Annotated in this window: 50 protein-coding genes, 3 tRNA genes and 1 other RNA gene (2 of these 54 only partly in view); 37 read left to right on the plus strand and 17 right to left on the minus strand. The window is 70.5% G+C overall.

Annotated features, from left to right (window positions below; all coding sequences use genetic code 11):
- Together H286_RS0110790 and H286_RS0110795 are read right to left on the minus strand one after the other, a co-directional pair.
- Nucleotides 1-1331, minus strand: partial view of an extracellular solute-binding protein gene (locus tag H286_RS0110790; protein WP_028497490.1) — the 5' portion only. It extends 31 nt beyond the left edge of the window; the window shows 1331 of its 1362 coding nt (coding positions 1-1331); it begins with the start codon at nt 1329-1331; the stop codon falls past the left edge of the window.
- A gap of 109 nt (nt 1332-1440) precedes the next feature.
- Nucleotides 1441-2619, minus strand: coding sequence for an ROK family transcriptional regulator (locus H286_RS0110795; RefSeq protein ID WP_020098167.1), 1179 nt, complete (start codon nt 2617-2619; stop codon nt 1441-1443).
- 148 nt (nt 2620-2767) lie between these two features.
- On the opposite strand from H286_RS0110795, the gene H286_RS0110800 reads away from it, so the two are divergent.
- Nucleotides 2768-3286 (plus strand): GNAT family N-acetyltransferase, encoded by a 519-nt coding sequence (locus H286_RS0110800; RefSeq protein WP_231370942.1) that lies wholly within the window; start codon nt 2768-2770, stop codon nt 3284-3286.
- Between the two features lie 4 nt (nt 3287-3290).
- Here H286_RS0110800 and H286_RS0110805 read toward each other — a convergent pair whose 3' ends face one another.
- Nucleotides 3291-4088, minus strand: a complete 798-nt coding sequence (locus H286_RS0110805; protein ID WP_020098169.1) for a hypothetical protein — start codon at nt 4086-4088, stop codon at nt 3291-3293.
- Nucleotides 4089-4233: 145 nt separating this feature from the next.
- Here H286_RS0110805 and H286_RS0110810 point away from each other — a divergent pair, with 145 nt between their 5' ends.
- The 3 genes from H286_RS0110810 to H286_RS0110820 all read left to right on the plus strand — a co-directional run bounded on the left by H286_RS0110810 (nt 4234) and on the right by H286_RS0110820 (nt 5691).
- Nucleotides 4234-4680, plus strand: coding sequence for an SRPBCC family protein (locus H286_RS0110810; RefSeq protein WP_020098170.1), 447 nt, complete (start codon nt 4234-4236; stop codon nt 4678-4680).
- Between the two features lie 73 nt (nt 4681-4753).
- Nucleotides 4754-5530, plus strand: a complete 777-nt coding sequence (locus tag H286_RS0110815; RefSeq protein ID WP_020098171.1) for an isocitrate lyase/PEP mutase family protein — start codon at nt 4754-4756, stop codon at nt 5528-5530.
- A 72-nt stretch (nt 5531-5602) separates the two neighbouring features.
- A tRNA-Ser gene (locus H286_RS0110820) sits at nt 5603-5691 on the plus strand.
- 78 nt (nt 5692-5769) lie between these two features.
- On the opposite strand, the gene H286_RS0110825 is transcribed toward H286_RS0110820, so the two are convergent.
- Genes H286_RS0110825 through H286_RS0110835 form a run of 3 tightly spaced genes read right to left on the minus strand, consistent with a single transcriptional unit; the run spans nt 5770 to nt 10295 of the window.
- Nucleotides 5770-8013 (minus strand): transglutaminase family protein, encoded by a 2244-nt coding sequence (locus H286_RS0110825; RefSeq protein WP_018187021.1) that lies wholly within the window; start codon nt 8011-8013, stop codon nt 5770-5772.
- Complete coding sequence (locus H286_RS0110830; protein WP_020098172.1) at nt 8003-9250, minus strand: DUF58 domain-containing protein; 1248 nt, start codon at nt 9248-9250, stop codon at nt 8003-8005. The genes H286_RS0110825 and H286_RS0110830 overlap by 11 nt, the downstream gene beginning before the upstream one ends.
- Before the next feature lie 13 nt (nt 9251-9263).
- Nucleotides 9264-10295 (minus strand): AAA family ATPase, encoded by a 1032-nt coding sequence (locus H286_RS0110835; RefSeq protein ID WP_020098173.1) that lies wholly within the window; start codon nt 10293-10295, stop codon nt 9264-9266.
- A 91-nt stretch (nt 10296-10386) separates the two neighbouring features.
- Between H286_RS0110835 and ffs the strand changes: the two genes are divergently transcribed.
- The 5 genes from ffs to H286_RS0110855 all read left to right on the plus strand — a co-directional run bounded on the left by ffs (nt 10387) and on the right by H286_RS0110855 (nt 17337).
- Nucleotides 10387-10483, plus strand: an RNA gene (gene ffs / locus H286_RS14815) — signal recognition particle sRNA small type.
- Between the two features lie 74 nt (nt 10484-10557).
- Nucleotides 10558-12696 (plus strand): phosphate acetyltransferase, encoded by a 2139-nt coding sequence (gene pta, locus H286_RS0110840; RefSeq protein WP_020098174.1) that lies wholly within the window; start codon nt 10558-10560, stop codon nt 12694-12696.
- Complete coding sequence (locus H286_RS0110845; protein WP_020098175.1) at nt 12693-13916, plus strand: acetate kinase; 1224 nt, start codon at nt 12693-12695, stop codon at nt 13914-13916. Before pta ends, H286_RS0110845 begins: the two co-directional genes overlap by 4 nt.
- A 22-nt stretch (nt 13917-13938) precedes the next feature.
- A complete protein-coding gene (locus H286_RS0110850) occupies nt 13939-14661 on the plus strand; it encodes an HAD family hydrolase (RefSeq protein WP_028497491.1) in 723 nt (240 codons plus the stop codon).
- Nucleotides 14662-14730: 69 nt separating this feature from the next.
- Nucleotides 14731-17337 (plus strand): glycoside hydrolase family 65 protein, encoded by a 2607-nt coding sequence (locus H286_RS0110855; protein WP_018187027.1) that lies wholly within the window; start codon nt 14731-14733, stop codon nt 17335-17337.
- Nucleotides 17338-17339: 2 nt separating this feature from the next.
- Here the strand turns inward: H286_RS0110855 and H286_RS0110860 are convergent, their stop codons facing one another.
- Nucleotides 17340-18449, minus strand: a complete 1110-nt coding sequence (locus tag H286_RS0110860; protein WP_036324400.1) for an NAD(P)-binding domain-containing protein — start codon at nt 18447-18449, stop codon at nt 17340-17342.
- 121 nt (nt 18450-18570) lie between these two features.
- Between H286_RS0110860 and H286_RS0110865 the strand changes: the two genes are divergently transcribed.
- Complete coding sequence (locus tag H286_RS0110865) at nt 18571-19254, plus strand: FadR/GntR family transcriptional regulator (protein WP_020098178.1); 684 nt, start codon at nt 18571-18573, stop codon at nt 19252-19254.
- Here H286_RS0110865 and H286_RS0110870 read toward each other — a convergent pair.
- Nucleotides 19220-20617, minus strand: a complete 1398-nt coding sequence (locus tag H286_RS0110870; protein ID WP_020098179.1) for an aspartate ammonia-lyase — start codon at nt 20615-20617, stop codon at nt 19220-19222. The two genes, H286_RS0110865 and H286_RS0110870, sit on opposite strands and share 35 nt — an antisense overlap.
- 176 nt (nt 20618-20793) lie before the next feature.
- Here H286_RS0110870 and H286_RS0110875 point away from each other — a divergent pair, with 176 nt between their 5' ends.
- The 4 genes from H286_RS0110875 to recR are packed head-to-tail and all read left to right on the plus strand — an operon-like array spanning nt 20794 to nt 25966.
- Nucleotides 20794-22296, plus strand: coding sequence for an amino acid permease (locus H286_RS0110875; RefSeq protein ID WP_020098180.1), 1503 nt, complete (start codon nt 20794-20796; stop codon nt 22294-22296).
- The gene (locus tag H286_RS0110880; RefSeq protein WP_020098181.1) at nt 22293-23255 is read left to right on the plus strand and encodes an asparaginase domain-containing protein; all 963 of its coding nucleotides are present in this window, start codon (nt 22293-22295) and stop codon (nt 23253-23255) included. Before H286_RS0110875 ends, H286_RS0110880 begins: the two co-directional genes overlap by 4 nt.
- On the plus strand, nt 23252-25369 hold the full coding sequence (locus tag H286_RS0110885; RefSeq protein WP_028497492.1) for a DNA polymerase III subunit gamma and tau: 2118 nt from the start codon (nt 23252-23254) through the stop codon (nt 25367-25369). The genes H286_RS0110880 and H286_RS0110885 overlap by 4 nt, the downstream gene beginning before the upstream one ends.
- Before the next feature lie 3 nt (nt 25370-25372).
- Nucleotides 25373-25966: a recombination mediator RecR gene (gene recR / locus H286_RS0110890; protein WP_018187034.1), complete on the plus strand. Its 594-nt coding sequence runs from the start codon at nt 25373-25375 to the stop codon at nt 25964-25966.
- A 2-nt stretch (nt 25967-25968) separates the two neighbouring features.
- On the opposite strand, the gene H286_RS0110895 is transcribed toward recR, so the two are convergent.
- On the minus strand, nt 25969-26367 hold the full coding sequence (locus H286_RS0110895) for a DMP19 family protein (RefSeq protein ID WP_020098183.1): 399 nt from the start codon (nt 26365-26367) through the stop codon (nt 25969-25971).
- Between the two features lie 19 nt (nt 26368-26386).
- The gene (locus H286_RS0110900) at nt 26387-27778 is read right to left on the minus strand and encodes a threonine/serine ThrE exporter family protein (protein WP_020098184.1); all 1392 of its coding nucleotides are present in this window, start codon (nt 27776-27778) and stop codon (nt 26387-26389) included.
- A 132-nt stretch (nt 27779-27910) separates the two neighbouring features.
- Between H286_RS0110900 and H286_RS0110905 the strand changes: the two genes are divergently transcribed.
- Nucleotides 27911-29197 carry an aspartate kinase gene (locus H286_RS0110905; RefSeq protein ID WP_018187037.1) on the plus strand — a complete coding sequence of 429 codons (1287 nt, stop codon included), beginning with the start codon at nt 27911-27913 and terminating at the stop codon, nt 29195-29197.
- Nucleotides 29198-29201: 4 nt separating this feature from the next.
- Here H286_RS0110905 and H286_RS0110910 read toward each other — a convergent pair whose 3' ends face one another.
- Nucleotides 29202-29945 carry an SDR family oxidoreductase gene (locus tag H286_RS0110910; protein WP_020098185.1) on the minus strand — a complete coding sequence of 248 codons (744 nt, stop codon included), beginning with the start codon at nt 29943-29945 and terminating at the stop codon, nt 29202-29204.
- A 52-nt stretch (nt 29946-29997) separates the two neighbouring features.
- Here H286_RS0110910 and sigJ point away from each other — a divergent pair, with 52 nt between their 5' ends.
- From sigJ to H286_RS0110930, 4 genes are all read left to right on the plus strand, one after another.
- The gene (sigJ, locus tag H286_RS0110915) at nt 29998-30903 is read left to right on the plus strand and encodes an RNA polymerase sigma factor SigJ (protein WP_442852495.1); all 906 of its coding nucleotides are present in this window, start codon (nt 29998-30000) and stop codon (nt 30901-30903) included.
- A gap of 123 nt (nt 30904-31026) precedes the next feature.
- Nucleotides 31027-32097 (plus strand): aspartate-semialdehyde dehydrogenase, encoded by a 1071-nt coding sequence (locus H286_RS0110920; RefSeq protein WP_018187040.1) that lies wholly within the window; start codon nt 31027-31029, stop codon nt 32095-32097.
- Between the two features lie 132 nt (nt 32098-32229).
- Nucleotides 32230-33780 (plus strand): malate:quinone oxidoreductase, encoded by a 1551-nt coding sequence (locus tag H286_RS0110925; RefSeq protein WP_020098187.1) that lies wholly within the window; start codon nt 32230-32232, stop codon nt 33778-33780.
- 9 nt (nt 33781-33789) lie between these two features.
- A complete protein-coding gene (locus H286_RS0110930; RefSeq protein ID WP_020098188.1) occupies nt 33790-34428 on the plus strand; it encodes a thymidine kinase in 639 nt (212 codons plus the stop codon).
- A 3-nt stretch (nt 34429-34431) separates the two neighbouring features.
- On the opposite strand, the gene H286_RS0110935 is transcribed toward H286_RS0110930, so the two are convergent.
- The 4 genes from H286_RS0110935 to H286_RS0110950 form a co-directional block, all read right to left on the minus strand.
- Complete coding sequence (locus tag H286_RS0110935) at nt 34432-35187, minus strand: HAD-IIB family hydrolase (RefSeq protein WP_020098189.1); 756 nt, start codon at nt 35185-35187, stop codon at nt 34432-34434.
- Between the two features lie 86 nt (nt 35188-35273).
- A tRNA-Pro gene (locus H286_RS0110940) sits at nt 35274-35347 on the minus strand.
- A gap of 16 nt (nt 35348-35363) precedes the next feature.
- Nucleotides 35364-36323 (minus strand): metallophosphoesterase, encoded by a 960-nt coding sequence (locus H286_RS0110945; RefSeq protein WP_020098190.1) that lies wholly within the window; start codon nt 36321-36323, stop codon nt 35364-35366.
- Nucleotides 36320-38959 carry a transglycosylase domain-containing protein gene (locus H286_RS0110950; protein WP_018187045.1) on the minus strand — a complete coding sequence of 880 codons (2640 nt, stop codon included), beginning with the start codon at nt 38957-38959 and terminating at the stop codon, nt 36320-36322. The genes H286_RS0110945 and H286_RS0110950 overlap by 4 nt, the downstream gene beginning before the upstream one ends.
- A 97-nt stretch (nt 38960-39056) precedes the next feature.
- Between H286_RS0110950 and H286_RS0110955 the strand changes: the two genes are divergently transcribed.
- The 3 genes from H286_RS0110955 to H286_RS0110965 all read left to right on the plus strand — a co-directional run bounded on the left by H286_RS0110955 (nt 39057) and on the right by H286_RS0110965 (nt 40794).
- Nucleotides 39057-39275: a DUF4177 domain-containing protein gene (locus H286_RS0110955; RefSeq protein ID WP_018187046.1), complete on the plus strand. Its 219-nt coding sequence runs from the start codon at nt 39057-39059 to the stop codon at nt 39273-39275.
- A complete protein-coding gene (locus tag H286_RS0110960) occupies nt 39275-39742 on the plus strand; it encodes a RidA family protein (protein WP_020098191.1) in 468 nt (155 codons plus the stop codon). The genes H286_RS0110955 and H286_RS0110960 overlap by 1 nt, the downstream gene beginning before the upstream one ends.
- A 74-nt stretch (nt 39743-39816) precedes the next feature.
- Entirely contained in the window at nt 39817-40794 is a 978-nt protein-coding gene (locus H286_RS0110965) for a nuclear transport factor 2 family protein (protein WP_020098192.1), read from the plus strand.
- Between the two features lie 6 nt (nt 40795-40800).
- Here H286_RS0110965 and acs read toward each other — a convergent pair whose 3' ends face one another.
- Nucleotides 40801-42771, minus strand: coding sequence for an acetate--CoA ligase (gene acs, locus H286_RS0110970; RefSeq protein ID WP_020098193.1), 1971 nt, complete (start codon nt 42769-42771; stop codon nt 40801-40803).
- 367 nt (nt 42772-43138) lie between these two features.
- On the opposite strand from acs, the gene H286_RS0110975 reads away from it, so the two are divergent.
- The 12 genes from H286_RS0110975 (at nt 43139) to H286_RS0111030 (ending at nt 54852) form a co-directional block, all read left to right on the plus strand.
- Nucleotides 43139-44128, plus strand: coding sequence for a TadA family conjugal transfer-associated ATPase (locus H286_RS0110975; RefSeq protein ID WP_020098194.1), 990 nt, complete (start codon nt 43139-43141; stop codon nt 44126-44128).
- A complete protein-coding gene (locus tag H286_RS0110980) occupies nt 44125-45018 on the plus strand; it encodes a type II secretion system F family protein (RefSeq protein WP_020098195.1) in 894 nt (297 codons plus the stop codon). The genes H286_RS0110975 and H286_RS0110980 overlap by 4 nt, the downstream gene beginning before the upstream one ends.
- A gap of 39 nt (nt 45019-45057) precedes the next feature.
- Nucleotides 45058-45261, plus strand: a complete 204-nt coding sequence (locus H286_RS0110985) for a DUF4244 domain-containing protein (RefSeq protein WP_018187053.1) — start codon at nt 45058-45060, stop codon at nt 45259-45261.
- Between the two features lie 38 nt (nt 45262-45299).
- Complete coding sequence (locus tag H286_RS0110990) at nt 45300-45596, plus strand: TadE family type IV pilus minor pilin (RefSeq protein ID WP_018187054.1); 297 nt, start codon at nt 45300-45302, stop codon at nt 45594-45596.
- Nucleotides 45596-45922, plus strand: a complete 327-nt coding sequence (locus tag H286_RS0110995) for an Rv3654c family TadE-like protein (RefSeq protein ID WP_020098196.1) — start codon at nt 45596-45598, stop codon at nt 45920-45922. Before H286_RS0110990 ends, H286_RS0110995 begins: the two co-directional genes overlap by 1 nt.
- 77 nt (nt 45923-45999) lie before the next feature.
- Complete coding sequence (gene topA, locus H286_RS0111000; RefSeq protein WP_020098197.1) at nt 46000-48663, plus strand: type I DNA topoisomerase; 2664 nt, start codon at nt 46000-46002, stop codon at nt 48661-48663.
- Complete coding sequence (gene tmk / locus H286_RS0111005; RefSeq protein ID WP_020098198.1) at nt 48660-49295, plus strand: dTMP kinase; 636 nt, start codon at nt 48660-48662, stop codon at nt 49293-49295. The genes topA and tmk overlap by 4 nt, the downstream gene beginning before the upstream one ends.
- 30 nt (nt 49296-49325) lie before the next feature.
- Nucleotides 49326-50480, plus strand: a complete 1155-nt coding sequence (locus H286_RS0111010) for a DNA polymerase III subunit delta' (protein WP_020098199.1) — start codon at nt 49326-49328, stop codon at nt 50478-50480.
- Nucleotides 50477-52030, plus strand: a complete 1554-nt coding sequence (locus H286_RS0111015) for an alpha/beta hydrolase (RefSeq protein WP_020098200.1) — start codon at nt 50477-50479, stop codon at nt 52028-52030. The genes H286_RS0111010 and H286_RS0111015 overlap by 4 nt, the downstream gene beginning before the upstream one ends.
- A 68-nt stretch (nt 52031-52098) precedes the next feature.
- Nucleotides 52099-52174: transfer RNA gene (locus H286_RS0111020), tRNA-Thr, on the plus strand.
- A gap of 17 nt (nt 52175-52191) precedes the next feature.
- Nucleotides 52192-52581 (plus strand): hypothetical protein, encoded by a 390-nt coding sequence (locus H286_RS0111025; RefSeq protein ID WP_020098201.1) that lies wholly within the window; start codon nt 52192-52194, stop codon nt 52579-52581.
- A 36-nt stretch (nt 52582-52617) separates the two neighbouring features.
- Entirely contained in the window at nt 52618-54852 is a 2235-nt protein-coding gene (locus H286_RS0111030) for an MMPL family transporter (RefSeq protein ID WP_020098202.1), read from the plus strand.
- Between the two features lie 9 nt (nt 54853-54861).
- On the opposite strand, the gene H286_RS0111035 is transcribed toward H286_RS0111030, so the two are convergent.
- Nucleotides 54862-55251 (minus strand): DUF3054 domain-containing protein, encoded by a 390-nt coding sequence (locus H286_RS0111035; RefSeq protein WP_020098203.1) that lies wholly within the window; start codon nt 55249-55251, stop codon nt 54862-54864.
- Between the two features lie 63 nt (nt 55252-55314).
- Between H286_RS0111035 and H286_RS0111040 the strand changes: the two genes are divergently transcribed.
- The 3 genes from H286_RS0111040 to H286_RS0111050 all read left to right on the plus strand — a co-directional run.
- On the plus strand, nt 55315-55932 hold the full coding sequence (locus H286_RS0111040; RefSeq protein ID WP_020098204.1) for an isochorismatase family protein: 618 nt from the start codon (nt 55315-55317) through the stop codon (nt 55930-55932).
- Nucleotides 55929-56624, plus strand: coding sequence for a DUF2510 domain-containing protein (locus H286_RS14590; protein ID WP_051090670.1), 696 nt, complete (start codon nt 55929-55931; stop codon nt 56622-56624). Before H286_RS0111040 ends, H286_RS14590 begins: the two co-directional genes overlap by 4 nt.
- A 62-nt stretch (nt 56625-56686) precedes the next feature.
- Nucleotides 56687-57375, plus strand: the 5' portion of a protein-coding gene (locus H286_RS0111050) for a glycosyltransferase (RefSeq protein ID WP_020098205.1). 499 nt of this gene lie beyond the right edge of the window; 689 of the gene's 1188 nt are visible here — the first part of the coding sequence; it begins with the start codon at nt 56687-56689; its stop codon lies off the right edge, out of view.

A 57375-nucleotide genomic window follows, 5' to 3' on the forward strand; every position in this document is an offset into this window, starting at 1 on the left:
ATCTTGCGGACGGCGTCGTCGTATGCGGCGGCTGCCTCGGCGGGGGACTGCTGTCCGGTGATGACGGCTTCCGTGGCCTCCTGGGCTGCGACGGAGATTTGCGGGTAGTCGCTGTTGGCGGGGCGGAAGTGGGTGACCGAGACGGCATCCGTCACCGCCTTCACGAACGGATTCGCCTCGAGGTACTCCGGGTCCGCGGCCACGTCCTTTCGGACGGCGATCTGGGAGTTGTTGACGGCGTACCAGAGCGCGTTCTTCTTGTTGACGACCGTCGTCATGAACTCGAACGCGAGGTCGGGGACGTCGGTCTGGGCCGAGGCCGCGAGCGTCCACCCGCCCGACATGCTCACGCCTCCCGGCTCCTGACCGTCCTGTGTCGGGAACAGCGCGACGCCCATCTTGTCGGCGTATTCGGGCCACGCGAAGTCGCCGCCCTCCGCCCAGAACGACGGCGTGTACGAGCCTTCGACCGTCGCGCCGAGGGTCGCCTTAGGGAACATGTCTCCGAAGACCGACTGCCACACGTTGGGGTCGAGCGCCTTGTCGGGGCTGACGGCGTAGCCCTCGTCGTAGAGGGTCTGCAGGAAGGTCAGCGAGTCGACGAAGCCCTGCGAGCCGACGACCCACTTGCCGGACTCGTCATCGTAGAGGCCGGTCCCGTCGCCAGTGCCGTAGAGCAGCTCGTAGAAGCTCTGCATGACGGTGCCTTCGCCCGTGCCGGTTCCGGCGTACATGTTGAAGGGCACCGCGTCGGGCTGGCTCTTCTTGATCTGCGCCGCGGCGGCGAGGATGTCGTCCCAGCTCTCGGGCTGCCATGGCAACGCGATGCCGGCCTTCGAGAGGACGTCCTTGTTGTACCAGATCACGCGGGTGTCGGTGCCCAGGGGCAGCGCATAGACCTTGCCGTCGGCGCCCTCGCCGGCAGTGCGGGCGTTCTCGTCGAACTGCTCCCAGTCCTTCCACGCGCCGACCTTGTCGTCGAGGTCCAGCAGGTAGCCCGCTTCGATGTCGCTGCGGACCGAGAAGGAGTCCTCGTAGAACACATCCGGTGCCGTGTTGGGGGAGGCGAGCGAGAGCTGCAGACGTGTCTTGTAGTCGTCGTCGCTCGCGGTGATCGGCTCGAGGTCGACGGTGATCCCGTCGTGGGATGCCTCGAACTCCTTCTTCGCCGTCTTCATGAGGGTGTCCATCGCGGTGAACGCGTTCGTCTTCACGTACACGACCGTCACGGTGTCGCCCTCGGATCCGCCGGGATCCGCGGAACACCCCCCGAGAACGAGGACGGCAGCGGCTGCTGCGGCGATGGACGTGATGGCGGTGCGAATTCTCACGGGGCCCCCTTGCTGACCATGACGCCCGTACCCGATGTCCGGACCCCGTAAGTCAAATGGCTGGAATTACGTGAGTCAAGGCGCACCGGAGACCGTGACGTGATTGGGATCACGCCGACGGAACCAGCAGCGACGTCGTCCGCGGGGTGAGCGCCTCGTCGAGGATCAGGCAGGCCGCTCCGATCGCTCCGACGTCCGATCCCAGGACGGTTCCGGACACCGTCACGGGGTGCACGCCCCGGGCCGCACGCAGCTCGTCGAGCCGGGCCGGGATCGTGTCGGTGAACATCTGGCCGACGCGGTCCCAGAGCGGTCCGCCCATCACGATCCGGTCGACGTCGAGCAGGTTCGACACCACGGCCAATGCCCGCGCCACATGCTCGCTGCACCGGCGCAAGAGCTCGTCGGCACCCTGGTCGCCCGCCTCTGCCAGCGCCACGAGTCGGGTCATCGCGGCGTCCACCCCGGTCGGGTGGTCGTCGGGGCGCTCGGCGGGGATGACTCCGCGTCGCTCGGCCTCTTCGATCAGGGGAAGCGGTGCGCAGCTGACGGCGATGCAGCCGCGCAGTCCGCACGCGCACGGAAGGCCGTCCGGGTCGACGACGATGTGGCCGATCTCGCCCGCGTTGCCCGACCCGCCGCGGACGACCTCGTCGCCGATGACGAGGCCGACGCCGAGACCGGTGCCAAGGTAGAGGAACGCGAAGTTCTGCGCGCCGTCGGCCTCGTCCGTCCACTTCTCGGCCACCGCGGCGGCGGTGACGTCCTTCTCGAGCACGACGGGAAGGCCCGTCGCCTCGGCGATCGCGTCGCGCAGGGGCACGCGGTGCCACCCCGCCAGGTTGGGCGGATCCAGCACGATGCCGCGGTGCACGTCGATGGGACCGGGGGCGGCGATGCCGAGGCCGACGATGCGAGTGCGGTCGATGCCCGATTCGGTGAGGACCATCTCGATGTCCTGGATGAGCACGTCGACGGTGTCGGAGGGGTCCTGCGCCGTCGGGGTCGCTCGCGCGTGGCGGCTGACGACGTCGCCGTCGATCCCGAGGACGACGACGGTGATCAGACCGGGATCGAGGTGCACGCCGATCGCGTAGCGGCTGCTGCCGACCAGGCGCAGGGTCGTGCGCGGCTTGCCCCGGCCGGAGCTGGTGCGCCCCGCCTCTTCCACGATCCCCGCGTCGAGGAGTCGCTGCACGATGTTCGAGACGGTCTGCGCGGACAGGCCGGTGGTGTCGGCCAGCTCGACACGGCTGTGGCCGTGCGAACGACGGATCTGGTCCAGCACGACCGCTTCGTTGTAACCACCGACGCTGGGTTGATTTGCGCCGCGTCTGGCCATGGGTGAACCTGCTTTGCTCCGAGGGGCGGTTGATCGAGCGTAGCGCGCCCCGCGGCGACCGGCGATCCCCTGCCGGGCCCGCTACATTCGTGGCATGTCCTCGCCCTCACCTCTGGCCGCCCGCACCCTCGAAGACGGCGCTGTGCTGCGCGTCGCGCGGCCCGGCGACGAAGCCGGCATCCTGGCCGCGATCCACGCCCTCGCGGCCTATGAGCGGGAGCCGGATGCCGTCCGCACGACGGTCGGCGACCTCACCTCCGCGCTGTTCGGCGACGACCCGAAGGCGTTCGCCCACGTGATCGAGCGGGACGGCGGCATCCGGGCGATCGCGGTGTGGTTCCTCACCTTCTCGACCTGGACGGGACGCCACGGGATCTGGCTCGAGGACCTGTTCGTCGACGAGACCGATCGCGGGCGCGGGTACGGCACGGCGCTCCTGGGTTCGCTGGCGGCCGTCGCCCTCGAGCGCGGCTACCCGCGGCTCGAATGGACGGTGCTCGACTGGAACGCGCCGGCCGTCGGCTTCTATCGCTCGATCGGTGCCGAGGGCATGGAGGAGTGGACGACGCAGCGGATGGCCGGCGACGCGCTCGCCGCGCTCGCGCGGCGCTGACGGGTCAGGACAGCGGCGAGATCGTCACCGGGTCGCCCAGCCCTGACAGCTTCTGCGTGATCGTCGCGGTGCGTCCGAGGAACCCTGTGGTGGATTCGGCGGCCACGGGCAGTCCTTCGGTCGTGATCCAGAGGGTGTAGGACTCGACCGGGATGTCGTACCACGTGTACGGTGCCGCGCTCACGAGCCGGTAGGCCTCGACGGTGCCGTCGGGCGTCTCGACGTCCTCGGGCTCGGGGGAGACCTGCCACGTCTCGCCGGCGCCGATCAGATCGCCCATGAAGCCGGGGTCGGAGAATACGCGGTAGATCTCCGCCGTCGACCCGGCCTCCTGCTGTGACGCATCCGCCGAGTCCACGTCGGCGACGACCGGTCCGTCCCCGTCGTCGAGGAGCATCGCGCCGTCGACGAAGCTGATGGATGCCGGGCCGGCACCGCTCTCCAGCTCGCCCCGGAACTCGAACATCGGGTCGTAGTGGTAGACGATCTTCCCGGCCAGTTCGTCGCCCGAGATCGTCAGCGTGCCGCTGTCGTAGCGGACGAGGACCGCCTGGATGCAGGGGCCGAGGTCTCCGCCGGTGACGGTGGTCGCGGTGAGATCGAGGGTCTCGCATTCGACCGGCTTCTCGACGACCGGCGCAGCCGCTGTGGGGGTCGACGAGGGCGTGCCGGGTTCCGTGGGGGTGGTCGTCGCCGTCGACGGCGGATCGGTGGGGCCCGGTTCGGCGGGCCCGGTACATCCCGTCAGGGCGAGGACCGCCGCCACGGCCGCGATGGACAGGGGCAGGACGGGAGTGCGCACGGGAGCTCCTTGCGTCGACGTGGCGGGAGTCGTCGTCGAGCCTACTCGGGCCGTCTATCGAATCGGACGCCACCGGCGCAAGCCCCTGGGGCGGCATCCGGAACGCCGCCGATCATGGACGGCACATCGCGACGAGAGGAGAATCGTGGCCAGCATCATCGAAACGGTCGATGTCAGTGTGCCGGTGTCGACCGCGTACAACCAGTGGACCCAGTTCGAGTCCTTCCCCCACTTCCTCAGCTACGTCCAGTCGATCACGCAGATCGACGACACGACGAACCGCTGGAATGTGAAGATCGGCGGCGTGGAGCGTGAGTTCACCGCGCACATCACGGAGCAGCATCCGGATGAGCGCGTCGCGTGGAAGAGCGTCGACGAGGATCACGCCGGCGTCGTGACCTTCCACCGCCTGAGCGACACGGAGACGCGCGTCACGGTGCAGCTCGACTGGAAGCCCGAGGGCTTCGTCGAGACCGTCGGCGCCGCCATCGGCGTCGACGACCACGCGGTCAAGAAGGACCTGCAGAAGTTCAAGGAATTCATCGAATCCCGCGGCGCTGAAACCGGTGCCTGGAGAGGCGACGTGGGCTGAGCGGTCGGCGCGTCCGACTGCTCGCGACGGCCCGGTGGTGCATTCCACCGGGCCGTCGTGGCACGGTGGGAACATGACCACTCTCTCCCTCGAAGGCCGCGCTCGCCGCCTTCGCGACCTGCACGCCGCCCCCGAGATCCTCCGCGTCATCAACGTGTGGGACGTCATCTCGGCGAAGGCCGTGCTCGCTCTGCCCGAGACACGAGCGATCGCGACCGCGGGCCACTCGATCGCGGCATCCTTCGGCTACGACGACGGCACGATCCCCCTCGAGACGACGCTCGACATGGTGGGCCGGATCGTCGAGGCCGCCGGCGACGTCCCCGTGTCGGCCGACCTCGACGACGGGTATGAGGACACCGGCGACACGATCCGCCGGGCGATCGGCGTCGGCATCGTCGGCGCCAACATGGAAGACCGTCTCCGGCCCTTCGACGAGGCCGTCGCGCGGGTCGCCGGCGCCGTCGCGGCAGCCGAGTCCGAGGGTGTCCCGTTCGCGCTCAACGCCCGCACCGACGCCATCGCCAGAGCAGGGGACCGCCCGCTCGAGGAGTCGATCGCCGATGCCATCGCGCGCGGTCGCGCGTTCCTCGACGCGGGCGCCGACGTCGTCTTCGTGCCCGGAGCGCTCGACGCCGACACCACGGCCCGCCTGGTCGAGGGCATCGGCCGGGTCAGCGTGATCGGACTGCCCGGCGCCCTCCGCGCGGCCGAATACGAGAAGCTCGGCGTCGCCCGCATCTCCTATGGCCCGCTCACCCAGCGCGTCGCGTTGACGGCGTACCAGGATCTCGCCGCCGATCTGTACCGGGACGGCGTGATCCCGGACAGCACCCGAGCCCTCAACTGACGGCAGCGGGACGGATGCCGGAGCGCGACCTTCGACAGGGCGGGCGGAGCCTGCGTGGTAGGCTCTCCCGTTGGAAGCGTGTCCGAGCGGCCGAAGGAGCATGGCTGGAATCCATGTAGGCGGGGTAACTCGTCTCGCAGGTTCAAATCCTGTCGCTTCCGCCGGAACGAAGCCCCGCACCTGATGGTGCGGGGCTTCGTCGTTCCCGGAGCTGCCGGGTCCTCAGCGCTGCCGGGACCTCAGCGCTGCAGCGGCATCGCCTCGGCGAAGGTCGACCCCGGGTGGACGACGAGCGAGCGCGGCAGCAGACGCGCCGCAAGGCGACGTGGCACCGACACGGCGGCGAACAGCCCGGCGCGGATCGCGGCGGCATCCGTCACGAGCTCGTCACCGTCGGCGTCGCCGAACGAACCAGGCTGCGCGTAGCTCGAGCGCTCGACGGCGCCCACGAGCCGATCCAGCGCGACCGGCGGACCGCCGTGGTCGGCCTGGAGCCGCTCGCCGAACGCCCGCGGCGACTCCGATTCGGGCACCGGGATGCCGAGGTCGAGCGCCGTGTCCTGCACGAGACGCCACGCCGCAGCGGCGCTGCCGCGTCGCGCCTGCGACCGGCGTCGGCGGGAGACGACCGCGCCGGCGAGACCGGGAAGGGAGAGCAGGAGGATGACGCCGGCCACGATCCCCAGGACCGGCAGCACGGTGACGACGGAGAAGGTCGTCGTGGGCGTGGCGCCCGCGGTGGGGTCCTCGTCGGGTCGTGGTGCCGCCGACGCGGTCGAGGTCGGCTGCGGCGTGGCGGTCGCCGACGGCTCGGGCTCGGGCTCGTTCGAGCCGTCGTCCTCCGAGGCGAATCTCTGTGCGGCGCCGAGGCTCTTGGTGGGTTCGAAGGCGACCCAGCCGATGCCCGCGAAGAAGACCTCGGGCCAGGCGTGCAGTTGGGCGGTCGTGGCCTGATAGACGCGATCGTCGCCCTCGACGTCGCCGGTCGGGAGGCCTGGGAGGAATCCCACGACGACGCGGGAGGGCATGTCGAGGGTCCGCGCCATGATCGCGAATGCCGACGCGAAATGGACGCAGTACCCCGACCGCACCTGCAGGAATCGCTCGACGGCTTCGACGCCGGAGCCGTCGAAGCCCTCCTCGACCGGAGCCGAGAGCGAGTAGTCGAAACTCGGCCCGCGGAACCACGACTGCAGGGCGAGCAGACGGTCGTAGTCGTTCGAGGAGTCGGCCGTCACCTCCGTCGCCAGATCGGCGATCTGCGACGGGGTGTCGGCCGGGAGCTCCACCGCTTCGCGGGGGCCGCCGCGGGCCTCGGCCGCGCGCGCCTGCTCGAGGGTGGGCCGCGGCGTCCGGCTCACGACCTCGAACGTCTGGCCGCGTGCGGCGGAGGTGGGCGAGGCGACCGTTCCGTTCGCAGCGGTGATCCGCCAGCTCCCGGTCACCCCGTCGAAGGAGACCGCGTCCGCGGGGACGGGCAGCTGCGCAGAGGAGAGGTCGAGGACCTCGACCGTGCGCCGGTCCTCCACGATCTCGATGCCGTCGGCGGCGGAGTCCTCGGGCGCCCACTCATCGATCGGCACGGAGCGGTTGCGGTCGGGTTGCCACGAGTTCCCCTCCAGCTCGGTGAGGGTCGCGACGCGCAGGTAGGCCGGGGCCGCCGCGGCGCTCCACTGCCGGACCACGGGAATCTCCGCGGGTCGGCGCAGGTCGTCGCCGAGGTTCAGCGACGCGTCGATCGATGTGCCCCCGCCGAACCCGCCACTGGGGGCGGCCGGCGTCGGCAGCGCCGGCGCGGCGATCACGGCGATGACGATGGCGGATGCGGCGATCACGGCCGCGACGGCGCCGACACCGCCGCGCGGTGCGTCGGCGGACCGCGCACGGTGGCGGGCGCGGGTCTCTGCGCGCAGCAGCCACAGCAGGACGACCGCGAGGAACGCGAAGGCCCACAGGTCCATCACCTGCGGCACGGCCAGCGTCGGGATCAGCCAGACGGCGATCAGGGCGACACCGGCGAGCAGCGGCATCCGCGCCGTCAGGACGACGTGGTCGAGGGCGACCGCGAGCAAGCCGACGGCGCCGACGATGAGGAACGTGAGGGAGGCCGAAGCCTCGAGCGGCGCGACGCCGACGGCGATGTCCGAGCTCGCGATCTCGACCAGTCGCGGCACCCGGGCGAACGCCTCACCCGAGGGGATGACGAACAACCAGGCGACATCCGAGAAGAACACGGCCGTCATCGTCGCGATCCAGATCGCCAGGAGGGACGGGGTCACGACGAGCGCACCGAGCCGGAGCCGGCGCAGCAGGTACCCGGCGCCGAGCAGCAGACCGGCGAGGACGAAGGCGAGTGCAGCCCACGCGCCGCCGGCGATCACGCTGAACAGCGGGACGAGGGCTGCCACGAGACCGAGGAGGAGCGCGACGGTCGACGGCCCGTCGTAGCGGGGGCGCGCGGCGCCCTGCGGTTCAGCCGGCATGAGCGCGCATCCCCTCCGTGCCGACCCCGCCCGGCCACAGCGAATCGAGCTCGTCCTCGGGTTCGAGGCGGTGCACGCGCCACCCGGCCTCCCGCGCCGTCCGCAGCGCGGCATCCGCGCTGGCCTCGACGAACAGGACGGGCATGCTGCTGTGCGTCACGACGGGAGCGAGGGAGGCGGCATCCGTCACGTCCACCTCACCGGTCACGACGACCACCGGGCCGAGCGTGGAGCCGGCGAACAGGGGAGCGAGATCCCGGAGCGAGCCGTCGCGCCGAGCCGTGAGGGTCGCGAAAGCCGTCGTCATCGCCTCGAGCGCCGTGGTGTCGCCCCCCTCGAGCCCCGGGACGAGTTCGGCGCCGTCCACGTCGATGACGGCGACGCTGTAGCCCTCGCGAACGAATCGGGCCGCCGCCGAGACCACCGTCGAGACCGCCGCCTCGAAGCCGGGATCCTCGCCCGGGGAGCGCAGGGCCTCGCTCGTCCAACGGGCGGCGGTCCGATCGAACACGATGACGGCCTCGGGGTTGGACTCGCGCTCCTCCTGCCGCACCATGAGCTCACCGCGATGCGCGCTGGCGCGCCAGTGGATGCGGCGCATCGAATCGCCCGGAGCGTACGCGCGGGGGATGAGGTTGTCGGCACCCTGCCCGAGTCGGTCGGTGGTGGACTGCATCGTGCCGCCGGCGGCGCCGGGGAGGTCGTCGAGGACCTCGAGCGGGATGAAGGCAGGGGTCACCGTGAGGGGCACGCTCCCGCCGAGTTGCTGCAGCCGGCGCGTCAGACCGAAGGGATCGGTGGTCTCGACCACGAGCGGACCGATCGGGCGCACCCCCCGCCGCCGCGCATGCACACGGTAGGCGATGTCCACGCGGTGGCTGCCCGCGGCGAGCCCCGAGCGGAGCGCCGGATAGACGCCGGTCGGCTCGCCTTCGACACCCCGGGGCAGCCTGTCGTGCCAGGTTCCCACGACCGTCGGCAGCATGGAGCGCGAATCGACCCGGACCCGGACGTCCACCTCGCCACCCACGGCGGCCACGCCCGGGGCGAACGAGCGATGCACGCCGTCGGCCCGGTGACCGAGCCACAGCGAGGCGAAGGACAGCCCCACGACCGCCACGAGGAGGACGCCGAAGAACACGAGCGCCGGCACGCCGACGATCGGCGCCAGCACGAAAGAGGCGAGGCCCAGGAGGACCGCTCCCGTGCCGCGAGGGGTCAGCGGCCATCGCGTCATGACGGGCGACCGGTCAGCGCGCGGCGATGGGGACGCGCACCGAGCCCACGACCTGCTCGAGTGCGGCGGCGACGAGGTCTGCCCCGCCCCGTCCGCGGGACACCGCCCCGCCCCGAGCCGCAATCAGCCGGTGGGCGAAGACGGGCTCGATCAGCGCCACGAGATCGTCGGGGATGACGTACTCGCGTCCTTCGAGGGCGGCCCACACCTTCGCGGCGCGGATGAGCTGCAGCGTCGCGCGGGGGCTCGCGCCCAGTCGCAGGTCCGAGTGCTCGCGCGTCGCCCGCGACAGCGCGACGGCGTACTCCTCGACGGCGGGCGAGACGTGGACCGTCCGTGCCCAGGAGATGAGCGAGGCGACGCTCTCGGCGGTGATCACCGGACGGATTGCGTCGAGGGGGTTCGCGCTGTCGCGCTGGCGCAGCATGAGCGCTTCGTTCGCGGCATCCGGGTACCCCATCGAGATGCGCATCATGAACCGGTCGCGCTGCGCTTCGGGGAGCGCGTAGGTGCCCTCCATCTCGAGAGGGTTCTGGGTCGCGACGACGAGGAACGGATCCGGCAGACCTCGGCTCGTGCCGTCGACGGTCACCTGGCGCTCCTCCATCGCCTCGAGCAGTGCGGACTGCGTCTTGGGGGAGGAGCGGTTGATCTCGTCGGCGATCACGATGTGGGCGAAGATCGCCCCGGGCTTGAAGTCGAAGCGTCCCTCGGACTGGTCGTAGACGCTCACGCCGGTCACGTCGCTGGGCAGCAGGTCGGGAGTGAACTGGATGCGGCGCACGGTCGCCCGGATCGAGGAGCCCAGCGCGCGGGCGAGCATCGTCTTGCCGACGCCGGGGACGTCCTCGATCAGCAGATGACCTTCGGCCAGCAGGCAGACCAGAGCGGCACGGACGGCGTGCGGCTTGCCGTCGATGACCTTCGACACCGACTCGACGAGTGCGGTCGTCGTCTCGGCGAACACGGTCGCATCGACCCGGCTGGTGGACCGCGTCGCGGTCCCGCCCCCCGGCGCCGTCATGGTCGTCTGGTCGTCGGTCATCCGTCCCCCTCACGCGGTCGGCGCAGCAGCGCGCCCGGACCGATGCTAACCCGGCCGTCGTAGGCGGGCGCCCGACGTCGGGTAGACTTGCAGCAGCTCTCCGCGAGACGGCACCCAGGCCAACTCCCCCAGGACGGAAACGTAGCAAGGGTAACCGGGCTCTGCCGGGTTCGCGGAGAGTCTTATTTTTGCGGGGGTACCCGCTTCGACCGCAGCCTCGGCTCCCAGCCCGGTCATCGACCCGCGAGCCTAGGCTGGATGCGTGGCTCAGAGCATCTACATCACCTCCGCCGAAGGTCACTCCGGCAAGTCGACGATCGCCCTGGGTGTCCTCGACACCCTGAGCCGTCGGTCGCCACGCGTCGGGGTCTTCCGAGCGATCGCCCGCTCGACCGATGAACGCGACTACGTGCTTGAGATGCTCCTCGACCACGACGGTGTCGACCTCGGCTACGACGAGTGCATCGGCGCCACCTACGACGAGGTCCGCGCCGATCCGGATGCCGCTCTCGGCCGCATCGTGGAGCGCTACAAGGCTGTCGAGGCGCAGTGCGACGCCGTCGTCATCGTCGGCAGCGACTACACCGACGTGGGCAGTCCCGCCGAGCTCGGGTACAACGCCCGGATCGCCGCGAACCTCGGCGCTCCGGTGCTCGTCGTACTGGCCGGTCAGCCCGCCGACGGGGAGCGTTCGCCGGATGCCGGGGGTCTGTCGCCCGAGCAGGTGGGGAACCTCGCCACCCTCGCCCTGGCGGAGCTCAAGCACGAGCGCGCGGGGATCTTCGCGGTCGTCGTCAACCGGGCCGACCCGGAGCGCCTCGACGACATCGTCGCAGCCGTCCGGGAGGTCCCCGCTGCGGCGGGCGACATCGGCGTCTGGGCGATCCCGGAGGATGCCTACCTCGTTGCTCCGTCCGTGGGCGATGTCGCCCGTTCGCTCGGGGCGAGCCTGGTCAAGGGCGACGAGACCCTTCTCGACCGCGAAGTGCTGCACGTCGTCGTGGCGGGCATGTCGCTCAACAACGTCCTGCCGCGGCTCGAAGAGGCGGCGATCCTCGCCGTCGCAGCCGACCGCACCGAAGTGCTCCTCGCGGCACTGTTGGCGAATGCGTCCGGAACCTTCCCGTCGCTGTCGGGCATCGTCCTCTACGGTCCGTTCGAGCTCCCCGAACACGTCGAGCGGCTGATCGACGGGCTCGACTCGAACCTCCCGATCCTCGCGACCGATCAGGGTACGTACGAGACCGTCCGCGGCATCATGAGCGCGCGCGGTCGACTGGCGGCGCACTCGCAGCGACGCTACGACACCGCGCTGGCGCTCTTCGACACGCACGTCGACACCGATGATCTGCTGCGTCGCATCGGGCTCGCGAGCTCGAGCGTCGTCACGCCCCTCATGTTCCAGTACGGCCTCATCGAGCGTGCGCGCAGCGAGCGCCGGCGCATCGTGCTGCCCGAGGGGAGCGACGACCGCATCCTCCGCGCCGCGGCGACGGCCCTCGCCCGCGGCATCGCCGACATCACGATCCTCGGCGAGCCGATCGAGGTGCGCTCCCGCGCGCTCGAGCTGGGTCTCGACATCCAGGCCGCCGAGGTCCTCAGCCCGTTCGACGCCGTCCACGTCGACAAGTTCGCCCGGGAGTACGAGCGCCTCCGCGCGCACAAGGGCATCACGTTCCGCCAGGCCGCCGACACCGTCACGGACGTCTCCTACTTCGGCACGCTGATGGTGCACCTGGGGCTCGCCGACGGCATGGTCTCGGGTGCCGCGCACACGACGGCGCACACGATCCGTCCCGCGTTCGAGATCATCAAGACGAAGCCGGGCGTCGACGTGGTGTCGAGCGTGTTCCTCATGGCGCTCGCCGACCGCGTGCTCGTCTACGGCGACTGCGCCGTGATCCCCGATCCGACCGCCCCGCAGCTCGCCGACATCGCCGTCTCGTCGGCCGCGACGGCGGACCAGTTCGGGATCTCGCCGCGGGTCGCGATGCTGTCCTACTCGACGGGGGAGTCCGGCTCGGGCGCCGACGTCGAGAAGGTCCGCGAGGCCACCGCGCTCGTGCGCGAGCGCGCCCCGAAGCTGCTCGTCGAAGGCCCCATCCAGTACGACGCGGCCACTGACGCCGCGGTCGCCGCGACGAAGATGCCGGGCTCGGATGTCGCCGGCCGGGCGACCGTGTTCGTGTTCCCCGATCTCAACACCGGCAACAACACGTACAAGGCCGTCCAGCGTTCGGCCGGCGCGGTCGCGATGGGCCCGGTCCTTCAGGGCCTCAACAAGCCCATCAACGACCTCTCCCGCGGAGCGCTCGTCGAAGACATCGTCAACACCATCGCGATCACCGCGATCCAAGCCCAGAACGCGGCGGATGCCGCAGCCCCGGAGACCCGCGCATGACCCCCGTCCTCGTCATCAACAGCGGTTCGTCGTCGTTCAAGTACCAGCTCGTGGACGTCGAGACCGAGCGGGCCCTGGCGTCGGGGCTCGTGGAGCGGATCGGCGAGGCGACCGGCGTCGCCACGCACACCGTCTTCTTCGCCGAGGAGGGGGCCGGCGTCACCGCGACGAAGGCGACGACGCGGATCGAACGCCCGATCCCGGATCACACAACCGGCTTCGCGGTCATGCTCGAGGCCTTCGGCGCTCAGGGTCCGTCGCTCGATCGGGCACGGCCCGTCGCCGTCGGCCATCGCGTCGTCCAGGGCGGTGCGCGCTTCTTCGAGCCGACCCTCGTCACCCCGCTCGTCGAGATCAACATCGACGAGCTCTCGGCCCTCGCGCCGCTCCACAACCCGGGAGCGCTCCAGGGCATCCGCGCGGCGCGGGCCGCCTTCGCCGACGTCCCGCACGTGGCCGTGTTCGACACCGCCTTCCACCAGACGATGCCGGCGGCGGCCTTCACCTACGCCATCGATCGCGAGATGGCGCAGAAGCACCGCATCCGCAAGTACGGCTTCCACGGTACGAGCCACAAGTTCGTGAGCGAGGCCGCCGCCGCCTTCCTCGGTCGCCCGCTCACGGGGCTGTCGCAGATCGTGCTGCACCTGGGCAACGGCGCCTCGGCGACCGCCATCCGCGGGGGCGAATCCGTCGACACGTCGATGGGGCTCACCCCGCTCGAGGGCCTCGTGATGGGGACCCGTTCGGGCGACATCGACCCCTCCGTCCTCGGCGTCCTCGCCCGACGCGAGGACATGGCCCCGGGCGAGCTCGACTCGTTCCTGAACAAGAGGAGCGGGCTCCTCGGTCTCGCCGGCGCCTCGGACATGCGCGACATCGACGCGCGTCGGCAGGCGGGGGATGCCGACGCCACGCTCGCGTTCGACGTCTACATCCACCGGCTCCGCGCGTACATCGGCGCGTATCTGGCCCAGCTCGGCGGTGCCGACGTCATCTCGTTCACCGCGGGCGTGGGCGAGAACTCCGCCGTGGTGCGGGCGGCGGCTCTCGAGACGTTCGGCTTCGCCGGGGTGCGAGTGGATGCCGAGCGCAATGCCTCCCGCGAGCGCGGCATCCGTATCATCTCGACCGACGACTCGCCCGTCACCGTCCTCGTCGTCCCGACGGACGAGGAACTCGAGATCGCCCGCCAGGCTCACACGGTCGCGACGGCGTGACGGATACGCTGGAGGCGTGACGATGGCCGAGCTCCCCGACCTCACCCGTTTCGACGGCGTCCTCTTCGACCTCGACGGCGTGCTCACGCCGACCGCCGAGGTCCACATGCACGCCTGGGAGAGCATGTTCACCGAGCTGTTCTCGGCCTGGGGCATCGAACCGGCCTACGCCGAGGGCGACTACTTCGAGCACCTCGACGGCAAGAAGCGCTACGACGGCGTCGCGAGCCTGCTGCGCTCCCGCGACGTCGAGGTCCCCTGGGGCAATCCCTCCGACGACCCGTCCGCCGACACCGTGTGCGGGATCGGCAACCGCAAGAACGTCGTCTTCGAGCGGGTCCTCCGCGCCGACGGCATCGCCGCCTACCCGGGCTCGCTCGCCCTCGTCGAGAAGCTGCAGGCAGCCGGCGTCCCGATCGCGGTGGTCTCCAGCTCGAAGAACGCCCGCGAGGTCCTCACCGCCGCCGGCATCATCGACCGCTTCCCGGTCATCATGGACGGCGTCGTCGCCGAGGCCGAGCACCTGGACTCCAAGCCCGCCCCCGACGTCTTCGCCCGCGCGGCCGAGATGCTCGGCGTCGACCCTCGGCACAGCGCCGCCGTCGAGGACGCGCACTCCGGCGTGCGCTCGGCCGCCGCGGCCGGGTACGGTCTCGTGGTGGGTGTCGACCGCGGCGCAGGGGAAGCCGCCCTGCGCGAGGCCGGCGCTCACGTCGTCGTCGACGACCTCGCCGTCTTCGTCTGATCCACCCCGGCGCGCCCGCGCCACCGGCATCCCCCCGCTTCTCGTCCTGCCACCCGAAGAAGGACCCTCATGATCGATCGTCAGCGCTTCCCCGTGGACCCGTGGCGTCTCGTCGAGACGTCGTTCTCGCTGGACGACCCCGGCGTCACCGAGACCCTCTTCGCCGAGGGGAACGGCTACCTGGGTCTGCGCGGCAACCACCCCGAAGGCCGCCACGCCCACGAGCACGGCACTTTCCTCAACGGCTTCCACGAGGTCTTCCCGATCCGCCACGCCGAGCGCGCGTTCGGGTTCGCCGAGGTCGGTCAGACGATCATCAACGCGCCCGACAGCAAGGTCATGCGCGTCTACGTCGACGACGAGCCCCTCTCGCTCGACATCGCCGACCTCCGAGAGTACGAGCGCGCCCTCGACATGCGCCGGGGCGTCCTCACCCGCCACATCCGATGGATGACACCGAGCGGCAAGGACGTCGTGATCGACTACGAGCGGCTGGTCTCGTTCGAGGAGCGGCACGTCGCCGTCATGCGGATCTCGGTCACCGTCCTCAACGCCGACGCGCCCGTCACCGTCAGCTGTCAGCTGATCAACCGGCAGGACGGTCAGGACGTCTACGGCGGCGGAGGCCTGGGAAAGCAGGCCTCGGCCGGCTTCGACCCGCGCAAGGCCGACGGCTTCCAGGACCGCGTGCTGCAGCCCGAGGACTACTGGCAGGACGGCGACCGCGCCGCGCTGTCCTACAAGGTGAGCGAATCGGGCATGACGGTGGCCGTCGTCGCCGACCACCTCGTCGAGACCGACAACGAGTACTCGTCCCGCTCCCTCGTCGAGCCCGACATCGCCAAGAACGTCTTCCGGGTGCAGGCGCGCCAGGGGGTGCCCGTCACGATCACGAAGGCCGTGGCGTACCACACGTCCCGCGGCGTCCCCGCGCGGGAACTGGTCGAGCGAGCCCGTCGCACCCTCGACCGGGTCGAGCACGAGGGCATCCAGAACCTCTTCGATCGCCAGGAGGCCTGGATCTCGGCGTTCTGGGAGCGCTCGGACGTGGTCATCGAGGGCCACGACGACCTCCAGCAGGCGACGCGCTGGTGCCTGTACCAGCTCGCACAGGCGGCCGCCCGGGCGGACTCGCTCGGCGTGCCCGCCAAGGGCGTCACGGGATCGGGCTACAGCGGCCACTACTTCTGGGACACCGAGGTCTACGTCCTGCCCTTCCTCGCCTACACGACTCCGCTCTGGGCGCGGAACGCGCTGCGGATGCGGTACCTCATGCTCCCCGCTGCGCGGAAGCGCGCCGGCCAGCTGAACGAGGCGGGAGCGCTGTTCCCCTGGCGCACCATCAACGGCGAAGAGGCGTCCGCCTACTACGCCGCCGGGACCGCGCAGTACCACATCAACGCCGACATCGCCTTCGCCCTCGGCAAGTACGTCCGCGCCACCGGCGACACCGACTTCCTCTACCGGGAGGGCGTCGACATCCTCGTCGAGACCGCGCGCCTGTGGGCGACGCTCGGCTTCTGGCGGTTCACCGAGACCGGTGACCCCGAGAGCTTCCACATCCACGGCGTGACGGGTCCCGACGAGTACACGACCGTCGTCAACGACAACCTGTTCACGAACGTCATGGCCCGCTACAACCTCCGGTATGCGGCCAGGGTCGTCCGCGAGATGGCGATCGACCAGCCCGAGTCCTATCGGGCGATGGCGGAGCGGCTCGACCTCGACGAGGCGGAGCCGGCCGCCTGGCAGAGCGCCGGCGAGGCCATGCACATCCCGTACAGCGAAGCCCTCGGCATCCACCCGCAGGACGCGGTCTTCCTCGAGCGCGAGGTGTGGGACCTCGAGAACACCCCCGAGGAGCAGCGCCCGCTGCTGCTGCACTTCCACCCGCTCGTGATCTACCGGTACCAGGTGCTCAAGCAGGCCGACGTCGTGCTCGCGCTGTACCTGCAGGGCAACCAGTTCACCCCCGCCGAGAAGCTCGCCGACTTCGAGTACTACGACGCGCTGACGACGGGGGATTCGACGCTGTCCGCGGTCGTCCAGGCGATCCTCGCCGCCGAGGTGGGGTACCAGGACCTCGCGCTGGAGTACTTCCGCGAATCCGCCTTCGTCGACCTCGGCGACCTGCACAGCAACGCGTCCGACGGCGTGCACGTGGCCTCGGCCGGCGGCGTGTGGACGGCCCTCGTCGCCGGGTTCGGCGGGATGCGCGACCACCGCGGTGCGCTGAGCTTCGACCCGCGTCTGCCTGCGGATTGGCCGTCGCTGTCGTACACGCTGCACTGGCACGGCACCCGCCTGCAGATCACCGTCCGCCGCGACGAGATGGTCGTCACGGCGGGCGACGGACCGGGGGTCTCGTTCACGGTCCGCGGCGCCGGCTACACGGTCGCGGGCGGCGAGACGGTCACGGTGCCGCTGCAGGGCCAGGGCCCCGTCATCCCGGGTCGTCCGACGCTGAAGCAGATCGGCGAGCAGCTCCGCGAGGACGGCACGCTGCTGTCGGCATCGGTGCCCGATGCGACCGCCGCCACCTCCGTCCCCGTGCACACCGGAACGATCCCCATCGTGACGGCCGACTCCGAGAACACGGATGCCGCGGGCGAACCCGACACCCGGACGCAGCAGATCCCCGCGATCGACGCGGGCGACGTGACCGCGAGGGTCTGACCTCAGACCCCCGCGGCCACCCGCTCGCGGAAGATGGCGCGGACGGCCTCGCGTCCGGCCCGATTGGCGCCGACCGTCGACTGCGACGGGCCGTAGCCGATGAGGAAGAGGCGCGGCTCGTCGATCGCGCGGGTGTCGCGCACCCGGACGCCTCCGGCGGCGGTGCGCAGCCCGAGCGGGGCGAGGTGGGCGATGTCGGCCCGGAACCCGGTGGCCCACAGGATGACCTCCGCGGGCTCGAGGGTGCCGTCCGGCATCCGAACCCCGTCCGGTTCGACAGCGGTGAACATCGGATGCCACACCAGAGCCCCGCGGTCCTTCGCCGCCTGCGCCCACGGCGACCAGTGGGCGCCGGTGACCGACACGACGCTCCCCGGCGGTAGGCCCTGCCGGACGCGCTCCTCGACGCCCGCGATGGCCTGGATGCGGGCGGCCGTGTCAAAGCCCGTCGCGTCCCACTGCGGCTCGGTGCGCGAGACCCAGAAGGTGTCGGTCACCCGCGAGATCTCGTCGAGCAACTGGATCGCCGAGACCCCGGCGCCCACGATGACGACCCGTCGGCCCCGGAACTCCTCAGCGGAACGGTAGTCGTGGACGTGCAGCTGTCGTCCTGCGAACGATCCCTGTCCGGGGTAGGTCGGCCAGAAGGGCTTCCGCCACGTGCCGGTCGCGTTAATGACGTACCGCGCCGACCACGAGACGGGCGTCCCGGTATGCTCCGCCTCGATCGTCAGCGGTCCGTGCGGGTCGTCGTCCGGGCGTCGGACGGCGCGGACGCGGACGGGCCGCCGCACCCGCAGGTCGTACCGGTCCTCGTAGGCGGCGAAGTAGGCGGGCAGCACCTCGCGGCTGGGGGCCTCCGGGTCGGCGGGCGGCACAGCGTAGCCCGGCAGTTCGTGGATGCCGTTGACCGTCCCCATGAGGAGGGTGGGCCACCGGTGCTGCCAGGCGCCACCGGGATCGGCGTCGGCGTCGACGACGAGGAAGGTGGGGGAGCCGTCGGCGTCGGCGTCGCCGAGCGGGACGAACCCGCGGCGGCGCAGGTGGTACGCGGCGCTCAGCCCCGCCTGGCCCGCGCCGATGACGAGGACGTCGACGGGGGTGGGGGGCATGTCCGCTGCAACGCGCTCGGTGCCCGCGCTGTTCCCCCTCGCGGTCGCCCGGGCCGCCCCGACCGCGCGCCCGTTAGGCTGACCGGATGGCAGGCGTGACGAGGCGGACCGGGGGAGCTCGATGAGCTCGGCGTCGGTCGGTGCCCGCGCCGCCGACGGGGTCTTCGACGGGCTCCGCGAGGACATCGTCGCCGGTCGGCTCGCGGTCGGCGAGCGGCTGCCCTCCGAGGCCGCGCTCGCCGAGCATTACGGCGTCAGCCGCCCGAGCGTGCGCGAAGCCCTCCGCTCGCTGCAGGCGCTCGGACTCACCCGCACGCGCACCGGGAGCGGAACCTACGTCGCCTCCGACCGCCCCGCATTCTCGCTCGGCTACGGCGACTTCTCGCCGCGCGATCTCAGCGAGGCACGTCCTCACATCGAGGTGCCGGCGGCGGGTCTCGCGGCGGAACGCCGGACCGACCAGCAGCGCGCCGACCTTGTCGCGCTCTGCGACCGCATGGACGCGACCACCGACCCGGGGGAGTGGGTCGAGCTGGACTCGCGCTTCCACGTGCTCGTGGCCGAGGCATCCGGCAACGCGGTCTTCGCCCGCGCCGTCGGCGATATCCGTGACGCCCTCAGCCACCAGTCGGGCGTCGTGAACCTCATCGCCCACCGCCGCGAGCCGTCCTCGCGCGAGCACCGCGCCATCGCCGAAGCCATCGGCATCGGCTCGGCGATCGAGGCGCGCGAGGCCATGCGCGCGCACCTCGGTGCCGTCGAGCGCGTCGTCAGCCCGCTGTCGGAACCAGCTTCTCGGGACTGAGCGCCGACGCGAGCGCGGCCGGGTCGAGGAGTCCCCGTTCGAGGACGACCTCGGGAACCGAGCGTCCCGAACGCAGCGCCTCGCCGGCGACCTCGGTCGCCGCGCGGTAACCGATGAGCGGGTTCAGCGCGGTCGCGAGTCCGATCGAGTCGGTCACGCGCGCGGCCATGACGTCGGGACGGGCCTGGACGCCGCTGACGCACCGCTCGGCGAGCAGACGGCACGCGGCGGTCAGGTGCGCGATGCTCTGCGAGAGGGCCCGGACGATCACGGGCTCGAAGGCGTTGAGCTGCAGCTGGCCCGCCTCTGCGGCGAGGGTGACGGCGAGGTCGTCGGCGATCACCGTGTAGGCGACCTGCGTGACCATCTCGGGGATGACGGGGTTCACCTTGCCCGGCATGATGCTCGAGCCCGCCTGGAGGGCGGGGAGGGTGATCTCGCCGAGGCCGGCGCGCGGTCCCGACGACAGCAGCCGCAGGTCGTTGCACGTCTTGGAGAGTTTGACCGCGATGCGCTTGAGCATGCCCGACAGGTGCACGAAGGCGCCGGGATCCTGGGTGGCCTCGATCAGGTCGGTCGCGGGAGTGAACGGGCGCCCGGTGAGCGCGGCGAGGTGCGAGACGGCGAGCGGTCCGTAGCCGGCCGGCGCGTTGAGTCCCGTGCCGATGGCCGTCGCGCCGAGGTTGACCTCGAGCAGCAGCCGGGCCGACTCGCGAAGGCGCAGGCGGTCCTCGTCGAGCATGAGCGCGAACGCACCGAACTCCTGCCCGAGCGTCATCGGCACGGCATCCTGCAGCTGCGTGCGGCCGATCTTCACGTAGCCGCCGAACTCGGCGGCCTTGGCCGCGAACGCGTCGTGGAGGACGCCCATCGCGGCATCCAGCCCGTCAACGCCTTCGACGAGCGCGACGTCGATCGCCGTGGGATAGGCATCGTTGGTCGACTGGCTCAGGTTCACGTGGTCGTTCGGGTGCAGATGCGCGTACTCGCCCTTCGCGTGACCCAGGAGCTCGAGGGCGCGGTTGGCGATGACCTCGTTCGCGTTCATGTTCGTCGAGGTCCCGGCGCCGCCCTGGATCACGTCGACGACGAACTGGTCCGCGAGGGCGCCGCCCCGGATCTCGCGGCAGGCCGCCGCGATCGCGTCGGCGCGAGCGGTGTCGAGCAGGCCCAGGTCGCGGTTGGCGAGCGCGGCCGCCTCTTTGACGAAGGCGAGCCCTCGCAGCAGGAAAGGGTAGGTGCCGATGGGGACCCCCGTCACGGGGAAGTTGTCGCGGGCTCGCGAGGTGTGGACGCCCCAGTACGCGTCTGCGGGGATCTCCGCAGGGCCCAGAAGGTCGTGCTCGGTGCGCGTCGTCGTCATGTCGCTCTCTTCCTCGAGGTGGCCGAACGCCGCAAACCTATCAGACAGATTAGACATTCTTCACGAGCAAAACTTGACGAATCCGCCGTCTCGGGTGTTCAGTGTTCCCAAACCTGTAAGGCAGATATCACATCCCGGACGGCGACGGTGCCGCGCGGCAACGAAAGCGAGAACCCATGACGACGGAGTCGACCTCCCCGAAGACGGATGCCGCGATGCTCCGCACGGCCTCGATCGCGCAGGCCGAGGGCGCGGGCTTCCACAAGGGCCTCCGGCCGCGTCAGATCCAGATGATCGCCATCGGCGGCGCGATCGGCACGGGCCTGTTCATGGGGGCCGGCGGCCGGCTCGCGACGGCGGGCCCTGCACTCGTCCTCGTCTACGCGGTCTGCGCCGTCTTCGCGTTCCTCGTGATGCGCGCGCTCGGCGAGCTGATCCTCCACCGCCCGTCGACGGGGTCGTTCGTCTCGTACGCCCGCGAGTTCTACGGCGAGAAGATGGCGTTCGCCGCCGGCTGGATGTACTGGCTCAACTGGGCCATGACCTCGGTAGCCGACGTCACCGCCGTCGCGCTCTACATGAACTTCTTCAAGCAGTACGTGCCGGCCTTCGCCGGCATCCCGCAGTGGGTCTTCGCCCTCGTCGCGCTGGTCCTCGTCCTCGCCATGAACCTGCTGTCGGTGAAGGTGTTCGGCGAGCTGGAGTTCTGGTTCGCGATCATCAAGGTCGCCGCGCTCGTGACGTTCCTCGTCGTCGGCATCTTCTTCGTCGTCACCGGTACGCCCGTCGCGGGGACGACCCCCGGTTTCCACCTGATCGCGGACAACGGCGGGGTCTTCCCCAACGGCATCCTGCCCGCCCTCATCGTGGTGCAGGGTGTCGTCTTCGCCTACGCGTCGATCGAACTCGTCGGCACGGCCGCCGGCGAGACCGAGAACGCGCGCACCATAATGCCGAAGGCGATCCGCGCCGTCGTGTTCCGCCTCGCGGTCTTCTACGTCGGCTCGGTGCTGCTGTTCACGCTCCTCATGCCGTTCACGAGCTACAAGTCGGGGGAGAGCCCCTTCGTGACCTTCTTCGGCTCGATCGGAGTGGAGGGCGCCGACGTCATCATGAACCTCGTCGTCCTCACCGCCGTCGTCTCGTCGCTGAACGCCGGGCTTTACTCCACCGGCCGGATCCTCCACTCGATGGCCGTGACGGGCTCGGCTCCCGCGCCCCTCATGCGCATGAACCGCGCCGGCGTCCCCTACATGGGCATCGCGGTCACCGCGGCCGTGACCCTGCTCGGGGTCATCCTGAACGCGGTCGTGCCCTCCCAGGCGTTCGAGATCGCCCTGAACGTGTCGGCGCTCGGCATCATCAGCGCCTGGGGCGTCATCATCCTCTGCCAGATCAAGCTCCAGCGATTGGCGCGGGCCGGTGTGATGGAACGCCCCTCGTTCCGGATGCCGGGGGCGCCCTACACGGGATGGATCACGCTCGTGTTCCTCGTCTCGGTCATCGTCCTCATGGCGCTGGACTTCCCGATCGGGACGTTCACCGTGGGCTCGCTCATCGTCATCGTGCCGGCGCTCATCGGGGGATGGTTCCTGCTGCGCGACCGCATCCGGATGCTGGCGGCCGAGCAGACCGGCACCCTCGCCGCGCTGCAGCGCACCGACGAGAGCGGCGCGTGAGCGCACAGCACCTGGTCGTCATCGCGACCGGCGGCACCATCGCGAGCCGCCGGTCGCCGGACGGATCGAGCGCTCCCGTCCTCGGTGGGGGCGCTCTTCTCCACGGGCTCGCCCCCGATGACGACGTCCGGGTCGTCGACGCGCTCGCCGCGGACTCGGCCACGTTCACCCTCGCGGACATGCAGCTGATCGTCGACGCGGTGACCGACGCCGTCGCCGACGACGCGGTGCGCGGCGTCCTGGTCCTGCACGGGACGGACTCCCTGGAGGAGACCTCGCTCCTGGCGGCGATCCAGGTCGGCGCCCCGCGCATCCCCGTCGTCTTCACCGGTGCCCAGTTCACGGCCGACGACCCCGCGTCCGACGGCCCCGACAACATCCGGGTCGCGTTGGCGGCGACCCGGGCCGCGGTCCCCGGCGTGTGGGTCGCCTTCGGCGGCCGCATCCTCTCGACGTGGGGGCTGTCGAAGCTGACCACCGACCGCGCCGACGCCTTCGGCCACGCACGGCGGGATGCCGGGGCTCCGCCGCACGCGACGGGCGACGTGTCGGGGGTGCGGGTCGACGTCGTCGCGCTCCCGCCGGGCGCCGACGATGTGCACCTGCGGGCGAGCCTCGCCGCCGGCGCCCACGGGATCGTCCTCGAGGCGCTCGGGTCGGGGAACACGACCCCCACGGTCGTGGCGGCGGTCCGCGATGCGGTGGCGGGCGGCATCCCGGTCATCGTGTCGAGCCGCGTGCCGCGGGGGGTGCTCGTCCCGTCGTACGGCGGGGGAGGAGGCGGAGCCGACCTCGCCGCAGCGGGCGCCGTGCACTCGCCGACCCTCCGGCCGGGTCAGGCGCGCATCCTCCTGGCCGCGATGCTGGCCGCGGGTGCCGACCGCGACGCGATCGCCGCCGCGGTCGACGGGCGGGCGCCGGATCGGATGTCGGTGCCACGCCGTAGTCTGTTGTGGTGACCACCGCTCTGTACCGCCGCTATCGCCCGGAGACCTTCGGCGAGATGATCGGGCAGAGCCAGGTGACCGAGCCCCTCATGACGGCGCTCCGCAGCGACCGCGTCGGTCACGCCTACCTCTTCTCGGGTCCGCGCGGCTGCGGCAAGACGACGTCGGCGCGCATCCTCGCGCGCTGCCTCAACTGCGCGCAGGGCCCCACCGACACCCCGTGCGGCACATGCGACTCGTGCGTCGAGCTCAGCCGCGGCGGGGGCGGCTCCCTCGACGTCGTCGAGATCGACGCGGCATCCCACAACGGCGTCGACGACGCCCGCGATCTGCGCGAGCGCGCGGTGTTCGCGCCCGCCCGCGACCGCTTCAAGATCTTCATCCTCGACGAGGCCCACATGGTCACGGCGCAGGGCTTCAACGCGCTGCTCAAGCTCGTCGAGGAGCCGCCCGCCCACGTCAAGTTCATCTTCGCGACGACCGAGCCCGAGAAGGTCATCGGGACGATCCGCTCGCGCACCCACCACTACCCGTTCCGCCTCGTCGCGCCGGCCGCGATGCTCGAGTACGTCGAGCAGCTCTGCCAGACCGAGGGCGTCTCGGTAGAGCCGGGCGTCCTGCCCCTCGTCGTCCGTGCGGGCGGCGGGTCGCCGCGTGACACGCTGTCGCTGCTCGATCAGCTCATCGCCGGGTCCGAGGACGGTGCCGTCGGCTACGAACGTGCCGTCGCCCTGCTCGGATACACGCACGCCGAGCTCCTCGACGAGGTCGTCGACGCCTTCTCGTCCCATGACGCCGCGGCCGCGTTCGGCGCGGTCGACCGTGTCGTGCAGACGGGGCAGGATCCGCGACGCTTCGTCGACGACCTGCTCGAGCGCCTGCGCGACCTCATCATCGTGGCCGCGACCGGCGAGGGCGCCCGCGCCGTGCTGCGCGGCGTGCCGGTCGACGAGCTTGAGCGCATGGCCCGCCAGGCGGCGGCCTTCGGCACCGATCGGCTCTCGCGGATCGCCGATCTCGTGGTGACGGCCCTCGACGACATGACGGGTACGACCTCGCCCCGCCTGCAATTGGAGCTCCTCGTCGCGCGCGTCCTCGCGGCGACGGATGCCGGGGCTCACGCAGCGCCCGTTCCCGCTGCACCGGTGCAGGCGGCGGCTCCGGCGCAGTCACCCCCTCCCGCCACGGCACCTCCCGTCGCGGCACCTCCCGTTGCGCAGGCACCGGCCGTCGCTCACGCGCCGGCTACGGCACCCGCTCCGGCCGTCGCGCAGGCTTCCGCGTCCTCCGCTGTCGCCGAACCCGCGTCGCCTGCGCCCGCCGCCGCTCCCGAGCCGGCGGTGCCCACCGGGCCCGTCACGTTCGAGCAGATCCGCGACTCCTGGCCCGAGATCCTCCGCCGGCTCGAGGACATCAGTCGCACCTCGTGGATGATAGCGACGGCCTCGCGCCCGGTCGCGTACGCCGAGGGCGACATCCTGACCCTCTCGTTCCAGAGCCACTCCGACGTGCAATCGTTCAAGAAACTCTCCGCGGGCAAGGGGCCGAGCGAAGATCTCCGAACCGCGATCCTGTCGGTGCTCGGCGTGCGGGTGAAGTACCTCACCCGTCACGACACCGATCCGACCCCGCCCCCGCCCGGCGGCGTCGGTCCCGACGTGCCCCCCGAGCCCGACGCACCCGAGGGCGGGTACGGGGTCACCCCTGCCGCGGCATCCCGTCCCACCTCGGCGCCCCGGTCCGCGCCGGCTGCGGCAGCGCCCGTCACCGAGTGGGCAGTCGCCCCGATCCCGACCGACGACGGCGCTCCGTCCGCCCAGTTCCCCGTGGACGACGAGCCCGAGGATGCCGCCCCGTCGCCCGTCCGAACGCTCACCGTGCAGCGCGAGGGCGATGTCCTTCCCGCCGAGGCTCCAACCGACGACGACGAGGACGACGTGCCGCCTCCCGTGGACGCCGACGCGCCGGTCCCCGTGCGGACGCCGCCTCCCCGGCTCGCACCGGAACCGCCCCGCGGGCCCCGTCCCGGAGGGATCGAGCGGGTCGGCGAGGCCGCCGTCCGCCAGCTCCTGGGTGCGCGCTTCGTCCGCGAAGAGCCGTACACCCCTCCGACGAGGTTCAACTGACCCATGTACGACGGCATCGTCCAAGACCTGATCGACGAGTTCGGACGCCTTCCCGGCATCGGACCAAAGTCAGCGCAGCGCATCGCGTTCCACATCCTGCAGACCCCGTCCTTCGATGTGTCCCGATTGGCGCAGCTGCTGTCCGAGCTCCGCGAACGGGTGCGGTTCTGCGAGATCTGCGGCAACGTCTCCGAGCAGACCCAGTGCTCGATCTGCCGCGACCCGCGCCGCGACCGCACCTTCATCTGCGTCGTCGAGGACGCCAAGGACGTCTCGGCGATCGAGCGCACCCGTGAGTTCCACGGGCTGTATCACGTGCTCGGCGGCTCGATCAGTCCGATGGCGGGCATCGGCCCCGACGATCTGCGGATCGCGCAGCTCATGCAGCGACTCGCCGACGGCACGGTGACCGAGGTCATCCTCGCGACCAACCCCAACCTCGAAGGCGAAGCGACGGCGACGTACCTCAGTCGCCTGCTTCGGACGCTCGAGATCAGCGTCACCCGGCTCGCATCGGGTCTTCCGGTCGGCGGTGACCTCGAGTACGCCGACGAGGTCACCCTCGGTCGTGCGTTCGAGGGTCGCCGCGCGGTCTGAGCTCAGTCGGTCGGGGCGAACAGCTCCGGCTCATGCGCGAGCGTACGCTCGACGGCGGCTGCGATGTCCTCGTCCTCGATGCGGTACTCCTCGGTGACGCGTTCCTCGGCTTCGCGCCACGCATCGTCGTCGCCGATGCCCGCGGTTTCGTCGTACTCGGCTGCCGCGCGGTCGACGGCTTCGGCGGTCGGCTCGAGACCCAGCGTGCGGTAGCCCTCGGCTACGGCTTCGAGCGGGAACTCCTCATCTGCGGAGTGGGCTTCGATCGCGTTCCAGAAACCGCTGCCCTGGACCGTGGCGTGGAAGGTGAGGACCCGTCGGACGGCGAGGTCGCCGGGCAGGGAGATGGGCTCGTCGAGGTCGACGGCACGGTTCCAGATCTCGTCACTCGCAGAGCTCATGCGGCGAGCCTAGGGGAGGTCAGGAGCGCTCACGTGCCCGGGCACGGATGACGGTGCCGAGCGAGGCGCGCAGCGGCTGACCGACGTAGATGCCGAGCGAGGCGCCGACCGCGAGGGCGATCCCCACCGTCGCCGCCGACGCGAGGGTCGTGAACCCCGACAGGAGCAGGGCGGTGCTGCTGCCCGATTCGACGACGCCGAGGAGACCGCGGAAGACGGCGGCTCCGGGGACCATGGGGAGGATCGCCGCCGTCGTGATCGCGACGGACGGCACGTGCAGCCGATAGGCCGCGAGAATGCCGACGAGGCTCCCCGCGAAGGCGCCGACGCCGCTGGCGGCCGCCGTCTCGAAGCCGAGACCGGATGCCGCGGTGTACCCCGCCCAGGCGACGACGCTGAGGCCCACGCTGACCGCGACGACGCGCAGTCCTGCTCCGTTGTAGATCGTGACGGAGACGGCGATGAGAGCCGCGCCGACGAACTGCAGCGGAAGGGGGCCGAACGGCAGCGAGTCGTTGGGGACGTCCATCCCGGCTCCGACCACCCGGGCGGTCTCGAGTCCCGCGAGGATGCCGAGGACGACGCCCAGGGTCTGCGTCATGAGCTCGAGGATGCGGCCCGTCGCCGTCAGGGCGAAACCGTCGATCGCGTCCTGCGCGGCGCCCACCACGGTGAGCCCCGCGAGCATCAGCACGATGCCCGACGCGACGATCACCGTCGGTTTGATGTCCTGCGCGACCGGCCACCCCGTCGCCTCGAGGCTCGGAGCGACGGCGGCGATGAGCGTCAGGACGAACGCGCCGGCGACCTGGCTGAAGAAGAAGGGAACGTGGACCCGGCCGAGGAGGAACTGCGTGATCGCGGCTCCTCCGGCGGCGATGAAGGAGAGGAGGATGACGAGCCAGTTGGCGCCGAACATCACCGCCACGCCGACCGCGAGGAGCGCCTGCGCGGCGATGATGACGGGCGGGTGGTAGGCGAAGGGCGTGCGGCGCACGATGCGGAACTCGGCGCGGGCGGCTTCGACCGGCATCCCGCCCCTGATCTGGGTGACGAGGGCCTGCAGTCGCTGCAGGCGGGCGTGATCGGGGGCCTGGCTGCGGACGACGCGCATGAGCGTGATCGGCTTGTCGGCGCCGCTCCGGTGGTGCGCGACGGTGATCGAGTTGTAGCTGACGTCGACGTGGACGGGATCGAGCCCGTAGACGCCGGCGACCCGCACGATCGTGAGGGTGACCTCGCTCGCGGGCGCCCCCGAGGCGAGCATCGACTCCCCGATGCGGATGCTGAGATCGAGGACTCCGACAGCGAAGGCGTCGTCGATCACCGGCAGCATCTCGGTGTGCGGCGCCGAGTTCTCGGGGGACCGGACGAGCGCCTGCAGCGACGTGAAGAACTGGCGTCGTCCCATGGCATCCAGCCTAAATGAGGTGCTCCGGCGGGCGTCACATGGCCGAGCGCGTACGTCGTCCTCCCTAGGATGGGAGCGGGCGTGCGTCACCGCCCGCCGGCTGCGCCCGGCATCCACCCGGGAGTATCCGACATGGCCCTGATCGTCCAGAAGTACGGCGGTTCGTCCGTCGCCGACGCCGAGAGCATCCGTCGCGTCGCGAAGCGGATCGTCGACGCCCGACGTGCCGGTCACGACGTCGTCGTCGCCGTCAGCGCGATGGGCGATACGACCGACGAGCTGCTCGACCTGGCCTCCCAGGTCTCGCCCCTGCCGGCGCCGCGCGAGCTCGACATGCTGCTCTCCAGTGGCGAGCGGATCTCGATGGCGCTGCTGGCGATGGCGATCAACTCGATGGGCTTCGAGGCGCGCTCGTTCACCGGCAGCCAGGCCGGGATGATCACCGACAGCTCCCACGGAGCCGCGCGCATCGTCGACGTCACTCCGGTTCGCGTCCGCGAGGCGCTCGACGAGGGAGCCATCGTCATCGTCGCGGGCTTCCAGGGGTTCAGTCGCGACACCCGCGACATCACGACGCTCGGCCGCGGCGGGTCCGACACGACCGCCGTCGCCCTCGCCGCCGCGCTGAACGCCGACGTCTGCGAGATCTACAGCGACGTCGACGGCATTTTCACGGCTGACCCACGCGTCGTGCCGAAGGCACGCAAGCTCGCGACCGTCACGTCCGAGGAGATGCTCGAGCTGGCCGCGAACGGGGCGAAGGTGCTCTACATCCGCGCCGTCGAGTTCGCCCGCCGCCACGGCGTCATGATTCACGCCCGCTCGACCTTCAGTTCGGGCATCGGCACCTATGTTCTCGGTGCGGGGATGACCGCCCCCGACCACGAAGAGGGAGAAGAGATGGAAGAGCCCATCGTCACCGGTGTCGCCACCGACCTCAGCCAGGCCAAGATCACCGTCGTCGGCGTCCCGGACGTCCCCGGCAAGGCCGCCGACATCTTCAAGATCGTCGCCAAGTCCGGCGCGAACGTCGACATGATCGTGCAGAACGTGTCGGCTGCCGCGACCGGCCGCACCGACATCTCCTTCACTCTCCCCAAGGCCGAGGCGTCGACGGCGCTGCGCGCCCTGTCGGTCGAGCAGAGCGCGGTCGGCTTCGACAAGCTCGTCCACGACGACCAGATCGGCAAACTCTCGGTCGTCGGCGCCGGCATGCGTACGCACTCGGGCGTCTCGGCGACGCTGTTCGAGGCCTTGTCGACGACGGGCGTCAACATCGAGATGATCTCGACCTCGGAGATCCGCATCTCGGTCGTCGTGCGCGGCGATGACCTCGCCGAGGCGGCGCGCGTCGTGCACACCGCCTACGGGCTCGACGGCGACACCGAAGCCGTCGTCCACGCCGGCACCGGTCGCTGACGCGTCAGCGCTGAGAGTCGAGCCACTCGTCGAAGCTCGGCCCGGCGATGGTGGCGCCCGGTCCCGGCAGGGCGAGGCCCTCGCGCATGCCGCGCATCTGAGCGCCCGGGATGCTCACCGGGACGACGAGCCGCCGAGATCCGTCCCGGCGAATCCAGGCCCGGATCATCCGGTCCAGGCGTTCCTCGCGGGGACCGGCGAGGTCCGGTACCCGCCCCTGCGGGCCCGCGACCGCGAGGTCGACGAGCCGCGCGGCGACCGCCGCCGCGGCCACCGGTTGCGCTCGCGCCCGCGGTGCCAGCTGCACGGGCCCGAGACGGGCCTGCGAGGCGACCTGCCCTGCGAACTCGTGGAACTGCGTCGCCCGCAGGATGCTCCACGGCACCGCGCTCTCCTTGAACAAGCGCTCCTGCAGGACCTTGCCGGCGTAATACCCGTTCGGATTCCGGTCGATGCCGACGATCGACAGCAGTACCGCGTGTTCGACCCCGGTGCGCGCCGCCGCGTGGAGAAGGGCGCGGGATGCCGCGGAGAAGAACTCCGTCGCCGTTGCCGCGCTGGTCGTGCCGACGCTCGCCACGTCGATGAGCGCATCCGCCCCCGCCAGTGTGCGCTCGACGGCTGCGCGGTCCCGCAGGTCCACCCCCGCGGCACGCGAGAGGACGGCGACGTCGTGCCCCACCTCCCGTGCCCGCTCCACCACGAGTCGTCCCACTGTGCCGGTCCCGCCTGCCACTGCGATCTTCATGTCGTCCCTTCCGAAGGTGTGTCACTGTGGTGACGACGCAGCCTCCGCGAATGTGAGGCCCGGGACGGAGATCGTCATGACGGATGCCGCGACCCGCCGGATCGGCGACGTGGACGCCTACCGCCGTACGCTCGTCGCCGCCGCCTACCGCATGCTCGGGACGTTGGCCGACGCCGAGGACGCGGCGCAGGAGGCCTACGTCCGGTGGCTCCGGTTGGACGCGGGCGAGCGCGAGGCCATCGAGAACCCCGGCGGCTGGCTCATGCGCGTGACGGGGCGGATCTGTCTCGATGTCCTCGGCTCCGCGCGAGTCCGGCATGAGACGTACGTGGGGGAGTGGCTGCCCGAGACGATTCCGGTCGGCACGGCGAGCGGCGACCCCGCCGCCGTCGTCGTCGGGGCGGAGGAAGTGTCCACGGCGCTGCTGTTGGTGCTGGAGACGCTCACCCCCGCCGAGCGCGTGGCGTTCGTGCTGCACGAGGTGTTCGCGGTGCCGTTCGCCGAGATCGCCGGGGTGCTGGGGAGGTCCGCGGCCGCGTGCCGCCAGCTGGCGGCATCCGCTCGTCGTCACGTCGGACGCCGCGCGGGGGCCAGCGTCCCGCGGAGTCGTCACGACGAACTGATCGCAGCCTTCGCGGCGGCGAGTGCGAGCGGGAGTCTCGACGCCCTCGTCCGTGTGCTCGCGCCCGACGTCGTCCTGGTTTCCGACGGTGGCGGGATCGTGTCCGCCGCGCGGCGGCCGGTCCGCGGGGCAGACCACGTCGCGCGCTTCCTTCTCGGGCTCGCGGCGAAGCAGCCGACCGCGACCTACGAACCGGCCATCACCGGAGACGGGCTCGGTTATGCGATCCGGGTCGACGGCGTCATCGTCGCCGCCGTCACCTTCGCCACCGACGGTGAGCGGATCACCCATGTCTGGATGATGCGGAACCCCGAGAAGCTCAGCGCGTGGGTGTGACGTCCCGCGGCGACACATGCGGATCGCGGTACCCGGTGCGCCGGTAGAATCGCCGGAACCCGCTCTCCTGCGCCCTGCCGCGACGTCCCGTCGCGCGGCGCCGCACCCTCGAGGAACCGCACCATGACCGTCTTCTCCGAATCGGGATTCTCCGTCGCCGTCGTCGGCGCCACCGGCCAGGTCGGGACGGTGATGCGCGACATCCTCGTCGACCGCGCCTTCCCGATCCGCGAGCTGCGTCTGTTCGCGACGGCACGTTCGGCGGGCTCCACGATCGTGGTCGACGGCCGGGAGATCCTCGTCGAGGACGTCGCCACGGCGGACCCCAGCGGCATCCAGATCGCCCTCTTCTCGGCGGGGGCGACCGGATCGCGCGCCCACGCTCCCCGCTTCGCCGAGGCCGGCGCGGTCGTCATCGACAACTCGAGCGCCTGGCGTATGGACCCCGAGGTGCCGCTCGTCGTCAGCGAGGTCAATCCGCACGCGATCCACGACCTGCCCAAGGGCATCATCGCCAACCCGAACTGCACGACGATGGCCGCGATGCCCGTCCTGAAGCCGCTGCACGTCGAGGCGGGCCTCGTCCGGCTCACCGTCAGCACATACCAGGCGGTCTCGGGCTCCGGCCTCGCCGGCGCCGAGGAGCTCCTCGGCCAGGTCGAGTCGGTCGTCGCTCAGGGCGGGGCGATCGGCCTGGTCCACGACGGTTCCGCCGTGGACTTCCCGGCACCGGAGAAGTACGTCGCCCCCATCGCGTTCAACGTCATCCCGTTCGCCGGCAACCTCGTCGAGGACGGCGACAACGAGACCGACGAGGAGAAGAAGCTCCGTAACGAGAGCCGCAAGATCCTCGAGCTCCCCGACCTCCGTGTCGCCGGCACGTGCGTGCGCGTCCCCGTCTTCACGGGCCACTCGCTCTCGATCCACGCCGAGTTCGCCGAGGACATCACGCCCGACCGTGCCCGTGAGGTCCTCGCGGATGCCGCGGGTGTCGCCCTCGCGGACGTCCCCACGCCGCTGGCGGCGGCCGGAGCCGACCCGAGCCTCGTCGGACGCATCCGCGCCGACCAGTCCGCGCCCGAGGGCAAGGGTCTCGTGCTCTTCATCAGCAACGACAACCTCCGCAAGGGCGCCGCGCTCAACGCGGTCCAGATCGCCGAGCTCGTCGCCGCCGACCTGGCCGCCCGCGTCTGAGACGGATGCCGGGTCCCGCCGCGCGCGGTCGGGCCCCCGGCATCCGCCTTTCATCAGGGGAAAGAACACGCATTCCTGCCGCCTCGACCGGCGGCGGGCGGCGACCCGGGCCGTAGCGGCGACGTAGACTGGATGACCGTGACTGACAATCCCGGAGCAGACGATCACGCCGCAGAGAACGCCGCGGCGACCAGCCCCGCCGCAGTGAGTCCGACGGAGACGTACGACGCGCTGCTCATCGGCGGCGGCATCATGAGCGCCACCCTCGGCACCCTCCTGCAGCAGCTCGAGCCGGACTGGAAGATCGGCGTCTTCGAGCGCCTCTCCGAGGTCGCGCAGGAGTCCTCCAACGCGTGGAACAACGCGGGGACGGGCCACGCCGCCCTCTGCGAGCTGAACTACACGCCCGAGTCCTCCGACGGCACGATCGATCCCTCGAAGGCGATCGGCATCAACGAGCAGTTCCAGCAGTCGCGTCAGCTGTGGAGCGCCCTCATCGAGCGCGGCGTCCTCGACGAGCCGTCCACCTTCATCAACGCGACGCCGCACATGACCTTCGTCCGCGGCGAGAAGGATGTCGCGTTCCTCAAGAAGCGCTACGAGGTGCTCAAGGAACAGCCTCTGTTCGCCGGCATCGAGTACTCCGAGGACTCCCGCGTCATCAACGAGTGGGCGCCGCTGCTCATGCAGAAGCGTCGCAAGGGCGAGCCGTTCGCGGCCACCCGCGTCCCCGCGGGCACCGACGTCGACTTCGGCTCGCTCACCCGGCAGCTCTTCGAGCACCTCGCCGCCTCCGGTGTGGATGTCGAGACGAACCGAGAGGTACGGAACCTCAAGCGCCAGAAGGACGGCACGTGGGAGGTCACCTACCGCCAGACGGTCGGCCGGACGCCCGGAAAGGTGCGGGCGCGGTTCGTCTTCGTGGGTGCGGGCGGCTGGGCCATCAAGCTCCTGCAGCGCTCCGGCATCCCCGAGATCTCGGGCTACGGCGTGTTCCCGATCGGCGGCCAGTGGCTGAAGACCTCGAAGCCCGAGCTCGTCGCGCAGCACAAGGCGAAGGTCTACTCGCAGGCCTCCGTCGGCGCGCCACCCATGTCTGTCCCGCACCTCGACACCCGCGTCGTCGACGGTGAGGCATCCCTCCTGTTCGGTCCGTTCGCCACGTTCAGCCCGAAGTTCCTGAAGAACGGCCGGATGACGGACATCGTCGCCCAGGTGCGCCCGGGCAACATCCTCCCGATGCTCAAGGTCGCCATCGACAATCCCGGCCTCATCAAGTACCTCGTCAGCGAGCTGTTGAAGGGTCACGGCAAGAAGGTCGACTCCCTCCGCGACTTCATGCCGAGCGCGCGCGACGAGGACTGGGAGCTGCTGCAGGCCGGCCAGCGCGCGCAGGTTATGAAGAAGGACCCGAAGAAGGGCGGCGTGCTGCAGTTCGGCACCGAGGTCGTCAGCTCCGCCGACGGCTCGATCGCGGGCCTCCTGGGTGCGTCCCCGGGTGCCTCCACCGGTGCGTCGATCATGCTCGGTCTTCTGAAGACCTGCTTCCCTGACCGCCTCGCCGCGTGGGAGCCGACGTTGAAGGAGCTGATTCCGACGTACGGTCAGACGCTCAACAGTGCTCCTGACACCGCTCACCAGGTGCTGCAGAAGACGGCAGCCGCGCTGCAGATCAACGTCTGAGTCGCGCCCGTGGCGAAGCTGTACTTCCGCTACGGCGCGATGAACTCGGGCAAGTCGACGGCCCTGTTGCAGGCGGCGTTCAACTACGAGGAGCGCGGCCAGCACGTCCTTCTCGCGAAGCCCGAGATCGACACGAAGGGTGCCGACCAGATCTCGAGCCGTCTCGGCGTCGAACGCACGGTCGACTTCCTCATCGGTCCGGACGACGACGCCCGCGAGCTGTTCGCCGAGCACCGCCGTCGCGTGCAGCGCGAGGCCGAGGCGGCTCTCGTGCCCGACGTCCGCACCGACGTGGCCTGCCTGCTCGTGGACGAGGCGCAGTTCCTCCAGCCCGAGCAGATCGACGACCTCCTGCGGGTCGCGGTGAGCGACGGCATCCCGGTGCTCGCCTACGGCATCCGCACGGACTTCCAGACCCGGGCCTTCCCGGGGTCGGCGCGACTCATGGAACTCGCGCACAGCCTCGAAGAGCTCAAGACGATCTGCCGCTGCGGCAGCAAGGCACTCTTCAACGCGCGCCTGGTCAGCGGGCGCTTCGTCTTCGACGGTAACCAGGTCGCGATCGACGAGCTGTCGCCCGACCGGGTCACGTACGAGTCGATGTGCGCGCGCTGCTACCTGCGCGAATCGGGCGGACGCCTGCGCTGAGGCCTAGAGGGTCGGGATCAGCTCGTCGAGGAACGCGGCGGTGTCCTCCCAGCCCTCCACGGCGTGACAGGTCACACCCATGGCCAGGACGGGGTAGTCGTTGCCGTGCTCGTCGAGGCGGTCGCCCACGAAGAGCATGTCCCCGAGGGGGATGCCGGTCTGCTCCGCGAGTTTGCGCATGCCGTAGGCCTTGTCGATACCGCGGTGCGTGATGTCGACCGACGTCGAGCCGCCGGAACGGACTTCGAGGTCCGGGATGCGGGCGGCCACGGCGTCGCGCAGGGTGTTCTTCTTCTCGCCGGTGGGGTCCCACGCCGTCTTGGCGTCCAGGGGAGCGGACTGACCGAGCGCAGAGAAGGTGATCTGCGAGCCCCGGTCCTCGAGGATCGGACCCCAGGTCTCGCTCTCCCAGAGGCCGAGGCGCGTCGCTTCTTCCTCGACCGCGGCGAGGGCGCGGGACTTCTCGTCGTCGGTCAGGGAGAGCGCGTAGACCGTCTCGATGCCGTCCGTCGTGAGGCGGTAGTACTGCGTGCCGCACGTGGGCATGAGGTGCAGACGGTCGAGGGTCGCGGCATCCGTCTCGGGGAGCCGGTCGACCACCTGAGTCTGGAACTGCTGCAGCTGACCGCCCGAGATGATCGCCACCTCGACGCGCTCTGCGAGACGCAGGAGCAGGTCGCCCATGCGCGGATCGATGGCCGTCTTCGACGGAGCGAGCGTGTCGTCGAGGTCGAACGCGACGAGGCGGGGAGAGGTCATGATGCTCCGTTTCGAGGGAGGTGAGATGGCCCCTCCGGGGAGGGATGCGAAAGGCCCCGCCGGTATCCGGCGGAGCCTCTCTGCGGTCGGGGTGACAGGATTTGAACCTGCGGCCTCGTCGTCCCGAACGACGCGCGCTACCAAGCTGCGCCACACCCCGTGGCAACCCTCCAAGCTTACCCTGCCGACCGCCCCTCGGGCGAATCGTCGGCGCGTCGGGCGCGGAGGACCAGGACGGATGCCTCGGGCCGGCACCCGAAGCGCACCGGGGCGTAGATCGAATGGCCCAGACCCGCGCTCACGTTGAGCGGCACCGTCCGTCCGTCGTGCGACCACCGCGTCAGGCCGCGGGCCTGATCGAGGGGGATGTCGCAGTTCGAGACGAGGGCCTTCTTCGCGAACGGGATGCGGACCTGACCGCCGTGCGTGTGCCCGGCGAGGATCAGGCCGGCACCGGCATCCGTGAACGCGTTGAGCACCCGCTGGTAGGGCGCGTGCGTGACCCCGAGGCGGACGCTCGCGTCGTCACCGAGCGCGCGGAAGGCGGCCGATGCCGCGTCGAGGTCGTCGAGCTCGCGGTGGGCGTCGTCGACACCCAGCGCATCGATCCGGACTCCGCCGACACGGATGCTGGCGGCCGTGTTGTCGATCAGTGTCTCGCCGAGTCCGGTGAGGAAGTCGTCGAGCGCGTCGGTGTCGAGCGAGGGCGTGAATTCGACGTGCGTCGACGGTCCCTCGAAGTACTTGAAGGGGTTGCGGGCGCTCGGGGCGATCTTGTCGTTCGACCCGTGGACGAAGAAGCCCGGCACGCCGCGCAGGGGAGCGAAGGCCGCACGGATGCCGCCGAGCCCGTCCTGATGACCGAGGTTGTCGCCCGTGTTGATCACCAGGTCGGGCTGCACCGTGTCGGCGATCTCTGCGATCCAGCGTTGCTTGCGATGCTGCCACGGCGCCATGTGCGCGTCGGACAGGTGCAGGACGGTCACCGACGGGCTGCCCGGCGGCAGGACGTGGAGGTCATGGCGGCGGAGCGTGAAGAGGTAGCGCTCGATGCCGACGCCCCAGACGCCGGCAGCGACGCCGACCGCCCCCACCGCGCCGAGCGCAGTGAGGGCGGTCTGTGCGGCGGGCCTCACGGACCGTTGCCGTTGCCGGGGCCGCCGTTGCCGTTGCCGTTGCCCGGGCCGTCGTTACCGCCCCCGCCGTCGCAGGCCTTGGCCTGGTAGTTGAGGGTGATGGCGGCGTCTCGAGCGACGGTCTCGCCGGCGGCGGGATCCGTTCCGGTCACGACGCCCTGCGTCGGCGCGCCCGGGTCGTCGGTACAACTCAGCGTGACGTTCGAGAACCCGGCTGCGTTCAGCGCCGCGGTGGCGTCCTTCGGGTTGCCGCTGACGCCGGGGACGACGACGCCCTTGCCATCACTCGGGCTGATCGTGACGGTCGTTCCCGACACGACACGGCCCGCGCCGGGCGACTGCTCGACGATCGTGCCCTCCGCCTCGGGGGACGGCACCGGGTCGCCGACGCTGACGCTGAAGCCGGCGTCCTCGATCCGCTGGCGAGCGGCGTCGGTGTCGAGACCGATGACGCTCGGCAAACTCGCATACGACCGCTTGGTCAGTTCGCTCGCCGGCTTCGGGAACTCGCCGCCGCCGAACTCCGAGTTAGCGGCGCGCTGCATGGCGGGCCAGATGGAGTTACGGATGCGGGACAGGCGGTAGCCGCTTTCATAGTGGTTCTCGAGACGCTCGTCTCCCGCCACGTTGCCGACCCAGACCGCTGTCGTCACCTTCGTGCTGGAGCCGATCATCCACGTGTGCAGGAACTGGTGGATGCCCGTCTTTCCGAAGATCGGTACTCCGTCGAACGTCCGCGCACCACTTCCGGTGCCGCTGGCGCTCATCACGCTTTGCAGCACGTATGCGGCCGTGGCAGCCACGTCTTCGCTGATCTTGCGCTCGCACTTCGTGTCAGGGATCGGACGCTCATCGCCGTTGGCGTCGACCACGCGATCGATGGCCTTCGCGGCGCACAGGGTGCCGTTCGAGGCGATCGCCGCATAGGCGTTCGCCATGTCGATCGGGGCGACGGCCTGCGACCCGAGGACGTCGTAGGGGTTGTTGAACTGATCCAGCGGCTTTCCGTCGCCGAGGGTGACTCCGAGGTCTCCGGCGACGCGGTTGGTGCTGCAGACGGAGATCTTCTCAGCCATCGTGAGGAAGCCGGAGTTCAGCGAGTCCTTTGTGAATCGGGCGACCGTCCCGGTGTAACCACGGTTCCCCTCGAAGTTTCCGATCGCGCCCTTGCCCTCACCGGTCTTGACTTCCTGCGTACCCCCCTCACAGCCGGTCAGCACTGTCTTCTCGCCGACGCGTCCATTGAGTACCTCGTTGACAGAGTGGCCCTGCTGCATCCAGTTGATGAGACTGAACACCTTGTAGGTCGAACCCGCCGAGTGGCTGCCGCCACCGTTCTTGACGGGGACGTTGTAGTTGACCTGGGTCGTTGTCTTGTCGTCCGCCTGGTCGCTCCACGGACGGTTCTGCACCATCGACAGGACGCGGCCGGTTCCGACCTCCACCTGCACACCTGATGCGCCGAGGTTCATGTACGAGACGCTTCCGGGAACGACGGAGATGGCCTTGTTCGCGGCCGACTGGAGAGAGGTGTCGAGCGTCGTGTAGACGCTGAGACCACCACGACGAAGCGCCGCGAGCCGGTCCTCCTTCGTCTCACCGAAGGCCGGGTCGGTCCGGATGATCGAGGTGACGTAGGCGCAGAAGAACTCCTCGCCCTTCGCCTCCGAGCAGCCCTGGGGACGTGACGTCAGCTTCGGGGTGATCGGGGCCTTGATGGCCTCGTCGTGCTCAGCCTTCGTGATCTTGTTGTCTTTCAGCAGGCGGTTAAGGACGTAGTCCTGTCGGATCTTCGTCAGGCGGTAGCCGTCGGCCTCGCCGTTGACAGGGGAGCCGTCCTTCGCAGTGAGCGTGCCGCCCGGCTTGTCGATGCGGAGCGTGTTCGGCTCCTGCACCATGCCGGCGATGACGGCCGCCTGAGCGACCGTGAGCTTGTCGGGCGTCGTGTCGAAGTAGTGGCGAGCCGCGGCGCCGATGCCGTAGACGGTGCCACCGAAGTGCGCGATGTTGAGGTACCCGATCAGGATCTCGTCCTTCGAGTACTCCTTCTCCAGCTGGATCGCGTAACGCATCTCCTGGATTTTGCGCTGGTAGCCCTGCGTGCCCTTGTTCGCCGTCGACTCCTCGTAGCACGCGCGAACCTGCTCAGCGCCCACGGCTTCCGCCTCGCACGACTGCTGGAGGACGTTCTTGACGTACTGCTGCGTGATCGAGGAGCCACCGCGGTTCGATCCCGAGCTCGCGTTGCGCGCCAGCGCGCTGAGCGTGCCCAGCAGGTCGATGCCGCCGTGCGTGTAGAAGTTCTTGTCCTCACTCGAGAGGATCGCGTCGTACATGACCGGGGCGACCTGATCGAACGTCACCGGGATGCGGTTCTGGTCGTAGAACTCGGTGAGCTTGACGTCCTTGCCGTCGTCGTTCTTCGCGTAGATCGTCGTCGGAAGCATGAGCTTCTCGATCTTGAGGTAGCTCGGCATCTTGTCGAACATCTCGATCGCGCTCGACGCCGCATACCCGGACACCGCGATCGCCGGGGTGATCGTTGCCGTGACGAGGAGACCCGCAACGGTGCTCAAGCCGACGAGGCCCATCAGGCCTCCGAGCACACCGGTGGCCGTACGTTTCGAGTGGGGCATAGGCTGATCGTAAGGGAGATTGCTGGGCGATGCCTTGGTGACCGTCCCTGTGTCGAGCCCGTCCGGGCGCGCGAGTCACGACCTCCGGGAGACCCGAATGACCACGTGGGAGTACATGACCACGCCGCTGCTCATCCACAACACCGCGGCGATCCTCAACAACTGGGGCAAGCAGGGGTGGGAGCTCGTTCAGGTGGTGACCGGCCCCGAAGGCGGCCTCGTCGGTTACTTCAAGCGTCCCTCGGGCGGCGACGGCTCCGCCAACGCGGGACTGGATGCCGCGGCTGTGGCGGCTCGTCAGTTCGGTCAGGGCTGATGTCGGTCACCGCACGCCTCGCCGAGCTGGGCATCGAGCTGGGCTCCGTCGTCCCGCCGCTCGCCGCGTACATCCCGGCCAAGGTTCACGGCGACCTCGTCTACACGTCCGGTCAGCTCCCCATGGTCGATGGCGCGATGCCCGCGACGGGCAAGGTGGGCGACGGCGAGGGGTACGTGTCCGCGGACGAGGCCGCTTCGCTCGCGCGGCAGTGCGCGCTGAACGCGATCGCCGCCGCGGCCGCCGCGGTCGGCGGTGTCGACCGGCTGACCGGCGTCGTGAAGGTGACGGGGTTCGTGGCATCCGTGCCGGAGTTCACCGGTCACCCCGCCGTCATCAACGGAGCGAGCACCGTGCTCGGTGAGATCTTCGGCGACGCGGGTCGACACGCCCGCTCCGCCGTCGGTGTGGCGGCTCTGCCCATCGACAGCCCCGTCGAGGTCGAGGTCGTCTTCTCGCTTTCTTGAACCGAGTGCATCTTCCCAGCGAGCTGATACCTCGTCGGGAACGTGCACTCAGACGCCCGCGTCACGCTGTCGCCATGACCAGCTCACGCGTCGCGTCGTCCCTTCTCCTCCGCACGGCCGCCGTCTTCACCGGTGCCGCTCTGCTGACCGGGTGCGCCGCAGGAGGACCTGCGGCCGCGGCGGGCACACCCCACGTCGGACCCTCCGCTCAGGCGGCATCCGCGACCGCAGGCGGTGCGCGGGTGGACCGCGATGATCCCGCGACGGAGGGGAGCAACCTGGCCGCGGTCACGCGGCTCTTCTCCGCGGCTTTCGACGACCCCGACTCGGCGGAGGCTCAGGCCGCCGCTGCCGTGAGCGTCGCAAAGGATGCCGTGGCTCACGGCGGGAACGCCGAAGCGGGGCCCGCGGGCCTGCTCGCCCAGTTCGCCGCGGCGCACAAGAGCGTTCCCGGCGCGCAGGTCGTCATCACGCACACGGCCGCGGACGGCGACCTGGTCGCGGTCCACTATCAGATCACCGCGGACCCCGATGATGAGCGCACCGGGCTCGCGGCCGCCGACGTCTTCCGTCTGTCCGGAGGCAAGATCGTCGAGCGCTGGGCCTTCGAGCAACCCGTCGCGCAGGGCAAGGCCGCCAGCGGCAACACGAACTCGATGTTCAGCGACCTCTACAAGCCCGCCACGCCGTCGCCGGCACCCACCGAGACGCAGGAGGAGAAGAATCGGGTGTTCGCCGTCGACGCGTACGACACGCTGTTCAAGGACCGCGACGTCAGCATCCTCGACCGTGCGTTCGATCCGAACTACCTGCAGCACAATCCCGTCGCCCCGAACGGGACGGCCGCCCTCAAGCAGTTCTTCGGCGGGGGTGCGTCCTTCCCGCCCACGGCGTCGACCGTGTCGCTGGCGGACGGCGACCTCGTGTGGACGCTGTCGCAGGCCGTCGGAGCCACGTCCGATGATCCCTACGCCGCGCTCGACATCTTCCGCGTCGACGGAGGACTGATCCGCGAGCACTGGGATGTCGTCCCCGCCGCCACGGCGGGGTGAGCGCGGTCAGTCCTTCTTCGTCACCTGCCCCTTGATCGTGGACATCACCATGGTGTCGGCGAGGGTCGTCGTGTCGCCGACCTCGCGTCCTTCCGCGACGTCGCGCAGCAGTCGGCGCATGATCTTGCCGCTGCGGGTCTTGGGGAGCTCGGTCACGATGTAGACGTCGCGCGGACGCGCGATCGGACCGATCTGGTCGCCCACCCACGCGCGGAGCGTGTCGACGAGCCCGTCGAGGGAGTTCGCCTTCATGTACGACTCCTTGATGACGCAGAACGCGACGACCGCCTGCCCGGTCGTCTCGTCCGAGGCTCCGACGACGGCTGCCTCGGCGACGGCCTCGTTCCCGACGAGGGCGGATTCGATCTCGGTCGTCGAGAGGCGGTGGCCCGACACGTTCATGACGTCGTCCACGCGGCCGAGGAACCAGACGTCGCCGTCCTCGTCGAGGCGCGCCCCGTCACCGGCGAAGTAGTAGCGCTTGTCGGCGAACTTGTCCCAGTAGGTCTCCTTGAAGCGGTCCGGGTCGCCCCAGATGCCGCGCAGCATGCTCGGCCAGGGTTCGGTCAGCACGAGCAGCCCGCCGTTGCCGTTGCCGACCTCCTGGCCCTGATCGTCGACGACGTCGAGGCCGATGCCGGGAAGCGGCACCTGCGCGCTGCCCGGCTTGGTCTCGGTCACCCCGGGCAGCGCCGACACCATGATCGCGCCCGTCTCGGTCTGCCACCAGGTGTCGACGATGGGCGTCCGATCCCCGCCGATGACGTGGCGGTACCACATCCACGCCTCGGGGTTGATGGGTTCGCCGACGCTGCCGAGCAGGCGCAACGACGACAGATCGTGCTGCTCGGGGATGCTCCTGCCGAGTTTCATGAAGGAGCGGATGGCTGTGGGCGCCGTGTAAAGGATCGTCACCCCGTACTTCGCCACGATCTCCCACCATCGACCCGGATGCGGGGTGTCGGGGGTGCCCTCGTAGATCACCTGCGTCGCGCCGTTGGCGAGCGGACCGTACGTGACGTACGTGTGTCCCGTGATCCACCCGATGTCGGCGGTGCACCAGTAGACGTCGGTCTCGGGGTGCAGGTCGTGGACGACCTTGTTCGTGAACGCCGCCTGCGTGAGGTAGCCGCCGCTCGTGTGCAGGATGCCCTTCGGCTTCCCCGTCGTCCCCGAGGTGTAGAGGATGAAGAGGGGGTTCTCCGCCGGGAACGGCTGCGCGACATGATCAGCGGATGCCGCCGGCACGAGATCGTGCCACCACAGGTCGCGTCCGTCCTCCCAGTTCACCTCGGTGCCGGTGCGCTTGACGACGAGGACGTGCTCGACGGTCTCCTGCGGTCCGTGTCCGCGGTCGCCGAGTGCCTGGTCGACGGCCGGCTTGAGTGGGGATGCCTTGCCTTTGCGGTACCCGCCGTCGCTCGTGATGACGAGCTTCGCGCCGGCGTCGTCGATCCGGGAGCGCAGGCTGTCGGCCGAGAACCCGCCGAAGACGACGGAGTGGATGGCGCCGATGCGCGCGACGGCGAGCATGGCGGCGACGGCTTCGGGGATCATCGGCAGGTAGATGGCGACCCGGTCGCCCGCGTCGATGCCGAGCTCGGTCAGCACGTTGGCCAGACGCTTCACCTCGTCGGTGAGCTCGGCGTAGGTGACGCGACGCTCGTCGCCGGGCTCACCCTCCCACAGCAGGGCGACACGGTCGCCGAGGCCTGCCTCGACGTGGCGGTCGAGGCAGTTGTACGCCACGTTGAGTTCGCCGTCCTCGAACCAGGTCGCGAAGGGCGGGTTCGACCAGTCGAGCGTGCGCGTGAAGGGAGTATGCCAGTGAAGGTTGCGGGCCTGCTCCGCCCAGAACGCCTCGCGGTCCGCGGCGGCGTCGTAGAGGTCCGCGTGCGCATTCGCTGCGGCAGCGAAGTCCGCGGAGGGCGCGAACCGTCGGGTCTCGTTCAGGAGGTGGTCGATCTGGCTGCTCATGCGGCGCTCCTTTGCGTGCAGGCCATCGTGGCCTCGTGCGGCGATGCGGCAACTCTAGGTTCGGCTCAAGGAGCGCGACTACCGCCGATAGTGGGTGCGGCGCGCTGGGCATGTGTGCGGCACAATCCCAGCCAGGATGAGCGTAAGATCGTTATCGCCCGAACATCGATTCGGTTTCGCGATCGCGCTGATCCCCCCTGAAGCGCGGTTGCGTGGGCGGCACCCTTTCCCCCAATGGGTGCCGCCCTTCTCTTTTCCTTCACGGTCGCGGTCGTCGCTTTCTGCACACGCGTTCACACCGTCGTTCCGTCCACGCCCGGCGACGTCGAAGGTCCGGGGCCGGAGGCGTCCGCCTAGCGTTCCGGGCATGCCGCATCCGTTCATCGCCGCCCCTCGAGGCACCGGAGTCGCCGCGATGCCGCGACCGGTGCCGCGGCATCCGGTGGTCGCACCGTTGCGCCGGTACCTCGCCGACCCCGGCGTCACTGACGTCTTCGTCAACGGCACCGACGGCCTCTACGTCGACCGGGGCGGCGGACCGGAGCGCATCCCGGACTGGGCGCTCGACGAAGAAGCCGTGCGTGAGCTCGCCGTCGGGCTCATCGCGCTCGGGGGCCGCCACCTCGACGACGCGACGCCCTGTGCGGACGTGCGTTGGGAGCACGGCGTGCGGGTCCACGCGGTCCTGCCGCCCATCTCGTGCACGGGAGCGACGATCTCGATCCGCCTCCCGGGTACCGGAATGCCCGATCTCGACGACCTCGGTCGCCGCGGCGCGTTCGACGCGGCGATGGGCGCCCGACTCGAACGGCTCGTCGACCAGCGTGCCAACGTCCTCGTCACGGGAGCCACCGGCGCCGGGAAGACGACGCTGCTCGCCGCACTGCTCGGACGCGTTCCCGTGTCGGAGCGGATCGTCACGATCGAGGATGTCGCGGAACTCCGGATCGCCCACCCGCACCACGTGCGTCTCGAAGCCCGGCAGGCCAACCTCGAAGGCGTCGGGGCGATCGCGCTCGGGCGTCTGTTGCGCGAAGCCCTGCGGATGCGCCCCGACCGACTCGTGGTGGGCGAGTGTCGGGGTGAGGAGGTCCGCGAGCTCCTCACCGCCTTGAACACCGGTCACGACGGCGGCGCGGGGACGGTCCATGCGAGCGGGCTCGCCGAGGTCCCGGCCCGCCTGGAGGCGTTGGGTGCGCTCGCCGGGATGGATGATCGAGCCCTCGCGCGCCAGACGGCCAGCGCGATCGGGGCCGTCGTCCACATCGAGCGCGGACGCGACGGAGTGCGCCGCGTGACGGGGATCGCGCGCCCCGTCGTGCGCGACGACCGCCTCGGCATCGAGGCCGTCGCATGAACGCGCGGAAAGCCGCCCAGGCCAGCGCTGCGTCCGATGCAGCGGGGGTCGCCGGCGTCGTCCAGCGCCTCGCCGTCCTCCTGCAGGCCGGCATCGCGCCGGCCGCCGCCTGGCGCCACCTCGCCCACGCCGGTGACGAGACGGCCGCGGCGGTGTGCGAACGACTGGATGCCGGGGGATCAGCCGCATCCGCCCTCGCCGACCGCGGCGGCACGTGGCAGCAGATCGGCGTCGCCTGGCAGGTGGCGACGGTCGTCGGAGCCCCGCTGGCGATGAGTCTCCGAGGTCTCGCCGAGGCGCTCCGCGACGCTCATCAGGCGCGCGACGACGTCCGCACCGCTCTCGCCGAACCGCAGACGACCGCGCGGCTCATCTCGTGGCTCCCTCTCGTGGCCCTCGGCCTCGGCGCCGCCCTGGGGTTCGACCCGTTCTCAGTCCTGGCCACCCCGCCGGGCGCCGTGTGCCTCGTCGCGGGGGGACTGCTCATGTTCCTCACCCATCGGTGGACGCGTGCACTGGTCGCACGGGCGCAACCAGGCGACGAGATCCCCGGACTCGATGCCGAGGTGATCGCGATCGCCCTCTCGGGTGGCGTCTCGATCCCGCGGGCGCTCGAGGTCGTCGCGGCGGCCTCGGGTCTCGAACCCACCGCCGGGACCGCCTCTGTCCTCGCCCTCTCCCGATCCGCGGGCGCGCCCGCCGTCGAACTGCTGCGAGCGGATGCCGCGTCCCGCCGCCAGGCGGCGCGCACCGACGGGCGGCTGCGGGCGGCATCCCTCTCTGGACGGCTCCTGCTTCCGCTCGGAGTGTGCACCCTGCCGGCGTTCCTGCTGCTCGGCGTCGGTCCGATGCTGCTCTCGGTCCTCACCTCGGCCCCGCTCACGCTGTGAGCCCAGACGTGCCCATCACCCACAACACCGGAGGAGATCATGACATCCCACGACCTGCCCACCCTGACCCGCCGCCGCGCGGCCGACCTGTTCGCCGACGAGTCCGGCGCCGCGACAGCGGAGTACGCCATCGCGACGATGGCGGCCGTCGCCTTCGCCGGGCTGCTGGTGATCATCATGCGCTCGGACGAGGTGCGCGGCATCCTCACCGACCTGGTCCGGCGCGCCCTCACCGTCTCATGAGGCGGGACGAGCGGGGATCGGTTGCGGCGGAGTTCGCCGTGACGGTCCCCGCCGTCGTCCTCGTCATCGTTCTGGCGGTCTCCGCGTTGTCGGTGGGGGCTCGGCAGGTGCGGCTGGAGCACGCCGCGGCCCAGGCTGCGCGGTACGCCGCCCGCGAGGAACCCGCCGAGCGGGTGCGGGCTGCGGCATCCGCCCTCGCCGCGGGCGCGGCCGTCACGACTCGCCGCGAGGGTGATCTCGTGTGCGCGGACCTCTCCGCCGCGCCGGGAGTGCCGCTGCCATTGCCCGACCTCCGCGCATCCTCGTGCGCGCTCGCCGCCCCGGAGATCGACTGATGGCGGGCGCTGCGACGACCGTCGGGGTCCTGGCGGTCTCGGCCACCCTGGCCGTCGGCTTCGTCGCCGCCGGAGCGGCCGCGGCATCCTCGGCGCGGGCGGCGGGAGCGGCCGACGCCGCGGCCCTCGCCGCCGCAGACACGGCGTCGGGACTCGTGCCGGGAGAACCGTGCGTGAGTGCCGCTGACGTCGCGGCGAGGAACGGCGCGTCGCTCACCGCGTGTCGGATCGACGGACTCATCGCGACCGTGGAGGTCTCGATCGACGTCGGCCCCCTGGACGCGCGGGCGCGCGCCCGCGCGGGGCCACCACCCGGGTCGCCCTGAGGGCTCGGGACGGCGGGGCTCTCAGCGCGCTCTTGACAACTCGGTGTGTATGGTGTGCAACGAAGAAAGGACGCCACGTGGCACAGGGCAAGAAGCTCGTCATCGTCGAGTCTCCGACGAAGATGCGCTCGATCCAGGGATACCTGGGCGACGGTTACGAAGTCATGAGTTCGGTCGGACACATCCGCGACCTCGCCGACAAGAAGGACATCCCCGCGGATCTGAAGAAGACCTCCGTCGGGAAGTACTCCATCGACATCGAGAACGACTTCACTCCTCTTTATGTGGAGAGCGACCGCGGCAAGAAGACGGTCACCGAGCTCAAGCGAGCCCTGAAGAACGCCGACGAACTCCTCCTCGCCACTGATGAGGACCGCGAGGGCGAAGCCATCGCGTGGCACCTCCTCGAGACCCTGAAGCCCAAGGTCCCCGTCAAGCGGATGGTCTTCCACGAGATCACGAAGGACGCCATCCAGGCCGCGGTGAAGAACACCCGCGAACTCGACCATGCCCTCGTGGACGCCCAGGAGACCCGACGCATCCTCGACCGCCTCTACGGCTGGGACGTCTCCGACGTCACCCGCCGCAAGGTCGGCCAGGGCACGAGCGCCGGCCGCGTCCAGTCCGCCGCCACCCGCATGGTCGTCGAGCGGGAACGCGAGCGCATGGCGTTCGTCTCCGCCTCGTACTGGGACGTCGACTCCACCGCCGTGAAGGGATCGGATGCCTTCGCCATCCGGCTCGCCCGTCTCGACGGCGCGCCGTTGGCCCGCGGCACCGACTTCGACGACACCGGCTCGCTGAAGAAGGCCGTCGTCGTCCTCACCGAGGAGCAGGCGCGCGAGCTGGCGGCAGCGCTCGAGGCGTCGGGCGCGGCATCCGTCGTCAGCGTCGAGGCCAAGCCCGGCACGCGCAGCCCGAAGCCGCCGTTCACGACCTCGACCCTCCAGCAGGAGGCCGGTCGCAAGCTCTCGATGAGCGCCAAGCACGCCATGGGCGTCGCGCAGCGGCTCTACGAGAAGGGCTACATCACCTACATGCGCACCGACTCGACCGCTCTGTCGGCGCAGGCGGTCACCGCCGCGCGCACCCAGGCGGTCGCGCTCTACGGCGACAAGGCCGTGCCCGCGAACCCGCGCAGCTACCGCAACAACGCCAAGAACGCGCAGGAGGCACACGAGGCGATCCGTCCCTCGGGTGACACCTTCCGGACGCCCAAGGAGGTCACCTCCGGCCTCGACCGCGACGAACTCCGCCTGTACGAGCTCATCTGGAAGCGCACCGTCGCCAGCCAGATGGCCGACGCGAAGTACGAGACCACGACCGTGACGATCGACGCGGATGCCGCCGGCAAGACGGCGACGTTCACGGCATCCGGCACCGTCTACACCTTCAAGGGGTTCCTCGAGGCCTACGAAGAGGGCCGCGACGAGAAGCGCAGCGACAACGACCGCGCCGACGACCAGTCGCTGCCGTCGCTCGCCGTCGGCGACGCTCTGACGCTGACAGACGTCGAGCCGAAGGGGCACGCGACGAGCCCCAAGCCGCGCTACACCGAGGCATCGCTCGTGAAGGCGCTCGAGGAGCACGGCATCGGTCGTCCGTCGACCTTCGCGAGCATCATCGACGTGATCCTCGACCGCGGGTACGTGTCCAAGCGCGGCCAGGCACTTGTGCCCAGCTGGCTCGCCTTCAGCATCGTGCGCCTGCTGGAAGAGCACTTCGCCGACCTCGTCGACTACGACTTCACGGCGGCGCTCGAGGACGACCTCGACTCCATCGCCCGCGGAGAACAGAATCGCGCCGCGTGGCTGCGCGAGTTCTACTTCGGTTCGAAGGACCACGTGGGCCTGCGCAACATCGTCGACAACCTCGGCGACATCGACGCACGCGAGATCAACTCGACGAAGATCGGCGACGTCGCGGTCCTGCGGTTCGGTCGGTACGGGCCGTACCTCGAGGTGCCGGGCGATGACCCCGAGACCCCGCGCCGCATCAACGTGCCCGAGGATCTCGCGCCCGATGAGCTCACCCCGGAGAAGGCGCGGGAGCTGATCGACGCGCCGGTCGGCGGCGACCGCGTCCTCGGACAGAACCCCGAGAACGGGCGCGACGTCGTCATCAAGGACGGCCGCTTCGGCCCCTACCTCGAAGAGGTCCTCCCCGAAGAGGAGGCGCCGGCCGAGGAGGTCAAGCCCAAGCGCGGTGCGAAGAAGGTCGTCGCACCCAAGCCCAAGCGTGCGTCGTTGTTCAAGAGCATGTCGCCCGAGACGATCGATCTCGAGACGGCGCTGAAGCTCCTGTCGCTTCCGCGCGAAGTCGGCGCCGACCCCGAGTCGGGCACCGTCATCACGGCGCAGAACGGCCCGTACGGTCCCTACATCAAGAAGGGCACCGACTCGCGGAGCATCGCCAGCGAGGACATGATCTTCGACATCACGCTCGAGCAGGCCCTCGAGATTTACTCGCAGCCCAAGTACGCGAACCGCGCCGCGACCTCCATCAAGGAGTTCGAGGCCGATCCGGTCAGCGGCAAGCCGATCCGCATCAAGGACGGCCGCTTCGGCGCCTACGTCACCGACGGGACCACGAACGTCACGATCCCGCGCGGGCAGACGGCGGACGACATCACCTTCGAGATCGCCGTGCAGATGCTGGCCGAGAAGCGGGCGAAGGGGCCGGCGCCCAAGCGCACGACCCGCAAGCCCGCCGCACGCAAGCCGGCGGCGAAGAAGAAGTGACCTCCGGGCTCTGGATCACCCTCGAGGGTGGCGACGGCTCGGGTAAGACGACGCAGGCAACCCTGCTGGAGCGGTGGCTCCGTGAGCAGGGTCGCAGCGTCGTCCGCACGCGCGAACCCGGCGGCACCGAGGTCGGCGTGCTCATCCGCGACATCGTGCTGCACCACCGCGGCGACATCGCCCCGCGCGCCGAAGCACTCCTCTACGCGGCCGACCGGGCGCACCACGTCGCGACGCTCGTGCGGCCCGCGCTCGCGCGCGGCGAGGTCGTCATCCAGGACCGCTACCTCGACAGCTCCGTCGCCTACCAGGGCGCCGGAAGGGTGCTGGACGGCGGCGAGATCCGCGACCTGTCGCTGTGGGCCGCCGAAGGTGCGTTGCCCGACGTCACCGTCCTCCTCGACGTCGACCCGGCGACCGCGCGGGAACGATTGGATGCCGCCGACAAGCCCTTCGACCGACTCGAAGCCGAGAAGAGCGCGTTCCACGAGCGGGTCCGCGCCGCCTTCCTCTCGTTGGCGGATGCCGAGCCGGAGCGCTTCCTCGTCGTCGACGCCACGCAGCCGATCGACGAGATCGCCGACGCCATCCGGACGCGGGTGTCCGAGCGGCTGTCCGCACTCTCGTCCTGAGCGTCGCCGGCACCTCGTAGGCTGAACCGCATGACCTCCACCACCGTCGACATGCTCCCGTGGGGCGAGGTCTGGGGCCAGGACGAGGCCGTCGCTCAGCTGCGGGCCGCGGCATCCGATCCGTCGCAGCTGGCCCACGCGTGGCTCATCACCGGCCCGCCCGGATCGGGCCGCTCGACCCTCGCCTATGCCTTCGCCGCGGCGCTCATCGCCGAGCCCGGCGACGAGAAAGCGATGCGCCAGGTCATGGCGCGCACGCACCCCGACCTGGCGGCGCTCCGCACCGAAGGCGTCATCATCTCGATCAAGGACGCCCGCTCGCTCGTCGAGCGCTCGTACTTCTCGCCCTCCCTCGGCCGGTACCGCGTCATGGTCATGGAAGACGCCGACCGCATGGTCGAGCGCACGAGCAACGTCCTCCTCAAGGCCCTCGAAGAGCCGCCCGAGCAGACTGTCTGGATCCTCTGCGCGCCGAGCGACGCCGACCTCCTCCCCACGATCCGCTCGCGGGTGCGCATCCTGCGGCTGCGTGAGCCCGACGTGGCCGACGTCGCGCGGCTGATCGTCCAGCGCACGGGCGTCGACGAGGCGATCGCGGAGCAGTCCGCGCGGCTCGCCCAGCGACACATCGGCATGGCGCAGCGGTTGGCGACGGATGCCGCGTCCCGCGAGCGTCGCGATCGAACCCTCCGGGGGGTCCTCCGCGTGCGCGGGGTCGGCGACGCCGTCGAGGTCGCCGCGTCGATCGTGCAGTCTGCGACCGATGACGCCAAGGCGCTGACGGCGACCCGTGACGAGGGGGAGCGCGAGGCCCTCCTGCGGACGTTGGGGGTCGCGCCCGGAGGCGCCGTTCCCCCCGCCGTTCGGAGCCAGGTGAGCGCATTGGAGGACGAGCAGAAGCGGCGCGCCACGCGCAGCCTGCGCGACGGGATCGATCGGGTGCTCACCGATCTCGAATCCCTCTATCGCGACACCCTCATGCGCCAGTTCGGTCGGGACACCGACCTCATCAACCGCGAACTGACACCGGAGATCGACGCCATGGCCGCCGCCTGGACACCGCAGCACACCCTGACGGTGCTCGACGCCATCGCGCTGACACGCACGAACCTGCAGGGCAACGCCGCCCCTGCACTCGCCCTCGAGAGCATGCTCATCACGGTCGCGACGGGGCGCCCGCAGTGACCCGCGGGTTCTGGCGCCGTGCGGCATCCGTTCTCCTCGCCACCGGGGCGGTCGCGGCACTGCTCGCGGCGTGCACGCCCACCGCTCCCGCTCGCCCCGGTCCCGACCGGACCCCGATCACGCAGGGGGCTCCGGCCGGCTTCGAGGAGTACTACGGGCAGAAGGTCGACTGGGAGAAGTGCCGGGGGATCGGCGAGGGTGACTATCACTGCGCCTCCGTGACGGCTCCCCGGGACTGGACGGACGCGGACGGCGGCGACATCCAGTTGTCCATCATCGTGCGCCTCGCCTCGGGCGGGACGTCGAAGGGATCTCTGTTCGTGAACCCCGGCGGCCCCGGAGCGAGCGGTGTCGACCTGGTCCAGCAGGCGGCGGAGTTCGCCGTCGGCAGTGATCTGCTGGACAGCTACGACGTCGTGGGCTTCGACCCGCGAGGCGTCGGACGGTCGACGCCCGTGCGCTGCTTCGACGCCACGGCCATGGACCACTACCTTTTCGACATCCCCTCGGCCCCCCGGGGTACGCCGGAGCGATCCGCCGAGCAGCGCGCGTCGGCCGAGTCCTTCGCCCGCGCCTGCGACGTCAACAGCGACGGCCTGCTGCCCTACGTCACGACCCAGAACGCCGCCCGGGACCTCGATCTGCTTCGCGGGGTCCTCGGCGATGGGAAGCTCGCCTACCTCGGGTACTCGTACGGGTCGTTCCTCGGCGCGACCTACGCTGAGCTGTTCCCCCGGAACGTCGGTCGCGTCGTCCTCGACGGCGGTCTGGACCCCTCCATCCCCGGCGCGGTCGTCGGGGCGCGGCAGGCCGTAGGGTTCCAGTCCGCCCTCGACGCCTTCTTGAAGAGCTGCATCGAGGGGTCCGACTGCCCGTTCGACGGACCGGTCGCGAACGCCCAGCAGCAGCTCTCCGACGCGCTGGCTGCCGTCGACGCCGCGCCGCTGACATCGACCGATGGACGGAAGCTCGGTTCGGACGCCCTCGTGATGGGCATCGTGTCGGCGCTCTACAGCGAGGGGAACTGGAGCACGCTCTCATCGGCCCTCGCCGCGGTCCTGCAGGGTGAACCCGACGAGATGTTCGAGCTCGTCGACCGGTACTACAACCGCTACGACGGGCGGTACCTCGACAACTCCACCGAGGCCTTCTCGGCCTACAACTGCATGGACTACCCGCCGGACTCCGACGACGTCGTCGCGGCGGCGAACGCGGAGGTGGCGAAGGACGCGCCGACCTTCGCGCCGTACTGGACGTCGGACGTCGACCTCTGCGACGCCTGGCCGTACCCGCCGACCGGGACCCGGAACGAGATCCATGCCGACGGTGCCGCGCCGATCCTCGTGATCGGGACGACGAACGACCCCGCGACGCCGTACGAGTGGTCGGCTGCGCTCGCGAAGCAGCTGAGCTCCGGCATCCTGCTCACCCGTGTGGGGGAGGGGCACACCGGTTTCAACAAGGGCAACGCCTGCATCGACGACACGGTCGTCGCGTACTTCGACGAGGGCACGGTGCCCGACGGTGACGTGCGCTGCGAGGCCGGTTGATCCCTGCGTTCGCAGCATCGCTTCAGACCCTGTAGGATCGATGATCGTGCAACGCGCGAGCGAAGCGCGCCACCTTAGCTCAGACGGCAGAGCGATTCACTCGTAATGAATAGGTCAAGGGTTCGATTCCCTTAGGTGGCTCCAGAACAGAGGACACACGGGTGACACAAGCCCTCGATGCGATTCTCGAGATCTTCACGTGGGTGGGATTCGGCGTTGCCGTCGTCCTCGGAATCGTCGCCGTGGTCGTGTGGGCCTCCGACGGGAGTTGGCTGGCGGCCGAGGCCTATCTCGACGAGGACGGACGGACGCTCCGCTGGATCGACAGCGAGGGAGACGTCAACTCGGCTCCTCTCGACGAGTCCGATCGCAGCCGCATCGGGGCCGACCACACCGCGAAGATCTGGTATCGCCACGGGTGGCACGACCGGATGCGGTTCACCCGCCGCCCGCCAGCACTGAGCATGCTCACGGGTCTCGCCCTCGGCGGCGCGACCCTCGGGATCGCCGCCACCGTGGCATCCATCATCGTGTTCTTCGTCCGCTCCTGATTGCTGAAAAAGCGTATATCTAGCTAATCTAGGTATATGTCTCCTGCATCGACGCCCTCGCGATGGCTGCGCATCGCGCTTCCGCTCGTCCTCGTCGTCATCTGGCTGGCCGGAGGGTCGCTCGGCGGACCGTACTTCGGCAAGGTCGACGAGGTCTCGACGAACGACCAATCGAGCTTCCTGCCGCAGAGCGCGGAGTCGACGCAGGTGCAGCAGCGTCTGGGCGATTTCCTCGGCGGGGACGCCATCCCGGCGCTCGTCGTGTTCGATGCCGGCCGCGCTCTCGACGGGCCTCAGCTCGACGCCGTCCAGACGATCGCCGACCGGATCGCGGATCTGACGGGCGTCCAGGAGGTCTCACCGGCGATCCCGGCCGAAGACGGCGAGGCGGCGCAGGTGGTGGTCTCGATCGACTCCGGCGGCGAGGTGACCGACACCGTGGGCGAGGTCCGCGAGCTGGTCGCCGCCGATGCGCCCGACGGCGTCAGAGCGTGGGTCACCGGGCCTGCGGGCTTCACCGCCGACCTCGCCACGGGCTTCACCGGGATCGACGGGCTCCTGCTGCTGGTCGCCCTCGGCGCGGTGTTCGTCATCCTCGTCATCGTCTACCGATCGCCGCTCCTTCCGCTCCTCGTGCTGCTGACCTCGGTGTTCGCCCTCTGCGTGGCGTTGCTGAGCGTGTGGTGGCTCGCCAAGGCAGGCATCGTCGTCCTCAACGGGCAGGTGCAGGGCATCCTGTTCATCCTCGTGATCGGAGCCGCCACCGACTATGCGCTGCTCTACGTCGCCCGCTTCCGCGAGGCCATCGGGGAGGGCCGGAGGAGATGGGATGCCGCGACCGCAGCCTGGCGGGGATCGGTCGAGCCCATCCTCGCCTCGGGCGGTACCGTCATCGCGGGCCTCCTGTGCCTGCTGCTCAGCGACCTCGCGAGCAACCGCGCACTCGGGCCCATCGCTTCGATCGGCATCGCGTTCGCGATGCTCTCGGCGCTCACCTTCCTCCCCGCTCTCCTCGCCCTCGTCGGACGCGCGGCCTTCTGGCCGTTCATCCCCAAGGCGGGCATGACCGAGCTCCCGATCGACCTGACACAGCCTGCGCGCGGCCTGTGGGCACGTCTCGCGCGGTTCGTCGCGCGCCGCGCGCGGATCGTGTGGATCGTGTCGACCGTGGTGCTGCTGGCGGCATCCGTCGGCGTCACACAGTTGAAGGCGGACGGCGTTCCGGCGAGCGAGCTGGTCCTCGGGGCGTCGCAGGCGCGAGACGGTCAGGCGGTGCTCGCCGAACACTTCCCGGCGGGATCGGGCAGTCCGCTGTACGTGATCGTCCCCGAGGCGGAGGCTCCGGATGCCGCCGAACTCATCGCCGATCAGGACGGGGTCGAGTCGGTCGGTGTCGTGTCGGCCGACGCTCCCGCCGGGCAGGCGGACGCCACCATCGAGGACGGCGAGCTCGTGCTCACGGCGCAGGGCCCGCCCGGGACTCCGGCGCTGACGGCCACCGTCGACGGCGGCGACGTGATGCTCGTCGCGACGCTCTCGGACGCGGCGGACTCGCTCGCGGCGGAGCAGACCGTGCGGGACCTCCGCGACGCGGTCGCCGGGAGCACGCTCGACGCGGTCGTGGGAGGCACCACCGCCGTCGACCTCGACACCAATGACACGTCGATCCGCGACCGGACGGTGATCATCCCCGTGATCCTCGTGGTGGTCCTGCTGATCCTCATGCTCCTGCTGCGGTCGATCCTCGCGCCGGTCCTGCTGATCCTCAGCGTCATCGTGTCGTTCGCCGCCGCCCTGGGTGTCAGTGCGCTCGTCTTCACCGAGGTCTTCGGCTTCCCCGGCGGCGACCCGGCCGTGCCCCTCTACGGCTTCGTCTTCCTCGTGGCGCTCGGCATCGACTACAACATCTTCCTGATGTCGCGGGTGCGGGAGGAGTCGGTCCGACACGGGACGCGGCGCGGCATCCTCCGCGGTCTGGTCGCCACGGGCGGGGTCATCACCTCGGCGGGGCTCGTGCTGGCCGCGACGTTCGCCGCCCTCGGCGTCATCCAGATCCTGTTCCTCGTGCAGCTCGCCTTCATCGTCGCCTTCGGGGTGCTGCTCGACACGTTCATCGTGCGCTCCCTCCTCGTCCCCGCCCTCGCGTACGACATCGGCAGGACCATCTGGTGGCCCTCGAAGCTCGCGCGCTCGGGCGTCGACGAGACGCCGGAGCCACCCGTCACCGAGGAGATGTCGCGCGCCGAGTACCGGCGGACGCTCGAGCCCTGACGCGCGGGGTCAGCGGGCGCGTCGCCGCACGATGAGTGCGGCGACGGCGCGCCAGCCCACGAGCATCAGGAGCAGGACGGATGCCGCGACGATGACGAACGCCACCTGCACCCCCTGACCGGTCAACACCCGCAGGAGCATGCCGCCGGCGACGGTGACGATCCACAGCGGGATGCCGGTGCGCCGCACCGCCAGCGGCGCGCGCCACGCCAGCAGGCCCAGCCACCCGACGATCAGCGCGAGCAGGAAGGGCCCCGCCGTCGTCGCCAGCCCTGCGAACGCCGCCTCATCATGGCTGGCGCGACCGATCGCGGCGAAGACCGTCACGAGGACGGCGTCAATCCCGAATGCGGCGAGGATCCCGCCGGTCGTGGTGGTCTGGCGGGCGGGGGAGTCCATGCCGCCAGGGTAGTCGCGGCATCCGCCGTCCTCGTCGCGCTCAACTGGTCGTACCCTCGAGTCATGACCCGAGCGCTGTTCATCGTCGATGTGCAGAACGACTTCACCGAGGGCGGCGCCCTGGGAGTCGACGGCGGTGACGCGGTCGCCGCCGCGATCACGGCCCACCTGGCGCGCCACGCCGAGGAGTACGACGTGATCGTCGCCTCGCGCGACTGGCACGACGGTGACGGGGACAACGGAGGGCACTTCTCGACGAGTCCCGACTACATCGACTCGTGGCCCGTGCACTGCGTGGCCGGGACGCTCGGGGCGGACTACGACCCCGGCCTCGACACCTCCGCCGTCACCCACCACGTGAAGAAAGGGCAGGGGATCCCCGCCTATTCGCTCTTCGAGGGCGTGACGGATGCCGGTGAGACGGTCGCCGACATCCTGACCGCCCACGGCGTCGTCGAGGTCGATGTCGCAGGCATCGCGACCGACCACTGCGTGCGCGCGTCGGCTCTCGATGCGATCGCGCACGGCCGGCGCGTGCGGATCCTCACGGATCTGATCGCCGGCGTCGCGCCCGCGCCGAGCCAGGCGGCCCTGGCGGAGCTCGCCCACGCCGGCGCGGAGCTCGTGGCAACCGGCGACGGCGACCGCCCCGCCGCCGACGTCGGTGAGGGCGAGCGGTGAGCCGTCAGGCGCCCGCGGGCTGGTACGCCGATCCGGGGGAGCCCGGACAGCTGCGGTGGTGGGACGGCTCCGACTGGGCTGCCGACACGGTCGCGCCGACCCCCGCGCCCGATGCCGCCCCGGCCGTCACGACGCCGCCGGCACCGTCGGCACAGCCGGCAGACTCAGCCGCGCCCGCCGCCCCCGCCGCGAAGCCCCGGTCAGCTCCCGCCGGTGCCGCCCGGAGCGGAACCCCGTCGAGCGGCACCGTCTGGATCTGGCTCGCCATCGCGGCATCCGCTCTGCCCCTGTACACCGGGGTGTTCCTCGACGCCCGGACGATCGTGCGGCTCGGGGGTCCGTCTGGCGGGCTCACCCCCGCGGGCTGGATCGCCGCCGCTCTCGCCCTCCTCGTCGTGATCGACGTCGTCCTCGTCGCGGCCGCCGTCCTCTTCGCGTGCCTCGACCACCGCGCTCTGCGCGGCCGCGGCCTCGATGCGCCCTTCGCGTGGGGGTGGGCGGCGCTCGCGTTCGTCCTCACTCTGGGGGTCTACGTCGTCGGGCGCTCCGTCGTCGTGCACCGCCGCACGGGCGGCGGTCTCGCACCGCTGTGGACGTGGACCGCCGTCACGGTCGTCGGCCTCGTCGTGTTCGCCGTGTGGATCGCAGGGTTCTCGGACGCGGCGTGGGTCGCGGTCACCACGTCGCGCTGATCTTCACGTGATGGACATCTCGGGTTCATCGGCTCCGCACGGCGTCCCCTGAGCATGGGGGGATGAGCCGTCCTCGCGTCCTGTCGCTGTACGAAGGCCTGTTCGCCGGTGGTGCGCGGGTGCTGCACACGAACGTCATCACCGGGCTCCACCTCGACGGATCGCACGAGCACGCGGTGCTCTCGATCGCGTCGCAGGCCCGCCGCGAGGGTGCGCTGCAGCCGATGAGCGCCGATCCGAGGTACCGGTGGCTGCGCGAGGCGGGCATCGAGGTGTCCGACCTCGGGCGCGAAGCGGGCGCCCTCCCGCCCGACCCCGAGAGCTTCTCGGACGCCGAGCTCGACGTCGCCGCCGCCGCCGTCGCCCGCGCCGACGTGATCCTCACGCTCAAGGAGCAGCCGCTCGGGCTCCTCCTCGCCCTGGACGCCCGCGGTCTCCTTCCCGACGTCCCGATCGCCGCGTGCCTCCACAGGTCCGACCCGACCCACTCGGGCCCCGCCATGCGCTGGCTGGGGGAGCTGGCGGCATCCGGTCGCCTCACCTCGACCATCTCGTGCGCCGAATCGACGAGCGACGCCTACGCCCGCTTCACGCCGCCGTCCGTGGAGAGGTTCGTGATCCCGAACGGCATCGACCTGGCTCGCTACCGCCCGAAGCCCCATGAGCGGATGCCGCTGCGCACGCGCCTCGGCATCGCGCCGAACGTCCCCGTGATCCTCCTCGCCGCACGCTTCGACGCGATGAAGGACCC

The sequence above is a fragment of the Microbacterium sp. 11MF genome (genome assembly GCF_000383475.1).
Classification (GTDB): domain Bacteria; phylum Actinomycetota; class Actinomycetes; order Actinomycetales; family Microbacteriaceae; genus Microbacterium; species Microbacterium aquilitoris.

Excerpts from the sequence above, each read along its gene's own strand:
- H286_RS0110800 (WP_231370942.1), top strand. The coding sequence starts at position 2,768 with ATGTCCTCGCCCTCACCTCTGGCCGCCCGCACCCTCGAAGACGGCGCT.
- H286_RS0110815 (WP_020098171.1), top strand. The coding sequence starts at position 4,754 with ATGACCACTCTCTCCCTCGAAGGCCGCGCTCGCCGCCTTCGCGACCTG.
- H286_RS0110825 (WP_018187021.1), bottom strand. The coding sequence starts at position 8,013 with ATGCCGGCTGAACCGCAGGGCGCCGCGCGCCCCCGCTACGACGGGCCG.
- H286_RS0110830 (WP_020098172.1), bottom strand. The coding sequence starts at position 9,250 with ATGACGCGATGGCCGCTGACCCCTCGCGGCACGGGAGCGGTCCTCCTG.
- H286_RS0110835 (WP_020098173.1), bottom strand. The coding sequence starts at position 10,295 with ATGACCGACGACCAGACGACCATGACGGCGCCGGGGGGCGGGACCGCG.
- H286_RS0110845 (WP_020098175.1), top strand. The coding sequence starts at position 12,693 with ATGACCCCCGTCCTCGTCATCAACAGCGGTTCGTCGTCGTTCAAGTAC.
- H286_RS0110850 (WP_028497491.1), top strand. The coding sequence starts at position 13,939 with ATGGCCGAGCTCCCCGACCTCACCCGTTTCGACGGCGTCCTCTTCGAC.
- H286_RS0110855 (WP_018187027.1), top strand. The coding sequence starts at position 14,731 with ATGATCGATCGTCAGCGCTTCCCCGTGGACCCGTGGCGTCTCGTCGAG.
- H286_RS0110860 (WP_036324400.1), bottom strand. The coding sequence starts at position 18,449 with ATGCCCCCCACCCCCGTCGACGTCCTCGTCATCGGCGCGGGCCAGGCG.
- H286_RS0110865 (WP_020098178.1), top strand. The coding sequence starts at position 18,571 with ATGAGCTCGGCGTCGGTCGGTGCCCGCGCCGCCGACGGGGTCTTCGAC.
- H286_RS0110870 (WP_020098179.1), bottom strand. The coding sequence starts at position 20,617 with ATGACGACGACGCGCACCGAGCACGACCTTCTGGGCCCTGCGGAGATC.
- H286_RS0110875 (WP_020098180.1), top strand. The coding sequence starts at position 20,794 with ATGACGACGGAGTCGACCTCCCCGAAGACGGATGCCGCGATGCTCCGC.
- recR (WP_018187034.1), top strand. The coding sequence starts at position 25,373 with ATGTACGACGGCATCGTCCAAGACCTGATCGACGAGTTCGGACGCCTT.
- H286_RS0110895 (WP_020098183.1), bottom strand. The coding sequence starts at position 26,367 with ATGAGCTCTGCGAGTGACGAGATCTGGAACCGTGCCGTCGACCTCGAC.
- H286_RS0110900 (WP_020098184.1), bottom strand. The coding sequence starts at position 27,778 with ATGGGACGACGCCAGTTCTTCACGTCGCTGCAGGCGCTCGTCCGGTCC.
- H286_RS0110905 (WP_018187037.1), top strand. The coding sequence starts at position 27,911 with ATGGCCCTGATCGTCCAGAAGTACGGCGGTTCGTCCGTCGCCGACGCC.
- H286_RS0110910 (WP_020098185.1), bottom strand. The coding sequence starts at position 29,945 with ATGAAGATCGCAGTGGCAGGCGGGACCGGCACAGTGGGACGACTCGTG.
- H286_RS0110920 (WP_018187040.1), top strand. The coding sequence starts at position 31,027 with ATGACCGTCTTCTCCGAATCGGGATTCTCCGTCGCCGTCGTCGGCGCC.
- H286_RS0110925 (WP_020098187.1), top strand. The coding sequence starts at position 32,230 with ATGACCGTGACTGACAATCCCGGAGCAGACGATCACGCCGCAGAGAAC.
- H286_RS0110935 (WP_020098189.1), bottom strand. The coding sequence starts at position 35,187 with ATGACCTCTCCCCGCCTCGTCGCGTTCGACCTCGACGACACGCTCGCT.
- H286_RS0110950 (WP_018187045.1), bottom strand. The coding sequence starts at position 38,959 with ATGCCCCACTCGAAACGTACGGCCACCGGTGTGCTCGGAGGCCTGATG.
- H286_RS0110955 (WP_018187046.1), top strand. The coding sequence starts at position 39,057 with ATGACCACGTGGGAGTACATGACCACGCCGCTGCTCATCCACAACACC.
- H286_RS0110960 (WP_020098191.1), top strand. The coding sequence starts at position 39,275 with ATGTCGGTCACCGCACGCCTCGCCGAGCTGGGCATCGAGCTGGGCTCC.
- H286_RS0110965 (WP_020098192.1), top strand. The coding sequence starts at position 39,817 with ATGACCAGCTCACGCGTCGCGTCGTCCCTTCTCCTCCGCACGGCCGCC.
- acs (WP_020098193.1), bottom strand. The coding sequence starts at position 42,771 with ATGAGCAGCCAGATCGACCACCTCCTGAACGAGACCCGACGGTTCGCG.
- H286_RS0110975 (WP_020098194.1), top strand. The coding sequence starts at position 43,139 with ATGCCGCATCCGTTCATCGCCGCCCCTCGAGGCACCGGAGTCGCCGCG.
- H286_RS0110980 (WP_020098195.1), top strand. The coding sequence starts at position 44,125 with ATGAACGCGCGGAAAGCCGCCCAGGCCAGCGCTGCGTCCGATGCAGCG.
- H286_RS0110985 (WP_018187053.1), top strand. The coding sequence starts at position 45,058 with ATGACATCCCACGACCTGCCCACCCTGACCCGCCGCCGCGCGGCCGAC.
- H286_RS0110995 (WP_020098196.1), top strand. The coding sequence starts at position 45,596 with ATGGCGGGCGCTGCGACGACCGTCGGGGTCCTGGCGGTCTCGGCCACC.
- H286_RS0111010 (WP_020098199.1), top strand. The coding sequence starts at position 49,326 with ATGACCTCCACCACCGTCGACATGCTCCCGTGGGGCGAGGTCTGGGGC.
- H286_RS0111030 (WP_020098202.1), top strand. The coding sequence starts at position 52,618 with ATGTCTCCTGCATCGACGCCCTCGCGATGGCTGCGCATCGCGCTTCCG.
- H286_RS0111035 (WP_020098203.1), bottom strand. The coding sequence starts at position 55,251 with ATGGACTCCCCCGCCCGCCAGACCACCACGACCGGCGGGATCCTCGCC.
- H286_RS0111040 (WP_020098204.1), top strand. The coding sequence starts at position 55,315 with ATGACCCGAGCGCTGTTCATCGTCGATGTGCAGAACGACTTCACCGAG.